Here is a 57,671-nt window from a genome sequence, read left to right on the forward strand (position 1 = left end):
ACGAGGGAGTAGGGGCCGGTGCTGCGAGCGTGGATCTTGTCGTCCACGAGGTGCAGCAGCTTGAGGATGTCCATGTAGCCGACGGTGACCTTCTCGTCGAAGGGCTCGCCGGTCTTGCCGCTGAAGAGCCTGACCTTGCCGGACGCCATGCGCCCTTCGGGACGCGAGGTGTCCACGTTCATCTTGATCGGCAGGTCGGTCGTGGTCGCCCAGCGCACCAGCGCCTCGTCCACGTCGGTCTCGGTGGCGCCGTCGAACACGGGCGTCGCCACCGGGTGTGGGTTGGGCGCATTGATCGGCGCACGCGGGTTGACGCCAACGGTGGCGTCGCCGTCCGCGAAGACGCCGTGGGCTGCCGCCCAGCCGAGATGGGTCTCGAGGATCTGGCCGATGTTCATGCGGCTCGGCACGCCGAGCGGGTTGAGCACAACGTCGACAGGGCGTCCGTCCTCGAGGAACGGCATGTCTTCCTCGGGCACGATCCTGGCCACGACACCTTTGTTGCCGTGGCGGCCGGCCATCTTGTCGCCGACCGACAATTGCCGCTTCGTGGCCAGATACACCTTGACCATTTCGAGCACGCCCGAGGGGAGCTCATCGCCGCGCTTCATGTGCGCCAGCTTGCGCTGCTTTTCCTGTTCGATGGCGTTGATGCGCTGGCGGAACTGGTTGTGGATGACCGCGCACTCTTCGCGGATCTCCTTGCCGCCCTTCACCCACTTGATGTCAAAGTCGCGAATCTGTTCGAGGATGACCGCGGCGATGTTCGATGCGCCCACCGTCTGCCGCGTGTTCGGGTCCACGATCGGCGAGCCGGTGATCTCGTTCATCTGCGCGATCATCTGGCGGAAGAGGTCGATGGCTTTTTCGTCCATCGCCTCGCTGTACGCGTTCATCTCGCGCTGCAACTGCTTCTTCTGCTCGTCGGTCATGTGCATGCGGCGGCTGAACCGCTTGGCGCCGATGACAATGCCCTCCGTGCCCGCCGGCACTTCGAGCGAATCGTTCTTCACGTCTTCGCCCGCCCGGCCGAAGATCGCATGCAGGAGTTTTTCTTCCGGGCTCAGTTCGCTCTTGCTCTTGGGCGACACCTTGCCCACGAGAATGTCGCCGGGCCTGACGCGGGCGCCGATGCGAATGACGCCGTTCTCGTCGAGGTTGCGCAGCATCTTCTCGCTGACGTTGGGAATGTCGCGCGTGAACTCCTCGCGGCCCAGTTTGGTCTCGCGGATTTCCACGTCGAACGCGTCAATGTGAATCGACGTGAACACGTCGTCCTTGAGCAGCCGCTCGTTGATCACGATCGCGTCTTCGAAGTTGTACCCGTCGAAGGTCATGAACCCGACCAGCGCGTTCTTGCCCAGCGACAGTTCGCCCATCTTCGTCGAAGCGCCGTCGGCGATGATCTGGCCCTTCTTCACCCGCTGGTCGAGCATGACCACCGGCTTCTGATTCTGGCACGTGCGCTCGTTGAGCCCCGCAAACTTGCGCAGCGGGTACTCGTCGGTGTTGTCAATCACGATCATCTCGGAATCGACAAACGTCACCACGCCGCCGTTGCGGGCGCGGATTACCATGCCGCTGTACTGGCCGACTTCCTTCTCAAGGCCGGTCGCCACCACGGGCGGATCGGTCTTGATGAGCGGCACCGCCTGGCGCTGCATGTTCGAACCCATCAGCGCGCGGTTCGCGTCGTCGTGCTCGAGGAACGGAATGAGCGCCGCCGACACGCCCACGATCTGCTTGGGCGTGATGTCGACGAAGTTCAGATCGCCCGAATCAACCTGCGCCAGATCGCCGTTCACGCGAGCCAGCACAAGCCCCTTCCTGATCTTGCCGTCGAGTTCGAGGACGTCGGCCGGGGCGAGGATGGCGCGCATCTCTTCATCGGCGCGGAGGTACTCGATTTCGCCCGTCGCCTTGCCCTTGGTCACCTTGCGATACGGCGTGAGCACGAAACCGTACTCGTCGATCATCGCGTAGATGCCCAGCGAGGCGATGAGGCCGATGTTCGTACCTTCAGGCGTCTCGATCGGGCAGATGCGACCATAGTGGCTGATGTGCACGTCGCGCACTTCAAAGCCCGCGCGCTTGCGGTTGAGGCCGCCCGGCCCCAGCGCCGAAAGACGCCGCTCGTGCGCCAGCATGCTCAGCGGATTCGTCTGGTCCACCACCTGCGACAGTTCGCTGCGACCGAAGAAGAACTCGATGCTGCTGCTGATGCTCTTGGTGTTCACCAGGTCGGCGATCTTCGACAGTTCGTCCGGGTCCTTGACGCTCATGCGCTCCTGCACCGTGCGCCGCAACTTCAGGAATCCCTTGCGAACTTCTTCGACGGCCAGCTCATCCAGCGTGCGCAGGCGGCGGTTGCCCAGGTGGTCGATGTCATCGACGTAGGCGTTGTTGCGAGCGCTGCGCAGATCGAGGATGTACTGGATCACGAGGCGGAAGTCCTCGCCGCGCAAACGCAGAATGTCCTCGGGCACGTCGAGGTCGAACTTGCGGTTGATGCGGAACCGGCCCACCCGGCCGAGCCGGTAGCGGTTGTCGTCGAAGAACTTCTCTTCGAAGAGCGTCTTGGCCTTGTTCACCTGCGGCGGGTTGCCCGGGCGCAGCCGCGTGTAGATCTTGAGCAGCGCCTGCTCATACTCGTTGCTCGTCAGTTCGCTGAAGATGTCCAGCCGCTCTTCGGCGATGGTGTTGAGAATGAGCGGATCGACGCTGCCGGTGATGACGCGCACCTTTTTGAGGTTCGACGCCTGGATCGCGCCCAGCGCCTCGCCGATCTGCCGCCCGACGCCGACGAGTTCCTCGCCGCTTTCGGTATCGACGATCGTCTCCGCGGCGTAGTGCTCCTCGCGCAGGTTCGCGACCGTCACTTCGCTCACGTCATAGAAGAGGTCGATGAGCTTGTCGGTGGTGGCGAGGTCCGGATCGAGCGAGCGAAGGAAGGTCGTCGCGGCGATCTTGGTGCTCTGGTCGATGCGCATCGCCAGAACATCCTTCTTGGTCACCTCGAGTTCGATCCACGAGCCGCGCTCGGGAATGATGCGCGCGCTGTGCAGCGGCCGGTCTGCCTCGGCCGACACCACGCCGAAGTCCACGCCCGGGCTGCGGTGCAACTGGCTGACGATGACGCGCTCGGCCCCGTTGACGATGAACTCGCCTCCGCCCATCATGATGGGCAGTTCGCCGAGGTAGATCTCCTCCTGGGCGATGTCGGGGTGATTCTCGCGCACCAGCCGCACCGCCACGCGGAACGGCCGCGCATAGGTCAGGCGCAGCTCGCGGCACTCGTCGGGCGTGTAGCGCGGATTGTCCAGCGTGTAGTAGAGGTATTCAAGCCGCATCGTGCCGTCGTACGACTCAATGGGAAAGACCTCGCGCAGCATCGCCTCGAGACCCAGCGCGGGGTCGCGGCTGTCGGCGTCCTTGTCCATCTGCAGAAACCGCTCGTAGGCGGCTTCCTGCACGGCGACAAGATTGGGCACGGGCATCGCATCGCCACGCTTGGAAAAATTGCGCACGTTCATCGTGGGCATGTACTACCCCTGATCAATGAAACTTGGCCGAACCGGGAACGGTCGGCCTTCACATCTGGGCTCTGAAAATTAAAACTCACCTCGGCTCGCGCACAGCCAAAAAGGATAGCCCGCCCGAAACTGCAAAACCAATCGCTGTCAAGTAAAAAGTGAAGAAAAATTCTTCCGCCGTAAATGTCTGCTTTCCAAATACTTGCGCCCAGCCAGGCCCCTGCCGACCCCCGCTGCACGCCCGGATTCGCCCAACCGGTGCCCCGAATCTGGCCCGCCGATTGCAGGTCCGCCCGCCATGAACCGCTTCCAGACCACGCCGCGCGGCCTGACCATTCGCCTAAAGGTTGTCCCCGGCGCCAGCCGTGACGCCATCTCCGGCTGGCTGGGTGATCGCCTCAAGGTCCGCGTCAGCGCCCCACCCGAGCATGGCAAGGCGAACGAGGCCGTGTGCCGCCTGCTCGCCAAAGCCCTCAACATCGACCGCCGCCGTATCCACGTGACCGCGGGCGCCACCTCGCCCGAGAAGACCATCGAGATCGAAGGCCTGACCGAACTCGACGCCGCCGCCCGCTTGCCTTGACGCAGCCCGGCAGACTGGTTCCGACACCAGGTGCTGCTATTGGAACTCCCACACGACCAACTGACTGATCGCGCACTCGTTCTGAACCACGGCCTGGAAGAGGATGGTCTGGCCGCGGGCGATGAGGGGGACGGTGCGGGTGATGGCGGCCACGCCGTTGGCGTCGGCGATGGCGCTGCCGATGATGGTCGGGCTATCCAATTGCAGCGCGTTCTGCTGGAGATCGCAGCCGGGGATGCGAGTCCCGCCGCCGCGACGGGAGTAGCAGAAGTAGACGCGCGAGCCGGGCGTGGCACCCGTCGCGCGCAGCCGGTTAGTTGTTCCGGCGCTGCCCGGTACGGGGCTCTGGAGTGACATCGTCGGGTTGACCGGCGTAAGCAGCAGAGCCCACGTGTCAGCAGGATTGGACGGCACGTCTGCGGTCGCCGGGATCTGCCCGAAGTCGTTGATGTCATTTACGCGCGTGATGCGCCAGCGTATGCGCAGCCTCGGAGGAACAAGATCATCCAGGAAGATCATGTCCTCACCTGGATTCAGAATGAACGCGCGTGGGCGAATCACGTTGTGGTTGTCGCCTACAACCTGGCCCAGGTTGTTGATCCCGCGCGCGGAACTGTTCAGGCCGATCGACGGCGTGTGGATGTCGATGATCTGCTGATCGGTCCATTTCACCGCGTGCGGGGCGCCATTTGCGGCTTCTGAAAGGCCGACGACGTCGCCAGCATCGTTGATCGCATACGCGCTGCTTCCGAATCCGGTGAGAGCACCGAGATCGATGGGCTGCTCATTGATCCAGAGCATCGCGCGCTTGGTACCCTCAATACTCAGTCCCGCGCCCACAATCTGACCGCGATCATTGACGCCCCAAACGTCGGAGGAATTGCGGTCTGGCCAGGGGTCATCCAACACCTGCATTTGACCGGCTTGCCAGACAAAGCCGACGTTTGAGTAGTTGCCGAACTCGTATTCAGATTCCCCCACGATCTGTCCCATGGCGTTTACGCCCGTCGCCACGCTGCTCTCACCACCGAGCGTCCCAAGATCGCTCATCTCACCGTCCCGCCATAGGAACGCGTGGCGAACGTAGATGCCGCTTCCCGGACGAAAGCCGGCCCAGCCGACGATCTCGCCGCGGTCGTTTATCGATGCGGCTGCGCTGTAGTCGCCGCCGAGAGTGCCGAGATCGACCACCCCACCGTCATGCGGCCAGAGAACAGCATGAATGTAGTTCGCATCGACTAAGGTGAAGCCGACCACATCCCCAATAGAGTTAATGCCGCCGGTCCCCGCCCACTGCTCCTGCGTCGTCAGACTTGGGAGTTCGAACACGGCGTACCGGTAGTCCTGGGCGACAGCCTGAGCCGCGCAGGCGAAGAGCAGTACGACACACGCTTTGATGTTCTGATTGAGAAGCATCGGCGCCTCCGAGTCGATCGGCCGGGCGAAGGAGACTTTCGTTGCCGTCGAGCCGACACGATCCGTCGTACCCGCCTGTTCAAGGTACCCCAGAATCACGACTCCCGCAAGCCCAAACGCGCATTCTCGAGCAGAAAGTGAAACTCGAGCCGCGTGACCGGCACCGCAGCGCCGCGTTGCCCCGGGCCAAAGCCACCCCCGCTATAATCCCCTTTCGTTTGCAGCGGCCTCAACGGGCAGGAGTGGTGATGGACGCATCTGAACGCATCGCGCAATTTCGCAACATGGCTGAGGCCGATCCGACCAATGAGATGGCCCACTTCAGCCTCGGCAACGCCTTGCTCCAGGCGGGGCAGGCGAAAGAGGCCGCCCAGTCGTTTCAGCGGTGCATCGAACTCCAGCCGGAGATGAGCAAGGCCTATCAACTCGCGGGCCAGGCGCTCGTCGCGGCCGGCGACTCCTCCGCCGCGGCCGGCATCCTCACCAGCGGCTACAAGGTCGCGGCCCGGCGCGGCGATCTCATGCCCCGCAACGCCATCGCCGAGTTGCTCCGCAAGATCGGCGCGCCCGTCCCCGTGGTCAAGGATGCCCCGCCCGAGCCCGAAATCCCGCAAGGAGCCTTCATCTGCCAGCGCACCGGCCGGCCAGGCACACAGATGGACAAGCCCCCCTTCCGCGGCCCGCTGGGCCAGCACATCTACGAGACCATCTCAAAGGAGACCTGGCAGCAGTGGGTCGGCCAGGGCACCAAGGTCATCAATGAACTGCGCCTCGATCTCTCGCGCGATGAGCACGCCAAGGTCTACGACCAGCACATGATCGAGTTCCTCGGCCTCGAGGAGTTCGTCGCCTCGCAGCGCCAGTAGGCTCGGGCGGAGCAGAATCCAAATCCCATTCAATCGCGCGACCGGCATCGCGGCGGGGGGACCCGGCTGGTACGATACCGCTCATCGCACGCGGCCCGATGAGCCGATGTGCGATCATGGAGGCTGCTGCATGAGGCTGCGATGGGTGGTGATGGGTCTGGCCGGCGCGGCGGTTGCAACCGGCCCGCAATCCACGGCCTGGGCCCAGGACACAGAGACGTTCGAGCGCCTCGAGCGCACGCTGCGCGACATCGAGATGTCGCGCCAGGCCGGCGCTGCGGACCTCGAGATCGCCGAGTCGGGCCGGCTGCTGCTGGGCGGCTACACCACCTTTGGATTCATCGCCAGCGACGACGCGAGCAGCAACACGCGGATCCTCCGCCAGAGCGACACCAAACTCTGGGCCGACTTCTCCATGGCCGGGCACCAGGCTTACGGCCGGCTGCGTTTCAACTACCTCGACTTCAACTCCGGCGACAGTTTCGACGGGCGCGGCGACAACCTCGAAGAGCCCATCGCCGACCGCTACTGGTACCGCTTCGACTACCGCACCGCGCGCATGGCCGACGCCGGCGAGCGGCCCGATGACAACTTCTGGTTCCAGGGCGGGCGGCAGTTCGTAAATTGGGGCTCGGGCCTGGCGCTGAGCGAAGTGCTCTACTCGGCGCAGGCGGGGCTCGAACTTCACAACCTCGAAGTCATGGGCCTGATCGGCCTCACGCCCTCCACCGGACCGATCGACTTTGACAGTTCGCGCCCGGGCTACGACACCGACGTCGATCGCAAGTTCATGGGCGTGATGTTCACCTACACCGGCCTGGACCGCCACCGGCCCTATCTCTTCTTCCTCGATCAGCAGGATCGCAACGAACGCGACAGCCGAACGATCCTGCTGCTGGGCACGCCCTTTCCGACGCGGTACCACTACGACTCGCGCTATCTCGGCGTGGGCAGCAGCGGCGAGATCACTTCTGAACTGTTCTACCAGGCGGAGTTCGTGTACGAATTCGGCCAGTCGCTCAGCAGCAGCATTTCGCCCTTCGCCGCGCCGGTGGCGCAGACGGAAGAGTCAATCCGCGCGTGGGCGGGCGATGCGCGGCTCATCTACGCGCCGCGCTGGGGCCGGCCCAACGGGGTGCGGCTCGACTGGGAAATCGTCGCGGCCTCCGGCGATGACGATCGCCAGCACACCTCCAACACCTTCGGCGGCAACCTGAGCGGCACCGACGATCGCGCCTTCAATTCGCTGGGCTACGCCAACACCGGACTCGTCCTCGGGCCCAACGTCTCCAACCTCCTGTCGATGCGCATGGGCGCCAGCGCCACGCCGTGGCGCGGCCAGGGTGTCTTCGACAAGATGCGCATCGGCGTGGACGGTTACCTGCTGCACAAACTCGACTCCGCAGCGCCCGTCAGTTTCACCACGACCGCCGGCGAGCGGTTTCTCGGCGCTGAACTCGACTTCTTCGTGGACTGGCAGATCTACAGCGACCTGTCGCTCGATCTGCGCTACGGCCTGTTCATTCCCGGCGACGCCATGCCCGCCGGCAGCGACGACGAGCGCCACTTCTTCTACGCGGGGTTGAACTATGCGTTCTGATCTGGCCAAAGCGCTGAGCGCGGCTGCGCTGGCATGCACGCTGCTGATCGGCGGCTGCACGCGCACGCTGCTTGAGGCCTCGGTCGCCGATGCGCACAGCGGGACGGATGCCACGGCCGAACTCGACTTCTGGGATGGCCTGGCGATGCAGCATGCCGCGAGCAATCGCGACGCCCTGCACGCGCTGCTGCTCACGTTCCATCTTCTGCCCGATGCCGCCGCGGAATCCGAGGATGAGGAGGGCGAGGCAGGCGACGCCGCCTCGCCCGCCGGATTCGAGGCCGAACTTCAGATCGCGCGCCAGCGGGGCTGGATCGCCGAAGATGAAGAGCCGATGCCCAATGAAACGGCCCAGGCCGGCTGGATCGCGCGGGCCATCTGCATCGAGGCCGGCATCGAAGGCGGGGTGAACATGCGGCTGTTTGGTCCGATACCCCGCTACGCCCTGCGCGAACTCGAGTGGGAAGGCCTCATGGACCGCAAATCGGAGAACCAGGCGCTCTCGGGAATCGAACTGATGGCGACGATCGGCCGCGTGCAGGACCGGCGCACGGGCCTCGTTTCCGTGCCGCGACAGGACTTCTGACCGGCGGATCGATGAAACGGATCATGATGATGCGCACCCAACTTCGACTCGCTCTGCTGTGCCTGCTCGTGTTCGCCATAGCCGCCGGTCGCGCCGGCGCGCAGGAGCAGCCACCTGCGGCGCCCGAAGCGCCCGAGTCGGCTGAGCAACCGCAGGTGCTCGACGATCAGCCGATCGCCTACACCATTCGCGAAGGCGACACATTTGAATCGATCGCGGAGAAGTGGTACGGCAACCGCGAATTCGCTTCCGCAATCGCCGAGGCCAATCCGGATGTCGACGCGCAGAACCTCGTCGTCGGCGCCGTGATCACTCTGCCGCGCATCGATCTTGGCGACCAGTTGGCCAGGATCGAGCCGCTGCCCGAGGGGGAAGTGAAGATCCTCCAGGCCGTCGTGATGAAGGTGGAGGGCACAGCCCAGTGGCGGCCGGATGTGCAGTCGCCGTGGAAGAACGCGGCGATCAATGACGTGATCGCCACGGGCAGTGAGATCCGCACCGGCTCCGATTCAACCCTCACCCTGCGCATCGGCATGAACGCCTCCATGCTCATCGACCGCATCTCGCGCATCACGCTGCCCGAGATGATCCAGGCCGGCGACACCCTGCGCACGCGAGTGACGATGCAGTACGGTCTGGCGGATGTCAAGGTCGATCACGTCGGCCTCTCCAACGACTTCGAAATCAAGACGCCCAGCGCTACGCTGGCCGTCAAAGGCACCGGCTGGCGCATCGTGTGGGACGGCATCGACGGCTTCCGTGCCTTCGGCGTGCCGACGAATCGCATCCGCGCCATCGAGATCGAGTACATCAACTCGATCAAGGTCGCGTTGACTGCCGACGACGCCTCGAGCGGGCAGCACCAACTCCCCTCGCTCAACGCATTCGCGCACACCTACTTCCTGCCCCTCGCGGGCGCCGTGTCGCCCGAGGAAGTGCCGTTCCTCACCATGGTCGTCTCGCACGGGCAGCATCTCATCCGCGATCTCGGTCTCGATGAGTCGTTCGGCCGCGAGGGCTTCGAAGGAACCCTGCAGGAATTCACCGAGCAAGGCCGCGGCGGCGGCTCCGGCTGCGGCTGCCAATTCGAAGGCAACTGACGGGCGCTGCCTCGACCGTCGGAGGATCGCTTGGCGTTCATGGCTCGACTGCTCGGTTCCGGCTCCGGACGCGGCTCGCTCATGCCGTGGCTGGTCGGCTCGCTGCTCGCCGCCGTCACGGCCTACATGCTCACCGTTCCCATGTGGAGCGACCGGGCAGAGGGCCTGGCGAGCGACTTCCTCTTCCGCTTCGGCCGCCTCAACCCGCCGCGCGCCAGCGACCGCATCGTCCACGTGGATATCGACGACAGTTCGCTCGAGTCCTTCGGCCGCTGGCCCTGGAAGCGCTCGCTCATCGGTAAAGCGATCACGACGATCGACTCGTACGGCCCGAGCGTCATCGCCCTCGATCTCCTCTTCGACGAGCGCACGCTCGACGAGCCCGAGCAGGATCGCGCCCTGGTCAACGCCATCCGCGAGGCCAGGGCACAGACGATTGTCGCGATCAAATTCCCCTCGGTTGGCGAGCAGATCGGGCCGCTGTGGCGCGGTCCGGAAGGCGCTGCAGCGCTGCGAGGCGTCATCGACGGCCTCAAGCAAAACATCTACATCGACCCGCCTTCGCTCATGGAGCGGGCCGGCCTCGACGAAATCCGCGCGCAGCGCGTCAACGACCGCTTCCAGTCCTTTCGCGAACTCGCCGTGGAGGAAGCGGCGCTCGAACTCACCGGCAGAGGGCCGCTGACGGTGGAAGCCGTGCTCGATCACATGGCTCCGCGCGACGCGCCGGGCGTGCGCGACCGCGGCCTCGAGCGCCTGATTCGCAAAGTCGTGGACCGCATTAACGTCACGCGCACCATCGCGCCGCAGATGCCCGAACTGGGAATCTCCGGCGTGGTGCGCCTTGCCGAGGCGATCGAAGTGCCCGTCATGGAGATCGCCACCGCCGCGACTCACCCGGGCTTCGTCACGACTGAGACCGATCGCGACGGGGCGGTGCGCCGCGTGCCGCCGGTCATCGGCTTCGGCGGCCGGCTGTATCCCCAACTCGGCGTGGCCGCGGCGATGGCGCACCAGCGCCTCACCGCCGAAGACATTCGCGTCGATGAATCGTCCATTCGCATCGGGCAGTCGGTTTTGCCAGTCAACGAGGGCCGCTCGCTCATCGCCTGGCCGCGCACCGAAGACGGCTCGCCGCCGCTCAACCTGCTATCGGGGCACATGGCGCACGCCTCGCAGAACGCGGCGCTGGGCCTGCTGCGCCAGGCCGAGACCGACCCACCGACGTTCGGCCACGTCGCCATAGGCGTGCTCATTGACCTCGACGAGAAACTCACCGCCATCAGGGCCAAGCGCGAAGAATACGAGTCCATCGCGCGCGAACTGGCCGACGCCTTTCTCGGCGTCGATCGCTTCGCTCCCGAAGACTGGACGCAAAGCGAGAAGCGAGCCGCCATCGACGCCGAACTGCTCGACCAGGTGCTGTTCGTGCTCGGTTCCACGCCCGAGGGCCGGCCCCGGCCGCCCGGACCCAGCGCCACGTCGGAGGAGATCGCCCTCTGGCGCTGGTACCAGATGCACGACAACATCGATCGCGAACAGCGCGAGCTGTTCTCCGCCCGCGATCGACTCACCCAAATGCTGCGCGGCAAGATTGTTTTCGTCGGCTGGGTGACCACCGGCTCGCTCAGCGACGTCTACCCGACCGCAGCCGGCCCGCTCACGCCCGGCGTCGTCGTCAACGCGATGATGGCCAACATGGTCCTCACGGGCGAGGCGTTCTCCGAGGCGCCGCTCTGGGTCGGCGCGCTGCTCACCTTCGCGCTCGGCTCGTTCGCCGCGTTCGTCGCGGGCATGCGCTCCATCCGGCCGCTGCTGGGCCTGCTGCTGGCGGCGGTGATCGCGCTGGGCTATCTCGTGGTCAACGCGTTTCTCTTCTTTGACGCGAGCCATCAGTTTGTGCCCCTGGCCACGCCGATGACGGGCATTGCCGTAGGCCTGTTCGGCTCCACGTTCTCGCGCGGGCTGAACGAGCGGCGCGAGCGGTCGCGCCTCACGCGGCAGTTCGGCAACCGCATCCACCGCCGCCTCTTTCAATACCTGCTCGAACATCCCGACGTCATCGACATGAGCGGTTCGCAGCGCGAAGTGACGTGCCTCTTTGGCGATCTGGCCGGCTTCACCAGTGTCTCGGAAACCATGGACTCGCGCTCCACCGTCGCGATCCTCAACAAGTACATGGGCAGCATGAACGCCCTGCTCACGGACCACGAGGCGTACGTGAACAAGTTCCTCGGCGACGGCCTCATGGCCTTCTGGGGCGCCTTCGAGGAAGACGCGTCGCACGCCGACCGCGCTGTGCGCGCTGCCATCGCCTGCGTGCAGCGCGTCGAAGAGCTGAACCTCGACGCCATGCGCAGCGGCGAGCCGCGCCTCACCATGCGCTTCGGCCTCTCGTCAGGGCTCGTCACCGTCGGCGACTGCGGCGCGCCGCCCGAGTTCAGCGACTTCACCGTCATCGGCGACTCCGTCAACCTCGCCGCCCGCCTCGAGTCGGCCAACAAGCAGTTCGGCACGTCCATTCTCATCAACGGCCGCACCAACGAGATGATCGGCCCGGACATCCTCCGCCGGCCCATCGGGCTCGTCACCGTGGTCGGCCAGTCCAAGCCCGTCGAACTCTTCGAAGTCCTCCCCGTCGAACCCGGCACCGACGACGAGGAACTCATCTCGCTCATCGAAGCGACCGCGCAGGCCGTGCGGCTCTACCGTGACCGCCGGCTCGACGAGGCCAGGTCTGCATGGGAGCAGCTCGTCGCCGAGCACGGCCAGTCGCGACTGTGCGCGCTCTATCTGCGGGAGATTGCCCGGTTTACGGCTAACGCGGAAGAACTCTTCGACGGCGTGATTCATCTCGAAAGCAAGTGATGGCCGATCTGGCATCGGGAGGTCCGCATGAACCCGATAGCCAGAGGCTCGATTGCTGAATTCGTCGGAGCGTTCGCACTGACCTTCGTCGGCGCGGGCGCGATCATCGTCAACCAGATCATCTCCGGCGGCGGGCTGCTGCCCATCGCCATCGCGCACGGCCTGACCCTGGCCGTCATGGTCTCCGCCACCATGCACATCTCGGGCGGCCAGATCAACCCTGCCGTCTCCATCGCCCTGGCGGTCATCGGCAAACAGGATCCCAGGCGGGCCGCAGCCTTCGTCGCCAGCCAGGTGCTCGGCGCCGTCATCGCGGCACTTCTGCTCAAAGCCGTGTTCACTCCGACACACGCCGACGCAGTCAATGCGGCCCGGCTCGGCGCCACGCTCGGCGGGCTGGGGATGAGTTCGGGCGCCATTCTCGTGCTCGAGATCGTCGCCACGTTCTTTCTCATGTTTGTCGTCATCGGCACGGCCGTGGACAGCCGCGGTGTGGGCAAGGGAGCGATGATCGGCGGATTCGGGATCGGCCTGACCATCGCCGCCGACATCCTCGCCTTCGGCCCCGCGACCGGCGCCTCAATGAACCCCGCGCGCAGTTTCGGCCCGGCGCTCATCGGCGGCTACTGGGACATCCACTGGGTCTACTGGCTCGGCCCCATCATTGGCGCCACCCTCGCCGCCCTCGTCTGGCAGTTCGGCATCGGACTCAAAGACGGGAAGTAATCACCTTCGAAACGGCGCCGCTGGCAGTAGAGCCCGGCGCAGCGCGCCTCGAAAGACTCAGCGATGTGATCTGCTTGCCCTTCGCCCCGGGTTCTCTCAGCGATCTCTGCGCTCTCCGCGGTAAGCAGGCTCTTCGACAGGGCTCAACCGGCCCCGGCGCCCGAGTCGCCCACGCGGCGCATCATGAGCCGGCGGGCGATCAAGCCGTACTTGGGCGAGCCCACCATGGCGGCAACGAAGATCAGCGACTGCACCAGTACGATGCACGCGCCCGTCTCTCCATTGAGAAAGTAGCTTACATATGTTCCCGCGACTGAACTCGCCACCGCGCTGCCGCCGGCGATGAGCAGCATCCGGTCGAAACGATCGCTGAGCAGGTGCGCGATGCAGCCGGGCGTAACGAGCATGGCCACGGTGAGGATGATGCCCACCGCCTGCAGCGCCGCCACCACCGTGCCGCTCAGCAGCGCCAGCAGAAGATAGTGAACGAACGTCGTATTCAGCCCGACCGCCCGCGCCTGGTTGGGGTCGAAGAGATACAGCACGAGGTCGCGCCGCTTGACCACGACGATGGCGAACGTCAGTCCCGCCGAAACGATGGCCTGGATGAGATCGTGGCGCTCAATGCCCAGCAGGCTGCCGAAGAGAATGTGGTTGAGATGCACGTCGGTGTGGATCTTGGTGAAGAGCACGATGCCCAGCGCAAACAGGCCGGTGAACACCACGCCCATGATGGTGTCTTCCTTGATACGGCTGTGGTTCTTGATCCAGCCCGTCGAAGCAGCGCAGACCATCCCCGCGGCAAACGCGCCCAGCCCCAGCGGCAGCCCGACGATGTACGCCAGCACCACGCCCGGCAGCACCGCGTGCGACACCGCGTCGCCCATGAGCGACCACCCCTTGAGCACGAGATAACACGACAGCACGGCGCACGCGGCGCCGATCAGCGCCGCCACGAGCATGGCCTGAACCATGAAGCCGTACTGAAAAGGTTCGAGCAGGTGGCTGAGGTTCATAGCGCATCGGCTCCTGCGGACAGTTCGCCGCCCGGCTGGCTCGCCAGAGTGGATTGCGCCGAAGCGCGGGCCTTCCATCGCCCCGCCAGCACGCCGTGGACCGGGGCAAAGACCAGCGCCGCCAGAAACAGCACCGTCTGCAGCACGACGATGCACCCACCCGTCGAGCCGTCGAGAAAGTAACTCGCATAGGCGCCGAGCATCGACGTCGTCACGCCCATCGCCGCGGCCAGGCCCATCATTCGCCCGAACCGATCCGTCAGCAGGTAGGCCGTCGCGCCTGGCGTCACGAGCATCGCCACGACCAGGCACGCCCCCACCGCCTGCAGCGCCGCCACCGCCGTGGCGGCAAGCAGCGTAAGCAGCATCACGTGCAGCAGGCCCGTGTTCAACCCGACCGCCTTGGCCTGCGCCGGGTCGAACACGAACAGCAGCAGGTCCTTCCATTTGACCGCCAGCACCACAAGCGTGGCCGCGGAGATCGCCAGCGACTGGATGATGTCGCGGTTGGCGATGCCGAGAATGTTGCCCAGGACAATCGTCTTCAGGCTGATGTTGCTGGGATACAGCGAGATGAGCAGCACCCCCGCCGCGAAATACGTCGTGAACACAATGCCGATGACCGCATCCTCGCGGATGCGCGTGCGCGACTTGATAAACCCCATCGTCCCCGCCGCGAGCAGGCCGCTGACAAACGCGCCGGCTGCGAACGGCAGGCCCGCGAGATACGCCAACACCACGCCGGGCACGATCGCGTGCGACAGCGCATCGCCCATGAGCGACCAGCCCTTGAGCGTGACGTAGCACGACAGCAGCGCGCACACGCCGCCGATGAATCCGCTGACCAGGATCGCCTTGACCATGTACTCGTAGTGCAGCGGCGTAAGCAGCGTCTCGATCATGGCCGCTGCTCCGCCGGTTCAGCCGCGTCAGTCGCCTCGGCGCCATCGGCGGCTTGCGACATCATCTGCCGCGCCGGTCGACCGCTTTCGTCAAAGACCAGCGCCGCTTCATCATCGGTCAGCACGCGCAGTTCATTGGCCAGCACGCCGGGCACATCGGTGTGATCGAAGCGAAGGTTGCGCAGCGCCCCGCCGAAAGCGAGCGCGAGGTTCTGCTCCGTGAACGTCGTCTCCATCGGTCCCGCAGCCAGCACCGTGCGGTTGATGATCACGACCCGGTCGCAGAACTCGGGGACCGAGCCGAGGTCATGCGTCGAGACGAAGACGATGTGCCCCTGGGCCCGCAGTTCGCGAAGCAGATCGACGATCGCGGCCTCCGTGCGGACATCGACGCCCGTAAACGGCTCGTCAAGCAGCACGATGCGCCCCTGCTGCGCCAGGGCCCGCGCGAGAAAGACTCGCTTCTTCTGGCCGCCCGAGAGTTCGCCGATCTGCCGGTGACGGAACTCCGCCATGCCGACGCGCTCGAGGCTCGCCATGGCGATCTCGCGATCCGCCCGCCGCGCGATGCGCATCATGTTCATGTGGCCGTAGCGGCCCATGAGCACGACGTCCCACACGCTCACCGGAAAGGCCCAGTCCACTTCCTCGGATTGCGGCACGTACGCGACGAGGTTGCGCCGATGCGCTTCGCGCACGCTCAGGGGGCCAATGCTCACGCTGCCGCGCACCGGCCGCACGAAACCCATGATGGCCTTGAAGAGCGTGGACTTGCCGCTGCCGTTGACGCCCACCAGCCCGCAGATCGTGCCCGGCGAAAGGGAGAACGTCGCATCGCGCAGCGCCACGTGCCCGTTGTTGTACGCCACGGTCACGTCACGCACGCTCAGGTCGACCTGGATATCGCGATCAGCGCTGTTCAGTGCCATGGCGGCTCGATCACTTGCCAAAGCCGGCGACGATCGTCTCGGCGTTGTAGGTGAGCATTTTGAGATACGTCGGCGCGACGCCGTCCTCACCCGTGAGTGAGTCCACGAAGAGCACGCCGCCGTACGCAGCGCCGGTTTCGCGGCAGACCTGCCGCATCGGCTTGTCGCTGATCGTACTCTCCGAAAATGCGACGGGGATCCGGTATTCGCGGATGGTGTCCACGACCTTCTGAATCTGCTGAGGGGTGCCCTCTTCATCCGCGTTGACCGGCCAGAGGCACAGCTCGCGCATGCCGTAGTCGCGGATGAGATACGAAAATGCCCCTTCCGACGTCACCAGCCAGCGCTGCTCGGCGGGAATGCTCGACAGCCGGTCGCGCAGGGGCCCGTCGATGGCACGGATCTGCTCGCTGTACGCCGCCGCGTTGGCCGTATACGTCGCTTCGTTGGCCGGATCGATTTCAATCAGCGCCTTGCGGATGTTCTCGACGTAGACAAGCGCGTTGCGCGGCGACATCCAGGAGTGCGGATTCGGCTTGCCGTTGTACGGCCCCTCGCCAATGCTGATCGGCTCGATGCCCTCGCTCAGATCGACGCTGGGCACATCGCGCACGCTGCCCATGAACTTCTCGAACCATCGCTCCAGCCCCAGCCCGTTGCGAAGCACGAGATCGGCCGACTGCGCCTTGACGATGTCCAGGGGCGTCGGCTGGTACTCGTGGATCTCGGCGCCGGGCTTGGTGATCGACTCGACGATCGCCTTGTCGCCGGCCACGTTCTGGGCCATGTCCTGCAGGATGGTGAACGTCGTCACCACGCGCGGCACATCCGGCCCGCCTGGGCCCGCAGGCGCCTCGCCGCCGCATCCCGCCAGAAGAAGAAGCCCCGCCGCAGCCGCAGCCGCAACCGCCAGCCCGAGCACCGCACCCGATCGCCGTTCGCCGGATACACGCCTGAACCGCTTCCTGAGCCCCAGCTCCATGTGACCTCCGTCCTGTTGCCCTGGCAATTTTGACTAATCAAAAATATTCTAGAGTCTCGTAGGCAGTTGTCAAATGGGCCGCAGGGGAAGTATAATTTGGCTGTCCAGACGCGGAGCCCCCATGCCCAGCAGCACCGTCGAGAACTACATCAAGCGGATCTACCTCGAGCAGCAGGCCGAGCCGGCCGGAGAGATCGTCTCGATGAAGAGCCTCGCCGGGGCCATGGGCGTCACCCCGGGCACCGCCACCTCCATGGCCAGGAGCCTCGCCGACTCCCGGCTTGTCGCCTACGAGCCCTACGGCGGCGTGAAGCTCACCGCCCGCGGCCGCACGCTCGCCCTGCGCGTCCTCCGGCGGCACCGGCTCATCGAGTGCTTTCTCGTCGATGCCCTTGGCCTGGACTGGTCCGAGGTGCACGATGAGGCCGAGAGCCTTGAGCACGCCATCTCCGACAAACTCCTCGACCGCATCGACGAGTTCCTCGGCTTCCCCAGCGTTGATCCGCATGGCGACCCGATACCGACCGCCGCGGGCGAGGTGCGGCAGGCGGCGCTCACCGCGCTGACTGAAGTCGAGCAAGGCGCCGAAGTGCGCATCGCGCGCGTGCTCGATCAGGATGAGCAGTTCCTGCGCTTTGTCGATCGCCACATGCTCCGCCCCGGCACGCGCGCCCGCGTGCTGGCGCACGACGACGCCGCTGATGCCGTCACCGTGCAGTCGGGCAAACTCCCGGCCGTCACCATGGGCCGCACCGCGGCTGCCAAGATCATGGTCGAGATCACCAAGGGCTGAGAAGCGACTCGCCGCGCCGCTGACCACCAAAGAAGAACCGTCGGCTCCCGCCGACGGCTATGGCCCGATCACCGGAATACCCTGCTGCCTCCATGCCTTGGCGCCTCAGCAACCAATGCCGGAGGAGGGACTTGAACCCTCACGCCTTTAGGGGGCGACGGATTTTGAATCCGTTGCGTCTGCCAATTCCGCCACTCCGGCTGAGTGCGCAGTCATGCGCAGCGTAGCGCGGTTTGGGCTTGTTTGCAAGGCTTTTGGGCCCCGGGCGCGGCGGGTGGCTTGCTTCTGTGGTCACGCATACGGCGCGGTGCTCCACGGCACGATCGTGATGCCGCGGCGCCGCCTGGAGGATGTCGAAGCGATCGATCCGCGCCTTGCGCATTCGCTCGTCGAGTGCCTCGCCGTCGCCTACGAGGCGTGAAGTTGCTCGAATCGATCCGTCACCCCGGCCAGCCCGAGCGGCTGCACCCGGCGCTCCCGCCCGGGCGCGCGGCCTGCGGATGGTTCGACGAGTCGGGAGGTAATGCCGTCGATGCACATCGGCGCAAGCGGCTGGGAACGAAGGGCCTCGGCGAAACCGATCAACTCCGACGTCTCGCCCTGCACCTCGATATGAATGCGCATGCCCCGGTTGAGGATGCACCCGGCCAGCCCGTGCTGCCGCAGGAGTTGAAACACGAAAGATCGAAAGTCGATCCCCCGCATCATTCCCTCCACCGTCAGTGCGCGCCGTTTCATGCTCGCGTACCCGCTTCCTGCCGCTTCGCATTCGCCCCGGCGGTCGCTCTCCGCCGAGGTTCCGAAGTTCTTCCACGCAGAAAATAGGGCGGCGCGCACCGGCTGCCGCACAGCCGCCTGCTGCCAGAGTGATAGGGGATCATCTACTTCCGCCAGCCACCGGTTCGCATCCGGCTCGGCGAGCCCAGCGAGGCCGCCGGATCAGTCGAGCGTGCGGAACCAGATGTTGCGAAATCGCATGGTGTTGCCGTGATCCTGCAGCATGAGGGGCCCGGGCTCGGGGCTTTCGTCACTCAGATTGCCGCCGGTGACGCCCTGCAGTTCGACGTGATCCTGCGTGAGCACGCCGTTGTGGAAGACGGTGATCGTGCCTGGCGCCACCTTGTTGCCGTTCTCATCAAACTGCGGCGCGTGGAAAATGACGTCGTACGTCTGCCATTCGCCAGGCTTGCGCGATGCATTCACCAGCGGCGGATACTGGCCGTAGATGGCGCTGCACTGGCCGTTGGGGTAGGTCTCGTTCTCGAAGGAATCGAGGATCTGCACTTCGTAGCGGCCCTGGATGTACATGCCGCTGTTGCCGCGCTCCTGGCCCTCGCCGTGCGCTGGCGGCGTGGCGAATTCGAGATGCACCTGCGCGCTGTTGAACTTCGGCTTGGACATGATCGAGCCCGAGCCGGGCTTGACGATCATCGCGTCGCCATCGATCGTCCACTGGGCCGCGCGGCCGTCGGTGTAGGTCCAGGCGGCGAGGCTTGAGCCATCAAAGAGCACGATGGCATCGGAGGGCGCGGACGAATGAGTTCCGGGCGTGATGACTGGCGGCGCGGCGATCAAGCGCTCGATCGCCGCATCCAGCGGCAACGCCGCTGCGGCCGCGAGAACCGCCGTGCTCAGCGCCGCAGCGCCGATGATCTGCCGATGGCCGATTCGTGTAACTCGTCGCGACGTCATGGTTCGTCTCCTTCATGTGCAGCCGCTGGATACCTTTGCTTTTTTGATAGCCGCTGGCGCAGATGCGCACTGTAGGCGGAATCCTACCCCTCGCGCTGCCTTGGAGAAGCGTGCATCGCCCGCCCAGGCACGAGAGCGGCGCGAATCGCGGCGGTTTTCTCTACCGGACCTACGGAATGAACCAGTAAACTCTGGTATGGCGAAACTGATCGCCCGGGAGCGCGAGCAAATGGTGGCGCGGCAGATCGCCTCGCGCGGCGTGAAGGATCCGCACGTCCTCGAAGCGATGCGCACCGTGCCGCGCGAAGTTTTCGTCGCCGGGTGGCTGCACGAATTCGCCTACGAAGACTCGCCGCTGCCCATCGAAGAAGGCCAGACCATCTCGCAGCCCTACATCGTGGCGCTGATGATCGAAGCGGCCGAGATTCAGCCCGGTCATCGCGTGCTTGAAGTTGGCTGCGGCTCGGGATACGCCTCGGCGATCCTCAGCCGAATCGCGCGGCAGATCTACGCCATCGAATGGCACGACGCGCTGGCGCGCCTCGCCAGGCAACGCCTCGGCGATCTGGGATACGACAACGTCGTCGTGAAACAGGGCGACGGCTCGCTCGGCTGGCCCGAGCAGGCGCCCTTCGATGCGATCATCGTCTCGGCCGGCGGGCCGGTCGTGCCGCCGAGCCTGCTCGAACAGCTGGTCATCGGCGGGCGGCTGGTCATCCCCGTCGGCGCCGAACCCCGTACGCAGACGCTGCTGCGCATCCGCCGGACCGGCGAGGATCAGTACGATCGCGAATCGCTCGGGCAGGTGCAGTTCGTGCCGCTGGTCGGAAGCGAAGGCTGGTCGGCCGACGGTCTGCCGATCGCGCCGCACCGGGCGCCCCGGCCGCTGCGCATCCCGCTGCCGCAGCGCGACCGCCTCAGCGCGCTCATCGCCGAATCGTGCGAGATCATCACCGACCTCGAAACGGCGCCGCTCGACGGCCTGCTCGACCGCATCGGCGCGGCGCGCATCGTGCTCATCGGCGAGGCGACGCACGGCACGAGCGAGTTCTACCGCATGCGGGCTCGTATCACGCGCGAGCTGATTCTGCGAAAGGGCTTCGACGCCGTCGCGATCGAAGGCGACTGGCCCGACGTGAGCGCCCTGGACCGCCGTGTCCGCCCGCGGCCGGCGCCGCCGCTGCGCGATGCCCCTTTCTCGCGTTTCCCCAGCTGGATGTGGCGCAACCGCGAGATGCGCGAATTCGTCGATTGGCTTGCAGCGCACAATGAAACCGTCCAGAGCCGCGAGGGCAAAGTCGGCCTCTACGGCCTCGATCTCTACAGCCTGAACAACTCCATCGGCGCCGTGCTCGACTTCCTCGACAAGGTGGATCCGCAGGCCGCGCAGACGGCGCGCGTGCGCTACGGCTGCTTTTCGCCGTGGGAAACCGATCCAGCGACCTATGGCCGGGCCGCGGTCAGCGGCCGCCTGCCGGGCTGCGAGCGGGAAGCCGTCTCAACGCTGATGAGCCTGCTCGTGCATCGCATCGAGTACTTGAAGAGCGACGGGGATCTCTTCTTCGACGCCCAGCGCAACGCCACGGTGGTGCGCGAAGCGGAGAAGTACTACCGCGCGATGTACTACGGCTCGCGCGAGTCGTGGAACCTGCGCGACGAGCACATGTTCGACACCCTTCAGGCGGTGCTCGCCCATCGCGGGCTCGAGAGCCGCGCCGTCGTCTGGGCCCACAACTCGCACGTCGGCAACGCCGCCGCCACCGAGATGGGAGCGCGCGGCGAGCTCAACATCGGCCAGTTGGCGCGCGACGCCTACGGCACTGGCGCGTATCTCATCGGCTTGGGCACTGACCACGGCACCGTCGCCGCCGCGTCCAACTGGGATGAGCCGATGCAGGTCATGAACGTCCGCCCGGCTCACGAGGACAGTTACGAACGGCTCTGCCACGAATCAGGCGTGAGCGCGTTCCTGCTGCCGCTGCGGCACTCGATTGAAACGGAGTTGCGCGAAGCATTGCTCACGCCGCGTCTCGAGCGGGCCATCGGAGTCATCTACCGGCCGCAGACTGAACTGCCAAGCCACTACTTCCAGGCGGCTTTGCCCGCCCAGTTCGACGAGTACATCTGGTTTGACGAGACCGCCGCCGTGCGGGCCATCGAGACGCGCGAATCCGAACTCGCGCCGGAGACCTACCCATTTGGCCTGTAAGGTGCGATCGGGGGGCGCCAAGCGCTCGTGGCGCCTCGCGCCCCCCTTGGATTCAAATCACACGGCCGCTTCGACGGCCGCCAGGTTCAGATCTTCGGCGATGCGCGTCAGTTCCGCATCGGCGTTGCGCTCGTCGGCAAGCGAGCGCTGCAGTTCGTCTGCCGCGTCGTGCATCCCCAGCAGGCTGGCCCATGTCTTGGCGCAACCATAGCCGGCGATGACATCGTGCTTGACGTGCTGGGCCACGGCGATGATCGCCGCATCGCGCACGTGCGCTTCGGCGTTGTCCATCGCGGCCAGCCTGAGGCAGTCTTCGAGCAGGCCTCTCATCCCGCGCGCTTCAGCCTTGCGCGGCCTGAGGTCCATCTCCGCGAAGATCGGCTCAAGACGGCTGACGTGCTCCCTGGACAACCGCTGGTAACTCTCGATGGCGTCGCGCAGGCGATGGGAGTTCACAGCCCGCGCGAGTTTGGGCATGACCTGGATGATGTGCCTCTCGCCGGCGAGCAGTTCATCGAGCTGCTGCGCCAGCAGGTCTTTCATGGTTTTCAGTGGCATGGTGTTTTCCTTTCTCGAACGGGCGAGCCCTGCAGCGCGCAGCGGCGCTACGGCCGCGGCGCGCCGTCGCGGGCGGCTCAGGCGCCAAGCGGCACCTTCCGGCCCGATGGCTTGATGTCCACGTGCCGCGGCTTCATGCCCGGCTTCTTGGGCACGTGCACGGTCACCACGCCGTTCTCCGCGTCCGCCGTGATCTTGTCCGCGTCGATCGTTTCGGGCAGATCGACGCTGCGCCGGAAGGAACCGAAGCGGCGCTCGCACTGGTAGTAGTTCTCGCCCTTCTGTTCCTTCTTCTCTTCCTTCTTCCCCGCAATGCTGAGCGTGTTGCCGAGGATGTTGATGTCCAGATCCTTGGTCTCGACGCCCGGCATCTCCGCGCGCACCGTCACCTCCGCATCGTTCTCGCTCACGTCGACGGCGGGCAGCCATCCTTCGGAGCGGAACTTCGGCTCAATCGCGCCCCACGGGTCGTTGAAGAAGCGATTGAACATGTTGTCCACCTCGTGGCGGAACCGTACGAGGTCTCCATCAGCGGGGTTCCGCCGATTCCATGGGATGAGGTTCATCGCTGCGTCCTTTCTCCAGACACGGCTGGTTCTTGATCACGCGGCGATCGCGCGATCGCCGCGCGCAGGTATCTCCATCAGATGTATATCGCGCACGCCCGCCGGCGTGGAGCGGGATTTCACCCTCATTCGCGCGCAGTCTCGAAGGCCGCAAAGACGCATCAAAGACGCATCAGCGCAGCGGCAATTGCCAGCGTCGCGCGCGCCGCCGGCAGACGGTTCGCATTCCGCCAGCCAATCAGCGGTCGTAAAAGCGCCAGTTGGTGGTGTAATCCCGCGTGAGGGGCACATCCTCGAGTCGAGCGCGAATCATTTCCACCGGAATGCGGTTCATCTTCAGAATCGCGTCGTGGAAGTCGCGGTCGGGCATCTCGCCGGTCTCGACCAGTTCGCGGTGCAGCGCGCGAAACTGCAGTCCGCCGAGCATGTACGCACACTGGTACAGCGGGCTGTACAGGCCCCCGACGCTGCGCCGCACCTCCGCCGCCGCGTTGTCGCGCTCGTGACCGACGCGGTCCACGAGGAAGTCAACGCACTCCTGAGGCGTCATCGTTTCAAGGTGAAAGCTCAGCGAGAAAATGATCCGCGCGCAGCGGTGACTCCGCCAGAACAGCATGCCGATGCGCTCTTCGGGCGTGCGGCCAAAGCCCTTGTCCCACAGCAGCATCTCCCAGTAGAGCGCCCAGCCCTCGGTCCAGAACGGCGTGCCGAGCATCTCGCGATACGTCGCATGGCGGCTCGTCATGTATCCCTGCAGGTGATGGCCGGGAATGAGTTCGTGGTGCACCGTCGCGCGCGAAAAATACCGGTTGTTGCCGCGCATGCTCATCATCTTCTGCTCGTGCGTCATCCCCGCGGTGGGAAACGCCACGCTGATCACCTCGCCGCCCGTGAAGAACGGCGTGATCAACTGCCGCTGCGGCGACATCATCTCAATCCGCCACAAGTCTTTGCAGAACTCCGGCACCGTCACCAGATTCCGGCTCTCGACAAACTCCGTCGCCTCCATCGCCAGTTCGCGAATCAACTCCGGCTGCGCGCCCGGCTCGACGTGCTGCGTCTTCACGAACTCCAGCGCCGCGCGCCAGTCGTCGCCATAGCCCAGTTCGCGGCTGGCCTTGAGCATTTCCGCCTCGCACCATGCAAACTCCTGGTTGGCGATGTCCACCAGTTCCTCGGGCGTGTACGGGATCATCTCCATGCGCAGATCGCTCAGCAGCGCCTCGCGGCCGATCGGATCGCCGATGATCGACGACTCATCGTCCGGATTCACCCCCACCAACTGCCGGCGCAGAAAGTTGGCGTATTCATCGAGCGCCTGGTCCGCCGCCTTGTACGGCTCCTGCATCCACCAGTTGAAGATCGGGTCATAGCCACTGTAGAAGCCGTTCCACTCGCGCAGCGTCCGCCGCAGGCTGTCCACCTCTGCCGCGGCCCGGTTCGCCACGGTCTTCTTGACCACGATCGGCCCCGGCTCATCATCGCCGCCTTCGCCCGCGTCGCTCGTCTCACTCTTGCTCCGCAGCCCCTCTTCGACGCGCTGGCGCACGTCGCCCACCTGCTTCACGAGATCGTTGAGCGCGGCCGCCGCGCCCGGTGAATCGACGTTCTTCATCTCCAGCCGCGCATCATCGAGGCTCGTGACGATCGATGCAAACGAAAGCAGGTCCGCCATGTCGCTGCGATATCCCGCGTCGATTTCGATCTGTCGCCGCTGGTAGTCGAGATGATTGCGAAAGAGGATGTAGTCGATCCGGCCGTCCTGGCTGAGCGAATCAAAGTCCACCTCTTCGAGCCGCTGCTTCCAGTCGTCGTAGAACGCCGTAAACCGAGCCACGCTCACCGGCGACAGGTCCGAGCCGTTGAGCCGCTGCATCGCCCGGCGGTCTGTGTTATAGCGCTCGAGCATCCCCACCAGCGCGCTGGGCTGAGGCGCGATGAGTTCGCCCATCGGCGGCGGGTCATAGTTGACGCGGTCGCCCTCCTGCGCCGCCGCCCACGGCGCCAGCAGAAGAACGCATCCACACACCACCACGCCCCGGCACACCATTCGATCCAGCATGACGTTCCCTCGAAGGCCTCGATTTACAGGTCCAGGCAATACGCGGACATCGTAGCGAGCACCCCGGCGCGAGTGCCGCGGACGCTTTGCAGATACCAGGGCGTACGTGTTCGCCGCAGTGGAAACGGGCCCCCCCTCCAGGTGCGCCACCCACGCCTCCTGCACCGCGTCATCGCGGTCCAGCGCAGGGACAAAGCGCAACTCGATTACGAGCCGCGCAGGGTCATCCAGAGGTGGAAGCACATGGTCCATCCGTCAGGTACGGACGGATGAAACGCTCAGAGATTGCGGATGGGGAGGGGCATAGTACGGCGGCCGGTGGATCGCGACCGTCTTGTTTTTGGAGGGCCAGAGCCCTCCCCCGCACGTTGTCGGTCCGAGGGCGACATCGGGTTCGCCGGGATCGCTGACGTCGAACTACAGCCCTCAGGGCAACTCAGAGAGCTTGATCCGCCGCCGTGGCGCGCCCGCGTGATGTGGTCATTCCCGCGCAGCGCCTGCCCCGCCCTTGCGGTTTCGCGCCATCTGCAGGTTTATCGGCCGCGCCGCCCCTTTCCCCGATTCTCCAGACCGCGAATCACACGCGCCCACGCGGCGCCGCCGGCCCACCTCGTGCAAGCGCCCGCCGCAGAACGCCGATGTGGTCAAGGGCCTTTCCGCCCTCGGAGCCAACCATGCTGTTGTGCGGAACGAGAGATCTCAGGCCGGGAATGACCGTCGGCGTACCGGTCTTTCGATCCGGTCCCTTCCCCGGCGAGTTCCTCGCCGCGGGCACCGTCCTCGACGACGGCCTCATCGCCGAAGCCCAGCGCACCGGCGTGCGCGAAGCCTGGGTTGTGCATCCCGCCACCAGTGATCTGGACGAGGCGCCCCTCGCGGGGCTCAACGCCACCGTGCAGCAAATGGCCCGCCGGCTGCACGAGCAGTTTGCCGCATCGTCCGCTCAGCGCATGACCGCAACGGAAGCGCTCGAGGCCCGGTCCGATATCGTCTCGCTCGTGTGCGACATCATGCCCCAGCGGCGCTTTATCCGCCCCATCGCGCGGTCGATGGATCCGAAGTACCGCGTCTTCGAGCACAGCCTCAATGTCGCAACGCTCAGCCTCTTCATCGGAATCGAACTTGAAGCCTATATCGTGCGCGAGCGTCCGCGGCTCTCACCGGCGGAAGCTCGCGACATGGTCTCTCTCGTCTTCGGCGCCGTGTTCCACGACGCGGGCAAACTCGCTCTCTCTGAACAAGTGCAGGCTCACCACAGTGTCTACGAGATCATCCGAGCCTCGATTGCACCACCGGACTATCAGCGGCACACGTCGCTTGGCTACGACCTGCTGCGCGACACCGGCATCGCCGCCTCGGCGCGCCAGGTCACCCTCAACCATCACCAGCGCTTCAACGGCTCGGGATGGCCCAACATGGCCCCGCTGACCAACGGCCGCCACCGCGGGCCGCAGCGCGGCCGCGAGATACACATCTTCAACCGCATCGTCGCCGTCGCCGACGCCCTCGATGCGCTGATGGTCGACGAAGCGGGCAATCCCCGCCCGGCGATCGCCGCCATGCGCGACCTCTCCGATGAGCGCCTCGAGCCGTGGTTCGACCCCATCGTGCGCGAAGTTGCTCTGCGCCGGCTGCCCGTGTTTCCGATCGGCTCGCTTGTGCGCACTTCCGACGGCCGCTACGGCGCGGTGGTGCGGCGTAATTCGCTCCAGCCTTGCCGCCCGACGGTGCGCATGCTCGACATGGACTGCCGGCATTGGGACATCCACCAGACCATCGACCAGTGCGAAGTCGTCGACCTCGCCTACCGGCACGACCTGCACGTGGTCCGCTGCGCCGGCGAGCACGTGGAGCACTATCTCTTCGACCTCGCCCAACCCAAGCCACACAGCGGCGCCATCGAAGCCGACGGTTCCACCTCCACCCTCACCCTCGCCGAGGCAGGCTAAGCGAGCCCGTCAACGGATTGCGAGCGCCCGACCACGACGCGTCATTCGCGCCTCATACCTTGATCCGCATCCAGCCGCCGTGCAGGAAGCGGGCGGTGAACATGAGGCAGCGGATCGTCAGTTCGCACACCATCACCAGCCACAGCGGGTAGAGGCCCTTTTCGGGAAAGAGAAGCGCCGCGATGAGGCATCCGGGCACGCGGATCGCGTAGATGCCGATGCTTGTGATGATCATGGCCATCCGCGTGTCGCCTGCGCCGCGCAGCCCGCCGCGCAGCACAAGCAGAATGGCGAACGGGACCTGGATGTATCCCGCCAGGCGCAGCAGATCGGGCACCACCTGCCTGTGCATCTCCTGGTCGGACATGACCGACACCATCGCCACGGGGTGGAAGATGAAGAAGTAACTGAAGATCGACATGACCACCGCCGCCACGCCGGCGCAGACGAGCGCCGCGCGGGCGGCCATGCGCGGGTTGCCGGCGCCGAGGTACTGTCCCATCAGCGTCGCCGCCGCCGTGCCCATCGCAAAGCCCGGCAGGAAACTGAACGACTCAAGCCGGATGGTGATCTGGTGCGCGCCGATGAGCCCGGGCGCGCCCGCCGCGGCAGCGAGCACCTGGCCGATGACGAGGATGATGAAGAAATTGCCCATCCACATGCCCAGCGATTCCCACAGGTTCGGCAGGCCGACGTTCATCAGGCGCTTCATTGACGACAGGCGCGGCTTCATGCGGTGCCAGTGCAGGCGCATCACGTCTTCGCCGCGCCACAGCAGCCAGAGCACAATGACCGCGCCCACGCACCGCGCGATGCACGTCGCCACGCCCACGCCCGCGATGCCGATGGCGATCGATGGAATGCCGGGCCAGTCGATGGTTCGGCCCATGACGGTGAAGTGCAGCGCCACGCCGGAGAGCAGCCCGTTGAGCGGCAGGTTGATGATGTTCTCGATCATCATGATCCACAGCGGGCTGCGCGATTCGCCCGCGCCGCGCAGGCACGCTACGCCCACGTTGGTCACGACCATCGCGGGCATCGACGCCGCGATCGGCCAAAGGTACTGCGCCATCAGTTTCGCCGCAACCGGATCGAGTCCGCAAGGGCGGCCGAGGAACGGCGCGGCGATCGCCATCACGATTCCCGCAGCCACGCCGATGATGATCGCCAGCGTCATCGACTGACCGAGCACGTCGTTGGCGCGGCTGCGGTGGCCGCTGCCCACGGCGCGGCTGATCAGCGCGGTGGCGCCGATCGCCACCGACATCGTGATCACGCCCGTGAACCACATGATGTACGTCGAGAGTCCGACAGCATCGGTCTCTTCGACGCCCAGGCGAGCTGCGACCGCCGTGTCCACCGTGCCCAGCAGCGCATCGAGGAACGACTGCGCCATGATCGGCCACGACAGCACCCAGATCGCCATGCCCAGCGACAAGCCTGCGAGTTTGCCGGTGCGGATCCGCCCGTCGCCGCGCGGGTCAGAGCGCGGCGTGACCGGCGATTCGAGACGGTCGGAGGCATGCGCTACGCCCGCCCGGCGCCGAGGCGCGTCGCCGCGGCGCGACTCAACCCCGGCGTGCGGCTCTGGCGCCACCGCCTCGTCCTGTTGATCCACCGCCGGGCTGTTCAAGACATGCTCCTCGCGCCCCGGCCGCTACGGGCCGGTGAGAAAAACGATCCTCAAGAATACGCCGGGCCCCCGGAGGAGCCAGCACCGCAGTATCCACCAGTTTCGGGCCCGCCGCTCAGAACGGACACGGCGATACGAGAACCAGCCGCGTCCCGCTCGCCGGGTGGTCAATGCACAGCGAGGTCGCATGCAGCAGCAGCCGGGAACTCATCGCGCACACTTCGGCCGGCGCATACAGGTCATCGCCGAGAATGGCGTGCCCCGCCGACGCCAGGTGCACCCGCAACTGGTGCGAGCGGCCGGTCTGGGGCGCGAGTTGAACGCGCGTCGTCGCCTCAGTGCGGTCGAGCACCTCGTAGCGCGTCAGGGACGGCTTGCCGTGCTCGCGATCGACGATCTGCCTCGGCCGGTGCTCGATGTCGGCGCGGATGGGCAGGTCGATCTCCCCGCGCTCACCCTCGATCCGGCCGTGCGCAATCGCTTCGTATCGCTTGCTCACCGTGCGCTCGCGGAACTGCCGGCACAGCGCGCGGTGGCTTTCAGGGTTGAGCGCGACGACCATCAGGCCGCTGGTATCCATATCGAGCCGATGCACCTCGCGAGCCCAGCCGAACATCGCGATCAACCGGTTCACGACACAATCGCTCCCCTGAGGCCCCTTGCCGGGCACACTGAGCATCCCCGATGGCTTTTCGACGCAGACCAGGTGTTCATCGCGATGTACAAGTGCAAGCGTGTGCATGGGTTCCGTCACTTCCGCCGCCCGTCCGACCTCGTCGCAGACCAGGCGGCGCGAGCCCGATCAGGGTCATTTCCCTGATCAGACCTGCGGGCCTTTGAGCAGATCAATGCAATGATTGTCTGAGACTATACTGGTGCTGATACGCCCTCTTTCAGGAAGGTGCAACATGGCTGCGAATGGATCGGTAGTGGCTGCCTCGCGCAAAGCAAACCTCAGCGGGATTTCACGTCTGGCCGGAGCCGCTTTGGCCCTGGCCGCTTCCGCCGCATTCGGCCAGAACGTCGGCGGCCCGCCTCCATCGGCTGGGAGCGAAGCCGGTCCAAACTGGCGCGTGGCTGAAAAGGGCATTCTGGCCGACCACGTCCAACTCACCTTCGACGAAGACTTTTTCAAGGCCGGCGAAGCGTACTTCAGCGGCGACAACCAGTGGGTCATCTACCAGGCGGTCGCCAAACCCGCCGAGGGCGAGGAGCCCGCGCCGTTCTACGCCATGTACGTGGCCAAACTCAACTGGGAAGACGATCGCCTCACCGGAGCCGGCCGGCCAATTCTCGTCAGCCCGCCCGGGTCGGCCAATACTTGCGGCTGGTTCGACCCCAACGACCCCTCGCGCATCTACTTCGGCTCGACGATCACGGCTCCCACGGAGAGCGAAGCGCCCGGCTTTCAGCGCGACGGCTCGAAATACAAGTGGATGTTTCCGACGGAGACCGAGATCATCACCATGATCGTGCCCGAAATCTGGCGCATCCAGCACCCCGGCACGCCGCTGCCGACGCCGACTGAGAGCGGCATCCGCAAACTCACCCACAACAGCACCTACGACGCGGAAGGCTCGCTCGAGAGCACCGGCCGCTTCATGGTGTACTGCTCGCTCGACGGCGCGCCGCGCCTGGGCGATCTTCACATCATGGACCTGACCACGGGCCTTTCCAACCTCATCGTCGGCGGCAACGGCTACGACGGCGGGCCGTTCTTCAGCCCCGAGGGCAAGCGCATCACCTACCGCTCCGACCGGCATGGCAACAACCTCCTCCAACTCTTCGTCGCCGATCTCAAGTTCAACGAGCAGGGCGTGCCCGTCGGCATCGAGCGCGAGCATCAGCTCACCGACAACGCCGACGTCAACTGGTGCCCCTTCTGGCATCCCGCCGGCCGGCACCTCGTCTACGCCACCAGCGCCATCGGCCACTTCAACTACGAAGTCTTCATCACCACCGCCGACCCCGGCAACCTGCCCGGCTCGACCGGCCCTGAGCGCTACGGCCTGCAGACGCGGCGGGTGACGCACGCCGGCGGCTTCGATGGCCTGCCCGTGTTCAATTCCGACGGCTCGTACATGATGTGGACCAGCCAGCGGACCATGGACCCGAGGCAGAAGGGCTCGAGCCAGTTGTGGGCCGCCCGCTTCACCATGGAACTTGACCCCGTCGCTGAGACGCCGGCTGATCCCACTGCGGGTCACTGAGCCGCTGAGACCGCACGGCATCGAGGCATCGCGCAGCAGCAAACAACCGTCGGCGGAAGCCGACGGTTGTTTTATATCGCACCGTGGCCGAATCACCTGCAGGTGAGCCGGAAGGCTCAGTTGGACGATTGAAAACGGGGGGGCACGCGGTGCGGGGGTGCGGACCGTACTATTGACTGCGGCTGATGCCGCCTGCCAGCACAGGATTCTGCGATTGCCTTGCCGAACAGGGAGATTGTCCTCCGATGATTCTTCAGAGACCCGGCCGATTCGGTCTGCTCGTCTGCACCTGCTGCGCCGCACTGGCCGTGTGCGGCTGTTCGAATTCGCGCAGCGGCGCCGAAGACGGCAGCCAGGCCCGGACGCCAACTGCGGCCCACTCGAACCCGCCAGCCAACGGCGGCGCGCGGTCCAAGGCGGCTGTGACCCTTCCCGTTCCGCCCGGCATCGACGCCCAGCGGCTGATGCCGCGCGAGGCGGGCGACGCGAAAGCCTCGCTGGCGCTGGAGGAGGCTTTAGGCCAGTTGGCCTCGGGCGAATTCATGCCCCAGCCGCGCTCGGCAGCGCCGCCTTCTGAGGATGTGCTGCGCGAAACGATGCGGCTGTACCTGGCGGCGCGCGAGATGACGCTCGACGGCCGCTACTTTGACTCGATCCGCTCCCTTGAGCAGGCGCTCAAGCTCGATCCCGGAGCCGTGTCGTGCATGCGCCTCATGGCGGAAAACTACCTTTCGACCATCGGCCCGGCGCGGGCCCTGCGCCTCTATGAGGACATACTGTCTCTCGAACCCGACGACCTCGAAGCGCTGCTGCGGCTGGGCTCGGCGGCGTGGCAGCGGCGCGATGTGAACAAAGCCGCAGGACTGCTGGGCCGCGCTTACGCGCTGCTGAAAGACGAGCAGGCGGCGGCGAGCCACGCGGACATCTGGTTCCTGGTCGCACATGATCTCGGCCAGGTGCTGCTGGCCGAAGGATACGATCGCGCGGGTGTTTCAGTGTGGCGCGCATTGATTCAGCGCCTGCCGCAGTACCCGCCGGAGTCGGCGCATTTCCAGGCGGAGATCGACCGTCTCTATCGCGTGGCGCCGGAGATGTGGCGCGACCTGGGCGACGCGTACTGCCGGCTGCAGCGCTACGACGAGGCGGTCGAAGTGTACAGCCAGGCGCTGGGCGCCGCGCGCGTGAGCGATCAGGACATGCTGCCGCGCCTCATCTGGGCGCTGAGCCAGGCGGGGCGCACGCCTGAAGCGATCGATGCGCTGCTCAAGGCGATCGACGATCCCAAGATGGCCGGGGCGCTCGAACTGGTCGCGCTCTTCCGCGACTCGCCGCAAGCTGAAGCGCTGGCGACGGCGCTGCGCGGGCGGCTGGCCGAGCAGCCGGGCGAACTGCGATACGTGCAGGCGATCGCGGGGCTCCTGCCGCCGGAGCGCAGCGACGAAGTGATTCTCGAATTCCTCGGCGAGCACGGCGGCGACGCGGCGGTGCTGCGCGACCTGCTGCCCTGGGCCGTGCAGCGCCTGGCGCCGTCGCAGCCCGTGCGGCTGATCATCACGCTGGCGCAGGAGAGCGGCGACATCCCCGATTCGCTTCTCGATGAACTCGTCGCGCTCACGGACGATCCGCGCCGCTTTCTGGAGGGCTGGGACCAACTGCCAAAGGCGATGCGCGACTCGCTCGAAGGGCAACTCGTGCGTGTCGGGCTGCTGCTGCGCGATTACCAGTATGACCAGACCCGCACGGCGCTCGATGCGCTATTGGCCAGGCATCCACGATCGACGGCAGGCCTGCTGAGCAAGGCGACCGTGCTGTTGGTGCTCAACCTGAGCGACGAGGCGATTGACGTGCTCAAAGCGACGCCGGGGCAGCAGAGCGATTCGGCCGAACTCGGCTATGACCGCGCCATGTTGCTGGCGCAGGTGGGTGAGGTTGATGCGGGGCTGGCGCTGCTGGACGAGTTGCAGGCGAAGCGCGGCGAGTCGATCGACGAAGCCGAACACCTTCGGCGCAAGGCTCGACTGCTGACCAGCGCGGGCCGAGCGAGGGAGGCGGCCGCGGCACTGCGCGGCGCGCTGGAGGTCGAGCCGGGCGACGCCGCGACGTATGGCGCGCTCATCCGCCTCTACGGCTACGGCGGCCCGCTGCAGGACAGCACGGAGTATGGCAGCGTGGTGCGAGCGCTCTATGCGGCCGCGCCGCAGAGCCGCGAGTTCCGCATGCTGCGCGCCGAACAGGATGCGGGGCGCGGGCGATTCGATGACGCCATCGCCGCTTACCAGGCGCTACTGGCCGAGGACATCACAGATTCGGTCGCGCTGGAAGGGCTGGTGAAGATCTGGCTCGCGGCCGGCCGCGCTTCGGAAGCGTCGCCGTGGATCGCCACGCAGCGCATCAACCGGCCCGGCGACCGACGGCTTCGAGACGCATGGCTGCGGACGCTCATCGCCGACCAGCGCGGGGGCGAAGCAGTGGAGGTGCTTCGCGCTGCCGTGGCGAAGCGGCCGCAGGATTTCGCGTCTTACATCCAACTCGAATCAGCTCTCAAGAGTGTCGGCCGCGAGGACGAGGCGCGGCAGGTGATCGCCCAGCGCTGGAGCCACCAGCCCGAGTCGGTCACGCGCAGCCTGGCGCTGGCTCAGCTCGACATCGAGCAGGACCTTGGCGAGAGCGCGCTGGCGAACCTGCGCCACGCGCTCGAACTGGCCTCCGAGCACCTCGACCGGCACGTGGAGAACATCACCGCACTTGCCTCGCGCCTCGCCAGCGAGGCGCTGCGCGCGCAGGCGCTGGAACTGGTCGAATCCATCGGCCGGCAGGCGATCGCCAAACAGGTTTCGGCGCCGCCCGCGGTGTTCATCGCCTCGGCGACGGCGATGGTGGAACTGGACCGGCCGCTGCAGGGCATCATTGCTTTCATCGAGGCGGTGAGTCAGATCGATCCGAAGATCGAGTTCGACCTGACTGCGGTGTGCGCCGTGAGCCTTGGACAGCACGATCGTCTCGATGATGGCTGCGCGCTGAGCGATCGGTGGCTGGGTGAACAAGGTCCGATCCGCAGGCGCGAAGCCGGCCTGGCGCAGTGGCGGCTGGTGCAGTGCGCCATCCGCGACGAGCCGCAGCGGGCGATCAATCTGGTGCGGAGGGCGCACGAGCCCGACGGCGACGGGTCAAGGGCATACGAATCGATGCAGATCCTCGACTCGCGGTCGACGGCGGGCGAGAGGGACGGCCAGTCCCCGGCGCAGCTGCTGGCGCAGTCACTGTATCTCCTTGCGGGGGCGTTCTCGTCGGAAGGGCACGACGCCTCGCAGGAGATGCTGCTCGAGGAAGCGCTGGCGGTCGATCCCGATCACGCCATGGCCAACAACGACCTGGGCTACTCGCTGGCGGACCGCAACGTGCGGCTCGAAGAAGCCGAGCAGATGCTCGTCAAGGCGACCAAGGCGGAAGGAAACAACTCGGCCGTGCTCGATTCGCTCGGCTGGGTGCGTTACAAGCTCGGCAAACTCGAGAATCCCGATGATGAGTCGCGTGAGATCTTCGAAAATGCCGCCATTCCGTTGCTCGAAGAGGCGGTGCGGCTGCGGCTCGAAGACCGGAGCGAGATCGACACGACCGTGATCCTCGACCATCTCGGCGACGCCTACTGGCGCGCCGGGCAAGAGCAGCGCGCGATGGAAATCTGGCAGAGATCGGTGCGGACCTACGACGAGATCATGCAGTTGAACGCGGCGACCGTGCAGCAAGACGACGCCAACGCGACGATCGAGTTCTACCGCAAGTACTTCGGCGAGACAATTGAGATGACGCGCACAAAGATCGAGGCGGCCAAAGCAGGGAAAAAGCCCCCGGTTGCGGCCTCGCCGGGACTGGACAAGAATTGACGCTGTCGATCAGGTTCGGGCAATCAGTCAGGGAGCACTCGCGTCATGGCCGGGCATAGCAAATGGGCCAACATCAAGCATCGCAAGGCGAGGCAGGACAAGGCGCGGGGCAAGATGTGGTCCAAGTGCAGCCGCGCCATCATCGTGGCGGCGCGCCAGGGCGGCGGCGATCCGGACATGAACCTCACGCTCCGCTACGCCATTGACGACGCCAAAGCCGTCAACATGCCCAAGGACACAATCGAAAAGGCGATCAAAAAGGGCGCGGGCGGGGCCGACGACGGCGTGCAGTACACCCCCATGCGCTTCGAAGGCTACGGCCCGGGCGGGGCGGCGATCATCATCGACTGCCTGACCGACAACGTGAACCGCACGGCGCCGGAAGTCCGCATGATCTTTGACAAATTCCACGGCAAACTGGGCGTGAGCGGCTCGGTCGCGTTCGGCTTCACGCAGCGCGGCTATCTCACCGTCGCCGCCGCGGGCGTGGCCGAGGAGACGATCTTCGAGAAGGCGATCGAAGCGGGCGCGGAAGACGTGCAGGCCGTTGACGAGTTGTGGGAAGTCTTCACCGCGCCCAACGATCTGCACGCGGTCAAGGAAGCGATCGAGGCGGCGGGCATGACGGTCGAGACGTCGGAAGTGACCATGCTGCCCAACACCACCGTGCAGTGCGCCGGCGAGAACGCCGAGCGGGTGATGCGGATCATCGAAGCGTTTGAAGATCTCGACGACGTGCAGAAGGTCTACACGAACGCCCAAATCGCCGATGAGGATCTCGCGCGCCTCAGTTGACCACCAGCGTCGTGGTCCAGCGCAGCGGGCCGATGTTCCGGTACGAACTAGGCTCCAGATCGACGCGGTAGATGACTTCGATCTCGCAGCGCGGCGACGAATCGGGCGGCGCGTGCAGGCCCAACACGTGAAACTCGACGCGCGTCGCGTACCAGCCGATGTCAGACTGCGAATCGGCGGCCTCCTCCAGCGTGAACTCCTGGGACTCGCCGTTCACGCGGATTTCGGTAATCTCCAGCCGGTTCACTCGGTACGGTACGTTGTCGATGCGCTGCCATTCGCGGCCGAACACAGCGGTGATGGAGATCGACGACGGCGACTGGCGCGTGTCGGCGTTGGCGAGGAACATCGGCGGCGGCACGAGATTGAGCCAGCGGGCCAGCTGTTCATCGCTCAGGCGCGCCTGCTCCATCTGGATGGTGAACCAGCGCTCGCTTTGGCGCGAATTGTCAAAGAGACGGCGATGCGTTTCATCGAGCCACCAGTCGGCATCGAGCAGCGCATCGGTGATGCCTGACGCCGTGTCCATCGGCAGCGTGTGCTGCGCGGCGCGGTCGGCGAGCGTGCGCAGGGCGATGCGGCCGTACCACGGGCTGGCCACATCCAGGGTAAGCAGGGCCGCGGGCATCTGGCGGGGAAAGCCGTCGGCCCGCGTCATGCCAAGGTGGATACCAGCGGCGCACGCGCTGCAGGCGATGGTCATGATGGCCGGGCGGCGGATCGAGCCGGTGATCCACCCTGAAGCGCGGCCGCGCGCTCGCTGCGCGAGATGCACGCCGACAGCGACCAGCAGCCACAGCGCGCTGAGCGCTGCGGCGGACGCGAGGATAAAGACCAGCAGCCACATCGGATGAGATTAGGCCGCCCCGCGCGGCTCGGCGTGCGCGGCCGGCTCAAGCGCTCCAGCAGGCGCCGCGGCCACGGGGGCTCGCGCGAGCATGGCGAGCACGAGCGCGACCGATGGCACGAGCGCGAGCCACTCCAGGCCGCCAACCAGAAAGCTCAGCGCCGCAAAGGGAGTGAGGACCGCCACGGCCAGTGCGAGGACGGCCTGGTGCGCCGCCGGCTGCCCGAGGCGGCGACGAACCATGACCAGCGCGACATATGCCGGGAAGATCAGGCCCGTGAAGAGGAACCACCAGCGGTAATCGACGATCGGCAGCATCGCCAGCAGCCATGAAATGCCGAGCACGGGCCCGGTCCACCGCCCCACTGCTTCGCCGGCGGACGTCGCCGCGCGAGCGTCGAGTTCCTTGAAATGCACCGTCATGGTGAACCACGACTGCACGAGGATGTGCACGATTACCGGCCAGCGGAAACCCGCAAGGCTGTAGTAGAAGGTGAACAGCAGCATCATGCTGAACACGACGCCGAAGAGCGCAAAGGTGGTCTTGCCGGGGCCGCGCCCTCCAACAGCCTTGAATGCACGGTGAAAGGTGAGATCGAGATAGGGGCACAGGAGAAAGCCGATGACGAGCGCCGGCGCCAGAAACACGACGCCCGATTCGGGTCGCGCGGCCCAGACGGGTTCTCGCAGGCCATAGGCGGCTCCCGCGCTGGTCATGAAGTACATCAGCGCCCACGACAGCACGTACACCCCCGCGGCGAGGCGCACGAGCGAGCGATCCGACAGCCGGCGCGTCAGCCACGCGGCTGCGACAACCGGCAGGGGCACAAGAGACGTCAGCAGCGCCGAAGCGTGCGGAAACTCGTAGCCCCACACCGCGGCGAGGAAGTAGACGTGAAACGCGATAGTGATGAGCGAGAACCAGAGCATCGCGCCGCGGTTGCCGGCGATCATCGCCCTGCTCCGCGCAGCCGTGCCGACGCCCAAACCGAAGAGCACCACGCCGGCGACATTGGGAATGGCGAACGCCACGACGCCCGGCCAGCGGTAATGATCGAGAAGCACCACCGGCAGGTACATGCCGATGCACCACGTCCACGAGCAGGCGAGGTAGACGGCCCAGCCGAGCAGGCGCAGGAAGTACTGCGGTTCGGCTTCGGGGATGGCGGTCATCTGGACTTGCGGCGCCGGCGGCGCCGGCTCAGGCCGCGATTGCCTTCCGGGCCCTTGGGCGCGCAGTGGAAGGTCACCTCGCAGCGGCCGACGCGCGGGTGCTTCTTCCTGCCGCTGACCTGCTGGAGAATTTCGAGCGTGAGATCGATGTTGAACTCGACGCCGGCGTTGAGCAGGGCCTTGACGTCATGGCGCGGATCGACCTTGTAAATGGCCGGTCCAAGGCAGGGGCGCAGAAAGCGGTAACTGATGTTTTTGCAGACCACGGTCCATTTGCCGCCGAGTTCGCCGAAGAGATACATGCCCGCGGCGATTTCGGAATTGGCCACCAGCGCCGCCCCCGCCATGGCGTCGTAGAAGTTGCGGTTGAAGCGGCGGAACGGCAGCACGTAGGTAAACGTGTGCGGGTCCAGCTTCTTCATCGTCAGGCCGCTGTGAAACGCGATGGGCAGGTAGAGCCGCGAGGTGATCTTGCGGATGAACTTGTACCTGTGCGCGAGCCGTTCGACCCACGCTTCGAACCGGGGCCAGCCGCGCAGTTCGGAGTCGCGCTTGCGAGCGACTTCGATATCGGCCGAACCCTCGCGCGGGGCGCCTTTGTCATCGGGCTGACCGCCGATCGCCACCACCTGCGGCGCCACTTCGATGTCGCTCAGTTCCGATTCGCACAGCTCGTACGATCCGAGTTCGTCGGCGCCGGATTCAACGCAGAATTCCGGATCGGGCGCCTCATCAATGGGCGTCGATTCGGCGGTTGCGGCCCCGCCGCGTGGCTGGGTCTCGTCGGCGAGTCGGGTTTCAATATCGGGCCGGTTCACGCAGGTCGCATCCACCGCCAGCAGCTGTCAAAGATCGGCGTCACAGTGGTCGGGCGAGCGCCGTGGGGCGCTGCTCGTGCGGCGTCGCAATCCCACCGGCCGCACGGCGGGCCGGAGGACGCACTGGATTGTGCACCGCTCAATGGCAAAGGTTATTCGACTCGGACCCGGGCGGCCACAGCGCGGCGTGCAGAGAACACGTCCGGCCGACGCGGCCGGCCGACCCGGGCTGGAAAGGCCGATTCGTGCCGGCAGGCAGAGCAAATCCTCGACAGTCATCGACTGACCCCCGCTCGCGGCGGTCGAGGCGGCTGCGCTGGATCAGCCGCGCCCGAACGCTCGCCGTGCTCGCAGCGCTGGTCGCCCTGAGCGCCGCCGACCGGGCGGGCTGGCTGCTGGCCGACCGGCCCGATGGCGAGTTGTACCACCTCATCTCCGCCCGCGTGCTCCGCGTCATCGACGGCGACACGATCGAAGTAGAGATCGCCGATCACATCTACCAAACGGCGACGACGCGCGTCCGGCTGATCGGAGTGGACTGCCCCGAGACGGCGCATCCCTCGTTCTCCAACCAACCGGCTCAGCCGCTGGCGGAGGAAGCCGCGGCGCTGACGCGCGAACTGGTGGACGGCCGGGTCGTCCGACTCCGCCTCGAGCCGCAGGGCACGCGCGATCTCTACGGCCGGTTGCTGGCCCACGTCGATCTCCCGGACGGCGCCAGCCTGGCCGAACGGCTGCTCGCGGAGGGTCTGGCGCGGCGCGAAGACCGATGGAACCACTCGATGCTCATGCGCTACCGCCAACTCGAACTCGCCGCGAGGCGGGCACGGCGCGGCGTGTGGCAGTGATCGCCTGCCCACGCGCCATGCGGCCGATACCATGCCCGCTATGAAAGTGGACATGCTTGGAAGCCATCTCTCCGTCGCCGGCGGCTACGTGAACGCTCTCCTCGAAGCCGAACGCCTTGAGATGCAGACGGTGCAGATCTTCACCAAGAACCAGCGTCAGTGGAAGGCTAAACCGATCGAACCCGCCGCCGTGCGCGACTGGCTCACGGAGCTGCACCGGCTCAAGTGGACGCAAACGGTGAGCCACGCGAGTTATCTCATCAATCTTGCCACGCCCGCCGACGAACACTTCCGCCAGTCCGTGGATTCGATGTCGGATGAAATGGAGCGCGCCGAGGCGCTGGAGGTGGCGTACGTGGTGGTGCACCCCGGCTCATCGCTGCAGTCGTCGCTCGATGACGGCCTGGCGCGGGTCGTCCGGGCGCTCGATGAGGTCACGCGGCGAACTCTGGGCTTCAAGTCGATCATCTGCCTCGAAACCACCGTCGGCGGCGGCAACCAGATCGGCGGCAAGTTCGAGCACCTCGCCGCGATCCGCCAGGCCGTCGCTCAGCCCGAGCGCATCGGCACGTGCTTTGACACCTGCCACGTGACGGCGGCGGGCTACGACATGTCCACGGCCAAAGCGGTGAAGGACGTGTTCAGCGAGTACGATCGCATCGTCGGGCTCGAGCACCTGCAGTGCTTTCACCTCAACGACTCGAAGTTCGGCTGCGGCAGCCACCGCGACCGGCACGAGCACATCGGCCTGGGCGACGTGGGAGAGGCGTGTTTTGAGCACATCATGCGGTCGCGGGCCTTCGCCAAGCGGCCGAAGATCCTCGAAACCGAGAAGGCACTGACGGCCGACGGCACGCCGTGGGATACCATAAACCTCAGACGATTGAGGGCTCTTGCCGAAAAGGGAACGAGCGCTGCCCGCCGGCCGCGGCGGGGCGCCGCCCGGCCGAGTTCGAGTCCGGCACGATCAACACGCACGCCGTCGCAGCCTCGGCGATCACGGAAAGCCACATGATGCCCCACGCCAACGCCCTTCGCCGCCTATCAAACCGCTGGACGTGGCCCGGCCGTGCTGCCGCCTGCCTGAGCCTGTGCGGGGCAGCCTGTCTGCTCATGTCGTGCGAACTGTTCGTGCAGCGTCCGCCATCGGCCGTTCCCAAGGGGCCCGTCACGCCCGTGGACATGGCTGCAGCGGACGACTACGTCGCCGAGGCGGAGGCGGCTCTGAACACCGGCGACAAGGACGCGGCCCTGGCGGCCTTTGCTGCGGCGATTGAAGAAAACCCGCGCATCGTCCGTGCCCACATGGGCATGGCGGAGATCTACAAGGAGCGCCAACAGTGGCCCGAGGCGGAGGTCGCTTCGCGCAAGTGGGTGGAACTCGAGCCGCGCAGTTATGATGCCCGTTACCTGCACGGATTTGTGCTGCACCAGTTGAACCGGCTGCTCGAAGCCATCCGCGAGTACCGCCAGGCGCTGATCATCGAACCCAACAGCCACGAGGCGAATCTGAATATCGCCACGGCCTACCTGCAGTTGAGTCAGGCCGTGGAGGCCCTGCCGTTCGCCGAGCGGGCGGTGCAGGTGCAGCCCAACCACGGCCCGAGCCGGGCGAATCTCGGCGTCATCTACGCTGCCGTTGGCAATCACGCCAAGGCGGTCGAGAACTACCAGGCGGCGCTGGAACTGATGGAGCCCTCGCCCGAACTTATGCTCAACATGGTTGAGAGCCTGCGCAAACTGCAGCGCTATCCCGAAATGGTTAACACGCTCGAAGCGCTGATCCGCATGCAGCCTTCGGCCGACGCGTACGAGCGGCTCGGCTATGCGACGTTCAAGATGCGCGAATACGAGCGGAGCGAATCGTCGTACCGCTCAGCGCTGCAACTCGATAAGAATTACTACCCGGCGATGAACGGGCTGGCGGTGAACCTGCTCAACGATTACATCCGCTCGAACCGCACGGACAACGAAGCGCGACAGGAAGCGCTCGACCTGCTCCGCCGCAGCCTGCAACTCAACCAGGACCAGCCCAAGATCGTAGAGCTGCTCAGTCGCTACGGCCGGTGATGCCCTGCTCAGACAGAGCGCCAGTGCAGCGGCACGCCGCCGTGCTCGGCGCGAATGCGCGAGCGGATGCCGCCGCGCCCCTTCCAGTCGGTGATGACCTGCAGCCACGTCGGCTTCATCAGTTCGGCGAGATCATCGCGGATGCGGTTCGTCACCGCCTCGTAGTAGATGCCTTCATTGCGAAAGGACTGGTAGTAGAGCTTGAGGCTCTTGAGTTCGACGCACACGCCGCGCGGCGCCGGCTCGTAGCGCAGCGTAATCATGCCGAAATCCGGATGCCCCGTCTTCGGGCACACGCTCGTGAACTCCTCGCTCACGTGCTCAATGACAAACGGCGACTCCGTCGGCGCGGGAAAAGTCTCAAGAAGCGAGCGATCTGGCATGGGGGATGGTACCGATCCGCCTTCGCTCCGCCAGTCGGCCTTGGCCACGGTTGTCGGCCGGGCGCCGCGCTGGGGAATCGGCCTGAACGCTCGCCCGTCACCACCCCACCGTCGTTGACCCATGCGCGCGACCGGTCACTCTCCCGCGTGTGGTTCGTCGCCGAGCACGCCAAGGCGCTTGTGCACGTAGCGGTACATCAACGCGGCCCATCTGGAGTAGAGCGCGAACGCCGGGTCGTCGCGGTTGAGCGTCATCTGCGGAATGCGGATGCGCTTTATTTCGATGGGCGCCTTCCAGAGCGTGAAGTAGGGATCGACCGTCACGCCGGGCGCCAGATGAATGAGCAGTTCGCACAGCCTCTCGGCGTTGACCATGTCTGACAATCCGCGCTGATCGCCGAGCACCTGGAAGCCGAACTTATCGGCGTCGATCTGCAGGACGCGGCCGTCGCGCAGGTGCAGGTCGATCTTGTGGGTGACCCGCGTCTCCGTCTCCGCCGCCTGCGATAACGCTTCCTGACTGCGCATCCACGAGTAAATGCCTGCGGCCAAGCCATACGAGCCGAGCACCCCGTAGAGTCCGACGGTGGGCGTGCCGAAAAACGACGGCTGAGGCTCGGCATCGCGCACTTTGACTTCGCTCGTGCGGCCGCGGATGATGACTTCGATCTCGGCGGGCTCGATCGACGTGGACTCGTGGCGCCACAACTCAAGCAGCAACCGGCCATCGCTCACGCGCATGTCGCGGATCTTGATCGTCGGCCCGAGCCACTCGATCTCGGCCAGTGTCGGCGCGAAGGCGATGCCGCCGGTTTTTTCGATAGCCCGGGCAGCGCGCTGGGCCAGGTGATCTTCGAACATCGCCACGATCATCGGCGGGCGCGTTCCCAGGCGCACCTTCGTCGTCGCGAACTCCAGGCCGGTCGCGTCGGCGACAAGGCGGGCGTTGTCATCGCGGCTGGCGCCGTCGGGCCAGGCAATGACAGACAGCAGCGCGCCGCCGCCCGAGCCGCGACTGGATGGACCGCCGCCCGCGCTCACGGCCGGGCTTTAGCGCGCCAGCGGCGAATGAGATCGCCGGGCGTGTGCTTCTTGAAATCGCGGAACTCGCCGGCGTCGAAGTAGGCGCCGCCGCACGTGCTGCACTGCTCGTACCAGATGTGCGGCTGGTCGTGATCGACCATGCGGATCATGTGTGCCCGGCAGCGCGGGCAGGTGATGTCGCCCGTGGCGTTGCCCGCGCGGCCGGCGGCGCGCTCACCGGTATCGATCGTCTCGCTGCCGCGCCGTTGTTTCAATTCCTCGTGCTCGCGCAAGTCAAACCACAGGCCGCCGCAGGACGTACAGCGATCGACTTCGATGTCTTCGAAGTTGACGGCTTCCATCGCGGCGTTGCATTTCGGACAGTTCATGACAGCCTCCACTGGGGCTGGTTCGCGCACTGTAGCCGGTCAGCCCTTATCCGGCTCGGGGATGATCTCGCTGCGGCCGGCGTAGAACGGCCGCGCCGTGTCGCCGTTCTCGCGCACCTTGCCGAGCACGCTGGGCAGTTCGACGCCGGCCTGTCTGGCGAGTTCGTGCATCGCCGGCAGCGAACCGATGAGACTCGACAGGAAATCGGCCGTCGAGCCGTTCTGGCCGTGGCCGTTGCGGCCGCTGTCCCAGACGGTGATCTTGTCGATCTTGAGATTCTGAATGGCCTTGACCTGCTCGGCGACGATGGCGGGCAACTGCTCGATCATGAGCAATGTCGGCGCGACCTGCGGGTTCTCGGCGCACGCGGCGACGAGTTTGCGATAACCCTCGGCCTTTGCTTCGAGCACCTTCTGAATGCCCTCGGCCTCGGCCATATACTTGGCAAGGATCGCGTCCGCGTTGCCGCGCGCCTCGCGGCGCAACTTTTCGGCTTCGGCCTCGGCGGCGATCTCAATGCGCTTCTTTTCGATCTCCTGAGGCGCGAGTTCGACCTTAGCCAGGCGCGCCAGTTCCTGCTCGCGCTCGGCGATGAGCACCGCTTCGAGCGCCTTGGCCGCCGCGACTTCGGCGCGCCGCTTGGCTTCGGCCCGAATCTCGGCGAGCCGCGCGTTCGATTCGGCGATCTTTGCGTTTGCCGTATTCTCGCCGTCAACTGCCAGCGACTCGGCGTCGGCGACGCGGATGCGCTGCTCCTGCTCGGCCGTCTTGGTGGCGGCCACCGTTTCCGCCATGCGCTGGGCCGTGGCGATCTCCTGGTCGCGCTTCGACTCCACTTCGCCCGTCACCGACGCGGCTTCGAGTTTGGCCAGCGTCACGCGCTGACGCCGCTCGGCTTCCTTCTTGCCTTCCGCGGCCGAGGCGCTTTCGCGGGCCACGTTGACCATCTTCTCGCGCACCGCGATGGCTTCGCCCGTGGCGCCTTCGCGCTCCTGCTGCGCGACTTCGACCTTGGCGCGGTTCACGGCTTCGGCGGCGGCTCGCTTGCCGATGGCCTCGATGTAACCGCTCTCGTCGGTGATGTCGCGGATATTCACGTTGATCAGTTCGAGGCCGATCTTGTTGATCTCCTGCTCAACGTTTTCGTTGATCAGGGCCATGAACTTCTCGCGGTCCTTGTTGATCTCTTCGATCGACAGCGTCGCGATGACGAGGCGCAACTGGCCGAGGATGATGTCCTGGGCCTGCTCCCGGATCTTGCGATCATCGAGCATGAGCAGACGCTCGGCGGCATTGTTCATCAGGACCGGATCAGTCGAGATGCCGACCGTAAACGTCGCGGGGACGTTCACGCGGATGTTGTTGTACGACAGCGCGCCTTCTAACGGGATTTCGATGACCAGCGGCTCAAGGGAGAGATACGCGTAGTCCTGGGCAAGCGGCCAGACAAACGTGCCGCCACCGTGCAGACACTTGGCGGCCCGGCTGCCTCCGACCTTGCCGTAGACGACGAGAATGCGGTTGCTCGGACAGCGGCGGTACCTCGACGCGACAAACCACACCATGCCCAGAAAGACCACCGTTGCGGCGGCAGGAAAGCCGATGAGGAAGATCGGGTTGACCTGAGCAAGCGTCTCAAGTACGTCGTGTGCCATGTCGGCCCCCTTCTGATGACGAGCGCGTTGCCGTCAGTTTCCACTCCCGCGATGGATCATGAATCGTCGCGTGCGATTGTCACGGTGTTGTCACGGTTGACCATCACCACTTTGACGCGCGTATTGCGCGGCAGTTCTTCGCCGCTGCTGACGGCGTTGAAGATGCGGGCGCGGTTGTTGACGACCAGGCGGACCTTGCCCTTGCCTTCGTTGCGCGCCGGCACGCCGACGTAGACGGAACCGGTGCAGCCGACCGCGTCTTGAATGGCGATGTTGCCGCTCGCGTGCAGCAGGCCGATGGACTTGAAGATCATGGCGAGGATCCAGACGATGAGCGCGCCGCCGGCGACGGCCGCGAGCAGGCTCATCTCGACGTCCCAGCCCAGGCCGCGATACGCGCCCAGGCCGCCCCAGCCAAAGCCCATGATGAAGCCGGCGATGGACTGGATGGAGAGGACTTTGAAAGAATCGGTCGAGTCATCGTGGTGGTGGCTGGCGCCGTCGCCGGCATCGGCCCCGGCGCCGATGTCGTGCCCGCCCATGTCGTGCCCGCCGGCGTCGCCGTCGATGCCGGCCCCGGCGATCATCATGATGAAGCGGAGCAGAAAGAAGAACGACCCGGCGATCGCGGGGATCGCAAAGAGCGGACCGTACTCGGTGGTCATCTGTTCAAACACCACGCACCTCCTTCGCAGGCCGCCGCCGGCCCACCGGTGGACACTGCATTATGACCTGTTAATGGGAGGCGGACCTGTCCCCATGCCGGAGAATCGGGACGAGTGAGGGGCGGGGACAGAACGCGGCGCAAGCCGGGGCAGAGGTTCTGCGCCGCCGCGGATTGGGGCACCCCGGTCAATTGACCCGCCCGGTCTGCGAGACGATAATCTCCGACGAAGTCTGTTGCCGGAGAGGTGGCCGAGCGGCTGAAGGCAACGGTTTGCTAAACCGTCGTACGGGTTATTACCTGTACCGCGGGTTCGAATCCCGCCCTCTCCGCTTTTTTTCTGCGCCGGGTTTCCCGGGCGTGCTCGCACCGGCGGGAGACCGCGAGTGTGCGGACGCGCTCGATCGCCCTTCGAGGCCGAAGGCGCGGCACTCAAGAGAACCTGGACTTGCCCGCGTGTGCGCCGATGCCTGCCCTCGCGAGCATCACGATGTTCGTCAGCCGCGCCACTTCTCGATGACCGTTCCATCGCGCATGCGGACGAACGTCAGCACCTGCGGCAGGGTCGGCTTGTCATCGTCGCCGAGCACATTGACGACGGAGGTGTTGAAGCCCCTCTCGCGGTAGACCCACTTCCAGACCTCGGTGCCGTCTTCGAGTTCGGAGACGACCGTCGGCTCGCCGAGCAGGGCAATGACCCAGTCCTCGGTTGTCTCGCCGACCTTGATCCGCTCAAAGAGCGCATCGCTGATGTACATGCCCTCGAAGACCATCATCGGGCCTTCGACGCGAATGGGTTCGGACAGGTGCATGCGCATGGTGAGGTCGTGCTGGTTCGAGCAGGCACTCAGCGCCAGCAGCGCCAAGGCCGAAGCGCCGGCGATGGATCGGCGGCCGCGCGTCATATCGCGCGCTCGCGGGCGCGCGGGGTTGCCTGGCGCGGCCGCTCGGTGCGACCGTTGCCGCGGTGCTCATCGGTGCGCTGCTCGTCCGCGTGCTTGAGCGAACTGGCCACGGCGCCGGCGCTGACAATCGCCGCCGCAGTCCGCAGCACCGAAATGGTTCGGCGGATGCCCACGAGGCTGGCGGCGGCGAACAGGCCGCTGGCGATGAGTTTGGGATGCGAGGTGATGATCGAGACCGCCTGCTCACCGAGGCCGGGCTTGCCCTTGTCGGCGCCGGGCTTGGATTCCTCCGGCGTAATCGCTTCGCGGAAGCGCCAGCGCGCCTCGGCAGCCCGTTTTTCAGATCGCTCGACGGCACGCCGGGCTCTCGCGTACACCACGGCACCGACCGTCGCTGCGGCCAACACCACGACGCCCGAGACGAACATCAGCGCCCAGGTCATGCCCATCGCCGGCGCCAGAGCCCAGACAATGCTGAGCAGAAATGCGCAGACCGCCGCGCCCGCCACGCAACCGGCCATGACGAGCGCGGCGATGAGCAGTCCGGTCTGGACTGCCCTGCTGCGGATGAATGCGAACTGGGCTTCCAAGGCGACCCAGCCGCTTTCGCTGATTTGGCGCAAGCGCTCCATCATCTCAGGTGCCTTCACTATCTGTGGGGCAGGAGGCGTGAAATCACCGCGCCCACTCCGAGTGCGATCAGGATTGACGTCGTCGGGTTCTCCGAAACGTACTCGCAGAACCGCTCGTACGAATCGCGCCCGGTTTCGCTGACCTTGTGACCCGCCTCGATGGCGCGGTCCCTGCCGGCCCGGGCATATTCGCGACCGGCCTCGGCAACGTCCGAGACAGTCCGCGAGGCGTCATCCTTGAGCCGGGTCAGGTCGTTCTTGATGTCACGAGCGGCGGACTGACCTTGCTCACGGGTCTGATCGAGTCTGGTGGATGAAGATGTCATCGTTCATGCTCCTCTGTAGCTGAGGTTGAAGTTGGTCAAAAAGGGGGCGGGCCGACGGCTGGGTCAATGCGAACAAGTCGCCTCTATTGAGTCTGACATGGTCGATGCGGCTTCATCCCCCTGTTCATCTCGCGGCGCGGCTCACACCTTGCCGGGCCCGCTGAATGTTTGATCGTCGCCGACAACGTGCGGCGGCTTTTTCTCTGACTGCACTTCACTTTACCGATCCATGATGAATCGCGGCTGAGATCGGTGTTAAATTCCACTTAGGCGGCGGCGGGCGCGATCGCGCCTGAAGAACGACGGCAGGATCAGCCTGAGCCGGGCCGTGTCTCGCCTGCGGCTTCGTCGTCCTTCGCCTCCTCCTCCGCGGCTCGCGGCAGGTCCACCACAAAAACGCAGCCGTGCGGGCGGCAGTTGTGCACCTCGATCCCGCCGCCGTGCATCCGGGCCACACTCATGGCGATCGCCAGCCCGAGGCCCATGCCGCCCGCGGAGCCGTCATTGCCGGGCACCTGCACAAACCGGTCGAAGATGCGATGGCGGAACTCCTCGGGCACACCGGGGCCGGCGTCCTGCACGCTGATCCGGGTCCGCCCGTTCGCGTGGCTCGTGGCAATGCGCACCGATTCGCCCGCGGGCGAGTGCCGCACGGCGTTGCGCAGGAGATTGACGAGCATGGTGCGCAGCAGATCAGGATCGCCGCGCACGACAGCGTCTTCACCGCGGGATTCGTTGGCTTCGAGGCGCGTGAGCAGCCGCACGTGCTGCCGCGCGGCCTCGATGTCGCACTCTGACACGGCCTCCACGACGAGGTCGTTGAGGGCGACGTCGGTCATGCGCGCCAGCGCCTCTCCCTGATCGGCGCGTGCCAGCGTGAGAAAGCCCTCGACCATTCCGCCAAGGCGCTGCATTTCGTCGATCATGCTCTCGCGGTAGTCGTTGATCTCCTCGCGCGAGGCTGTCCGCGGCTTCCAGACCTGCGACTCGGCCAGCATGACGGAGATGGGCGTCTTGAGATCGTGCGCCACGTTGCTGATGAATCGCTCCTGCGCGCGGTAGCCCTCCTCGATGCGCGACAGCGCTTCGTTGAGTTCGGTTTGCAGGCGCTCGACTTCAGGATCGGGGGATTCCACGGCGATGCGGTCCTGCACGTGGTCGGGATCCAGCCGCTTGGCCGCTTCGCCGATCTGCCTGAGCGGCGTGACCGCCCGGCCGGCGATCACCCAGGACGCGACGGCAGCGGCGAGTAGCGCGCCCAGCGCGCCCACGAGCAGCACATCGTACAGAAACGCGCTCTCGGCCGCGCCCAAGTCCGTTAGATTGGCGAGATCGAGGTAGCGCACCTCGCCAGCCGGCGTGCGGTAGCGGTAGGTGATCATGACCGTTTCGAGCGGTCGGCCGAGCAGGCGGCTGGCGCGCTCCCCGCTGAGGCGGTGAAACGCGATGCGCCGGGTATTCGCCGGCGCATCGAGGGCGGGCAGGACTTCGGTGTCCACTCGCCAGCGCGAGGCGATGACCCCGCCCGAACCATCGCGCACGGCGAGAATGGCGAAGGTGCGATCCACGGGTTGAAACGGCACCAGCCCGACGGCGCCGAGGCGCGCATCCGCGTCGCGCAAGTCGCCGGCAACGCCTTCCGCAAGCCCCTCGAGATGGGTTTCAATCGCTTCGCGGCCGGTGCGGCGGTGCATCTGCCACACGGCGGCGAGCAGAGCCAGAAACACCACGGCGAAGATCACGAGGAACCACAGTGTGAGTTTCAGTCGAAGTGTGGCTTTGTAGGCGGACATGGCGGCGGCCGCACGGGGCTGCTACTTTCCCGCGACGGGTTCATCATCCATGATCCCGAACCGGTACCCTGCTCCGATCACCGTGTGAATCAGCGGGCGGTCGAAATCACGGTCCATCTTGCGCCGCAAAGCGGAGATGAACACGTCAATCACGTTGCTGGACGGCTCGTAATTCATGTCCCAGACCTTTTCTGAGATCGACTGGCGCGTCAGCACGCGATCAGGATTGCGCATGAGGTACTCAAGCAGCGCGAACTCCTTGGCTGAGAGTTTGATCTTTTCCCCGGCACGCGTGGCGGAGCGCTGGTCGAGATCGAGTTCGATGTCATGGAATTTGAGGATGCGCGACTCGGAGGCCTGACCGCGGCGGAGCAGGGCGCGAATCCGCGCGATCAGTTCATCAAACTCGAACGGCTTGGCGAGGTAGTCGTCGGCGCCGGCGTCGAGCCCCGACACTTTCTGGTTGGTGCCCGAAAGTGCGGTGAGAAGGAGGATCGGCGTCGCGATATGCCGCTTGCGCAGGTTGCGGCAGACGTCGATGCCATCGCGGTCGGGCAGCATGCGGTCGAGGACGATGACGTCGTACTCGTTGGCCACGGCTTCGTCTTCACCCTCGTAGCCGCGGTGACGCACCTCGACCACGTAGTTGTGCTCGACGAGCCCTTTACGAATGGCCTCCGCCATCTTCGGGTTGTCTTCGATGACCAGGACCCGCATCGCGGCGCTCACTCCATTCTCAGTGCCCGCTGGCGGGCTGGGTTGTCGGAGCCGGACACTCGCAGCACGATCTGCGAGTGAACGGAATTTCACTGGCTTTTCAGTAGTGGCTCATTTCGTCCCTGTAGAACTCTACTGTCGACCGAACGCATGGTCCTGAAGGTCATGTGGGCGGTTCTGAGAAACACGGGTGGAGGAACGAAGACTGGACGTATGCGGAAATCCTAGCCATCGCTTGTGCGATCCGGTTAAGTGATTTCCCGATGGCGTCGGGGACAACAATCTTCGCCTTGCGCACGCGCCGGCCCCTCGACGGCGCCGTTTGCCGGCGAAGCCAATGCAGTCTCCGGACCGAAGGGTTCGGGACTGCCCTTTCAAGGTGTGGCGGCATCGCGCCGCCCGGATCAATGGTCTTCCAAGGGAGCTCATCATGAACTGGCAACAGGTCGAAGGCAAATGGCAGCAGTATCGCGGCAAGGTCAAGGAGCGCTGGGGACGCCTGACCAATGATGATCTCGACGTCATCGACGGCCGCCGCGACCAGCTTGAAGGCCGCCTGCGCGAGCGGTACGGCAAGACCGAAGAGCAACTTCAAAAGGAAGTTGACGAGTTCTGCGACCGGCTGGACTGACCGCCGCTCAATGATCTGGAACGGGGGCGGCCGGCCGCGGCCGCCGGAGCAGATCCGGCGCGCTGCCACGCGAAAGGAAAGTCACGATGCTTGGCTGGGTTATTCTCATCGTTCTCGTTCTGCTGCTGCTGGGTTCGTTGCCGGTGTACCCCTACAGCCGGCGCTGGGGGTACTACCCCACCGGCGCCATCACCATTCTGGTGATCGTGCTGCTGGTGTTGATCCTGGCGGACTACATCTGATGGCGGACGACATCATCTGAACCACTCCGGGTCGCGCCCCGCGCGGCTGCAAGGGAGCCGCATGGACATCCTGCGAATCATCATCGCGATCCTGATCCCGCCGCTGGGAGTATTCCTGCAGGTGGGGCTGGGCATGCACTTCTGGCTCAACATTCTGCTCACGATTCTCGGCTACATCTCGGGCATGGTGCACGCGGTTTGGATCATCGCCACGCGATAAGCGCACGCCCGCGCGATTCAACAACGGCGGTGCTGAATGGAATCGGAAGCGGCGATGATCGGCCAGCAGCGCCCCGACGCGCGCATCGGCTTCTCTCTGCACACTGCTCCGGCTAAGCAGCGGCCTGACATGGTGCGCGGCAGACTGCCCAGGCGGCGCGGGATCAGATCGGCCCGCCTGTGATGGGCAGAACGATGCCGTTGACGTAACTCGAGTCCGCGTTCGACGCGAGGTAGACGTAGGCCGGGGCGATCTCCTCGGGCTGGGCGGGCCGGTTCATCTTCGACGACCCGGTTTCCTTGCCGAAGTTCGATACATCCTCGGCTGACAGGCCGGTGTCCGCGGGATTCAGCGGCGTCCAGACCGGGCCGGGCGCGACGCAGTTGACGCGTATCTGCTTGTCGATAAGTTCCTCGGCGAGCGACTTGGTAATGGCGTGGATCGCACCTTTCGAAGCGCCGTAATCGCTCAGCCGCGCCGAGCCGCTCAGGCCGACGATCGAGCCGGTCGCAATGATGGACGAACCCGGCTTGAGATGCGGCACGGCGATGCGCGCCAAGCGCAGATACGCGTACACGTTGACTTTGAGCGTGCGGTCCAGGTCCTTCTCGCTCAGTTCGGTGATGGCCTTGCGGTTCTGCCACGCGGCATTGTGCACGAGGATGTCGAGCCGGCCAAAGCGGGCCAGCGTGGCTTCGACGACCTGCTCGCAAAACGCCTCGGCGGCGAGATTGCCGATGCAGATTTCGCAGTGGCGGCCGAGGCTCTCAATCGCCTCTTGCACTTCGGCGGCGTCCTCTTTTTCATCGGGTGTGGCGGTGATAGTGACATCGGCGCCTTCGCGCGCGAAAAGATACGCGACCGCGCGGCCGATGCCGGAATCACCGCCGGTGACGATCGCCACCTGCCCGCGCAGTTTGTCCGCAGCACGGTATCTCTCGGCGCGCCAGCGCGGCGCTGGATCGAGGCGCGACTCCACGCCCGGCGGTGACTGGTGCTGGGCGGGGAACGGCGGTGTGGGTTCGGACATCGGGCGCGCGGTGTCGGGAGTTTTGATCATGAGTGGAGATTCCTCTGGCCACCTGACAGTGCGGGCGGCCGGCTGGCACCTTCATCGTCAGAGGAAAGCAGAGACCGGCGCAAGGCCGGTCCCTGCCTGGTGCGGGGCTGGCTTACCGGTTCCGCTCGCCGGTCTTCTGACGATTCGTCTGGCGCGAAGTGGTTTCCTCTGCGCGCTCGCTGTCCTTGTTTTCCGGCTGCTGCTCCGGATGCTCACGATCGCGATCGCGATCGCGATCGCGATTCTCATCCTGCTGGCGATCACGGCGAGTCTTATCTTCACGAGTCATGGCAAGTCCTCCTGTTAAAGGAAACTGAAACAACATTTGATTCATAGAGCATGCTAACGTGCGTGGTGTCTGTCGCTGCTGAGGCGCGTCGCGATGCGGCACAGCGCCTCTTCCGTGTCCTCCTCCTCCGCGAGGTTTTCTTCGAGCAGGTCGGCAACGTCATCGCGGCGCAGTTCGCGAGCCCACTCGATCGCTTCCGAATAGGCCACAATTTGGTAGTGCACGCAGTGGCGCCCGGCGGTGGCGAGCACCACATCGCGCGCTTCCCGCTCGCCGTCCTGCCGAATGAGGTCTTCGGCCTCGCGCACAATGCCGACGGCGGCCTTCGACACTCCGCGCGGATGCTCCTGGCACATCAGCCGGAAGCACTCTTCCAGGCGCTGGATCTGCACGCTGGTCGCATCGCGGTGCTGCCTGAAAGTGTCGGCAAGCGCTTCGTCGTCCGCTGCATCCGCCAGCCTGCCAAGGCTCCCGCGAAACTCCTCTTCCGCACTGAGCAAATCGGTCATGACGCGGCACAACGCATCCTCCAGACTCCGGATGACCATTACGGTTCCTTCCACCACCCACCGCCGACTCCATGGCGACCTTCTACCGCTGCTGCGTCCCGGCGCCCGGCCCGCCGCGCTCGTCTTCCGATTGCGTCTGAACGCGCAAGCAGTTCTCCACGTGCTCGATCGTCACTGCGTCCTGGGCGAGTCCTTCGATGCATCGCTTCATCCGATGATCCGGCACGGAACCCCGGAGCGTGACCTCCCGACCGTGCACGTCGATCTCTACGTCGCTGGCGTCGATCGAGGGCTCGCGCATGATGTGTTCGGCGATGTCTTCGCAGACGCGCGCCTCTGAGCGCTGGTAGTTCCTGGGGCACTTGCCAAAAGTCCGGTGCTGCGGTGCGCGCTTCGCCCACTGCGTCCACCGCCCAGCGCCGCTCTCGGGCGATCGGGACTGCTGCCGATAGGGCGCCTCTTCGGGGTAGCGAGGCGACTGGCCGGCGGTGGGCGACGTGCGTTGGCCTTGCGGCTCGTACCCCTCGGCGACCCCGTATGAATAGAAGCCTTCCGGCTCCCCCGGTGCCTGATTGCCCTGATGCCACCGCCGCTCCTCGTGGCCCTGCCGAGCGTCGTTGCGCCGGCCTGGGTGCTCCTCGTGCGACCCGACTCTCATCTCGTGTGGATACGGGTTGATGTCATCGTGAGCATACTGCGGCGGCCGTCCGGCAAACGGGCGTTGGGTGAAATCGCTCATTTCCTAGCCTCCTTGCGGGTCCTCGTCGCGTCAGATGTAATATACGATTGCAGGGTGAACCCGGTCTGAAGCGGGAGTGAAAAGCGCATCATGAACGCGGTTCAAAAGCGTTCAAGCGACGAACCACGACAACAAAAAGACGATCGCTGCCCCACCGCTTTTGCAGCGGGACAGCGATGCGTGGGGGGCCGGATATGCCCGCGCGGCCTTGGGCCGCCGAGCAACGATTACGGCTTGTTGTATTCCTGGTTGTTGCGGTGGTTGTCCATGTCCTTGCCCTCCTCGGCCTTGCGGAGAAGGTCGCGGAATTCGCCGACTTCCTGCTCGCTCGAGCGGGTGTAAATGGCCTGATAGACCACGTTGGCCGGGAGCGGTTCATTGGCATTGAACTCGCGGTCCGGCGTCTGGGTCGGGTTGGTCCGCGGATTGGTCTGCCCCGGCGTGGTGGACGGGCGAATGGCAGGAGTCTCAGTTCCCGGCACATCGCCTGCGTACATCGTCACGCGATGCTGATCGTCCGAGATGATCTCCACCACGACCCGGACGTTTTCGCCGAATGGGCTAGTGTTGCCGTAAAGTTCGCGGCTGCGCGTGGTAGCAGGCTCGCGCTCGAAGCCGCCGGAATTGTCCTCATTGAGACCCCGATCCTTGTCGATGCCCGGCGTGTCGTCTTCGTTGAGGTCGCGCTCGCGATTGCCCGGCGTAATGCGCGTGGGCGTCCGATCGAGCATCGTGGGCTGGTGATCCTCGAAGACGATCTTGCGAGCGGCCACGTCGTAGCGACCCGTGCGGTAATGAATCTCACCATCGCGGTCACTCATGAAAACCGCCGTATAGGCGTCGTGCTGAGGATCAAACGCAAAGAACGAGAGGGACTGAATGGAGCGTTCATTGCCGACAATGCGGTTCGGATTCGGCTGCGGATCCGTCTGCGGAGTCCGGTCCGGATTCGTACCCGGAGTCGTGTCGCCGGGGGTCGTGCTCGGCCTGTTCGGATCCGTCGCAGGGGCGTGGTCGGCGATGAGGTAGGTCTGTTCGCCGAGGATCTGGTCGTTGAGGATCATGCGCGCCTCGGCCATGCCTCGGAACTTGCGCGGAGAGTCGTCGATCATGCCGTCGCCGGGCCGACGATTGGGATCCTGGGCATTGGGCCCGCCCGTGTTCTCGCGCCGGAACGAGTCGTTCTGCCCGTTCCGGTCCAGCGCGTTCTTGATCCTGTCCCAGTAGAGCGGGTTGACGCGCGCCTCGACTTTCCAGACTCCTTCCATGCGATGAAGGATCGACGGCGCAGCGTCGTCGCGGTTCACCGGCTGACGGTTCACCGTCGTCGGCTGCCGATTCGCCGGATCCTGCGCCACGTTGGCGCCGCCGAGCGGGGCGAGCGATGCGAGCATCGCGGCACTGCACAAAAAGCACACGTGAGATTTCATGGAAACACACCTTTCGTGTATCGAATGCAATGGTCAAAGCAACATCCACATGCTACCGCAGCACGATGAGACTGCCCTGAATCCTGCCTGAAGTCGTGTTAATAGAACTTGGCGTCGCAACTCGCACCGATGAACGGGCGGCACAGGGTTCACTTTGGCCTGATGTGCCCCCGCCTTCTCGGCCGGAGACCCGATCATCAAGGATTCACCTCGGCGCGAGTCGGCGCACTCAGCATTGAGGCGAGTAGCCCACAAGGAATATCCTGCACGGCGTTAAGGGAGCATCGCGGCGCTCCATGGAATCCAGAGCGTCTGGCGATGGTGCATGCGCAGCATCTCGAGGCGCATATCCATGGACGTGTGCGCAGACGCCGGAGCGAATGGCGGCTGCTGTCTGGCCTCCTGTTCGCGGCCGCCTGACGACTCGCGGCGGCTCTCGCGCGACCCGTGCCGATGGTGCTCGTGGCCGCGGGATCCTGGCGTCGGCTCGCGTCAGTCCGCGGTTCGTTGACTTGTGCTTCGCCTTCCGGACCATGACATCGCTTGCGCTGTGTTCATCGTTTCGAGTGTGACTTCGACCGCGTCGTCGAATGTTCCGCCCAGACGCGCCGCCAGCGCTCGCTTGTCCCCCAGCACCTGCCGGCAGATCTGCTCACTGCGCCCATCGCCGGCGCGCCGCGCAAAGCGAAGCAGCAGTTCGTATCCCCCGATCTGCAGATGGAGAAACGCGAAAGCGAACGCGGCCATCTTGGCGGGTCGGTCCGTCTGCACCTGGAAGAACACGCCCCAGTTGAATCCACCGAAGGCCATCGCGGCGTCGAGCACGTTCGAAGCGTCCGACCCCGCGTGTTCGCGCGCTTCGCTGAGCATGTTGCGGCAAGCCTGGTCGAAATTGGCGCCCTGGGGCGACATGTGCCGGGCCCGCTCGAGCAGTTTGTTGGCCTGCATCTCCAGTGCGTGGGCCTCCTTGAGGTGCTTGCGCAACTGATCGCCGAATTCATCGGGCGCCGTATCGCCATGCGAGGCCTGCTCGGCCCGATCAAAGCACGCTTCGAGGCGCTCCATCATCGTGTGCTCCTGCGCGGCGATCTCGTGCGCTACGTGCTCAACCTGCGCGTCTTCAGCTTGCGCGGCCAGTCGCTTGAGCATCTCGTAACCCGCCCACTCCATCGCCTCGTACGAATAGGAGTGGGCGACAAGGCGGCCGGGCGTCTCGGGCAGCGCGCGCGCAAAGAGCAGAAACGATTTGCCGCCCGTGCGCATGATGGCGTCCTTCAGCGCCGAGGGCTCGCCACCGCGCGCTTCGAGCAGTTCGTGCACGAGCGCCGCCTGCTGGCGCGTCTCGGCGTAATGGAGTCGAAACTGTTCCGCAATGAAATCATCACCCGCCATTTCGGGCGCCGAAACCAGTTGCGCCAGCGCCTGCAGTTCGACCGAGTACATGTCGCTGAGGAAGTGGACAAGCTCTTCGGCTGGAGTGCGTGTCATGGCAATCCTCCGCGGATGTGTCTTGTGCCATGAGACTAATCGGCGCCGATTAATCGCGCGTTAACAGCCTGTGAAAAGCTGCTCAGCGGCCATCGTGCGTCACGGCCTGCGCGGATGCAGCCGGCGACCGCGGCGCCGAAGGGGCAGAGCCATCGCGTTGTACGCCCGCCTCATCGAGCACGCCAAAGCGATACCCCGCACCGATGACGGTGTGAATCAGCGGCGTGTCGAACTGCCGATCGGCCTTGCGCCGCAGGTTGGAAATGACCACGTCAATCACGTTGCTCGACGGCTCGTATTGGGCGTCCCAGACGCGCTCGGAGATCGCGTGCCGCGTCAGGACGCGGTTGGGATTGCGGATGAGGAACTCGAGCAGGGCAAACTCGCGGGCGGACAGCCTGATGTGCTCGCCGGCGCGGACGGCGCTGCGCTTATCGAGGTTCAGTTCGAGATCGTGGTACTTGAGAACGCGTGACTCGGTGGCCTGCCCCCGGCGCAGCAGAGCGCGGACCCGGGCGATGAGCTCGTCAAACTCAAAGGGCTTGGTGAGGTAGTCATCCGCCCCGGCGTCGAGCCCCAGCACCTTTTCGTTGGTGTCGGCAAGTGCGGTAAGCATCAGGATCGGCGTCCGCACCTCGCGCCGGCGCAGGCTGCGGCAGACCTCCACGCCATCGCGGTCGGGCAGCATGCGGTCGAGCACGATGATGTCGAATTCGTCCGAGGCCGCTCGACGCTCGCCGGCGGCGGCGCAATCGCAGGTTTCCGACACGTAGCCGTGCTCGACCAGACCTCGGCGGATGCCTTCGGCCATTCGCGGATTGTCTTCAATCACCAGCACACGCACCGGCATTCTCTCCCACTGCCCGAAGAGGACGGCGCTGTCCCGCTTCGGGCATGATACCCGCTTCTACTGAAGGAAAGGCGCGCCGCCGCGATTGGCGCGTGCGGAGGCGGCTGGATGAGCGCATTTTAACCAGGAACTCAGAAAAGTTTCACGCCGCGTAAGTACCGTCACAATGGAGCGGCATCACGTTCATGCATTGATCCACGGGCCATTCTGTGGCCCCGACACCGAAAAGGGAGAAAACCGATGAGACCCATTCTTCTTACAGCCATGATCGGAACGCTGGCTTGCGCCGGAACTGTGACGGCACAATCGCCCGAGCGAGACCAGCCAAACAGGAACCAGCCGCGCGAGCGGACCCAGGACGAAAGACAGGATCAGAATCGCGATCAGTACGCGCGAAATCAAAGTCTCAAAGAGAGCTTCACGACCTGCGACACGCTGCTTGATGCGTCGATCAAGAGTGAGCGGGACACCGAGCACGAGGCCGAGGTGGACGAACTGATCATGGATACCC

The 57,671-nt window shown here is 65.5% G+C and carries 53 protein-coding genes and 2 tRNA genes (1 of these 55 running past the window's edge); 21 read left to right on the plus strand and 34 right to left on the minus strand.

What is annotated here, in order from left to right:
• Positions 1–3,542 (minus strand): DNA-directed RNA polymerase subunit beta (gene rpoB / locus IT430_06150; GenBank protein MCC6907502.1); only part of this gene is annotated, 3,542 nt, incomplete at its 3' end.
• A 289-nt stretch (positions 3,543–3,831) separates the two neighbouring features.
• Between rpoB and IT430_06155 the strand changes: the two genes are divergently transcribed.
• Positions 3,832–4,116, plus strand: a complete 285-nt coding sequence (locus IT430_06155; GenBank protein ID MCC6907503.1) for a DUF167 domain-containing protein — start codon at positions 3,832–3,834, stop codon at positions 4,114–4,116.
• Between the two features lie 36 nt (positions 4,117–4,152).
• On the opposite strand, the gene IT430_06160 is transcribed toward IT430_06155, so the two are convergent.
• Positions 4,153–5,532 carry a DUF3466 family protein gene (locus tag IT430_06160; GenBank protein MCC6907504.1) on the minus strand — a complete coding sequence of 460 codons (1,380 nt, stop codon included), beginning with the start codon at positions 5,530–5,532 and terminating at the stop codon, positions 4,153–4,155.
• 248 nt (positions 5,533–5,780) lie between these two features.
• On the opposite strand from IT430_06160, the gene IT430_06165 reads away from it, so the two are divergent.
• The 6 genes from IT430_06165 to IT430_06190 all read left to right on the plus strand — a co-directional run bounded on the left by IT430_06165 (position 5,781) and on the right by IT430_06190 (position 13,278).
• Positions 5,781–6,398 (plus strand): Fe(2+)-trafficking protein, encoded by a 618-nt coding sequence (locus IT430_06165; protein ID MCC6907505.1) that lies wholly within the window; start codon positions 5,781–5,783, stop codon positions 6,396–6,398.
• Positions 6,399–6,528: 130 nt separating this feature from the next.
• A complete protein-coding gene (locus IT430_06170; protein ID MCC6907506.1) occupies positions 6,529–7,998 on the plus strand; it encodes an alginate export family protein in 1,470 nt (489 codons plus the stop codon).
• On the plus strand, positions 7,988–8,584 hold the full coding sequence (locus IT430_06175) for a hypothetical protein (GenBank protein ID MCC6907507.1): 597 nt from the start codon (positions 7,988–7,990) through the stop codon (positions 8,582–8,584). Before IT430_06170 ends, IT430_06175 begins: the two co-directional genes overlap by 11 nt.
• A 23-nt stretch (positions 8,585–8,607) precedes the next feature.
• Entirely contained in the window at positions 8,608–9,684 is a 1,077-nt protein-coding gene (locus IT430_06180) for a FecR domain-containing protein (protein ID MCC6907508.1), read from the plus strand.
• Positions 9,685–9,723: 39 nt separating this feature from the next.
• Positions 9,724–12,552, plus strand: coding sequence for a CHASE2 domain-containing protein (locus IT430_06185; GenBank protein ID MCC6907509.1), 2,829 nt, complete (start codon positions 9,724–9,726; stop codon positions 12,550–12,552).
• A gap of 27 nt (positions 12,553–12,579) precedes the next feature.
• Complete coding sequence (locus tag IT430_06190; protein MCC6907510.1) at positions 12,580–13,278, plus strand: aquaporin; 699 nt, start codon at positions 12,580–12,582, stop codon at positions 13,276–13,278.
• Positions 13,279–13,421: 143 nt separating this feature from the next.
• Here the strand turns inward: IT430_06190 and IT430_06195 are convergent, their stop codons facing one another.
• From IT430_06195 to IT430_06210, 4 genes are read right to left on the minus strand one after another with little or no spacing between them, the layout of a single operon-like run.
• Entirely contained in the window at positions 13,422–14,294 is an 873-nt protein-coding gene (locus tag IT430_06195; protein MCC6907511.1) for a metal ABC transporter permease, read from the minus strand.
• The gene (locus tag IT430_06200; GenBank protein ID MCC6907512.1) at positions 14,291–15,196 is read right to left on the minus strand and encodes a metal ABC transporter permease; all 906 of its coding nucleotides are present in this window, start codon (positions 15,194–15,196) and stop codon (positions 14,291–14,293) included. Before IT430_06200 ends, IT430_06195 begins: the two co-directional genes overlap by 4 nt.
• Positions 15,193–16,125 carry a manganese/iron ABC transporter ATP-binding protein gene (locus IT430_06205; GenBank protein ID MCC6907513.1) on the minus strand — a complete coding sequence of 311 codons (933 nt, stop codon included), beginning with the start codon at positions 16,123–16,125 and terminating at the stop codon, positions 15,193–15,195. The genes IT430_06200 and IT430_06205 overlap by 4 nt, the downstream gene beginning before the upstream one ends.
• Positions 16,126–16,135: 10 nt before the next feature.
• Positions 16,136–17,107 carry a metal ABC transporter substrate-binding protein gene (locus IT430_06210; protein MCC6907514.1) on the minus strand — a complete coding sequence of 324 codons (972 nt, stop codon included), beginning with the start codon at positions 17,105–17,107 and terminating at the stop codon, positions 16,136–16,138.
• 121 nt (positions 17,108–17,228) lie between these two features.
• On the opposite strand from IT430_06210, the gene IT430_06215 reads away from it, so the two are divergent.
• Positions 17,229–17,900 carry a metal-dependent transcriptional regulator gene (locus tag IT430_06215; protein MCC6907515.1) on the plus strand — a complete coding sequence of 224 codons (672 nt, stop codon included), beginning with the start codon at positions 17,229–17,231 and terminating at the stop codon, positions 17,898–17,900.
• A 116-nt stretch (positions 17,901–18,016) separates the two neighbouring features.
• On the opposite strand, the gene IT430_06220 is transcribed toward IT430_06215, so the two are convergent.
• The 3 genes from IT430_06220 to IT430_06230 form a co-directional block, all read right to left on the minus strand.
• A tRNA-Leu gene (locus IT430_06220) sits at positions 18,017–18,101 on the minus strand.
• Positions 18,102–18,308: 207 nt separating this feature from the next.
• The gene (locus IT430_06225) at positions 18,309–18,638 is read right to left on the minus strand and encodes an acylphosphatase (GenBank protein ID MCC6907516.1); all 330 of its coding nucleotides are present in this window, start codon (positions 18,636–18,638) and stop codon (positions 18,309–18,311) included.
• 201 nt (positions 18,639–18,839) lie between these two features.
• Complete coding sequence (locus IT430_06230) at positions 18,840–19,592, minus strand: DUF1080 domain-containing protein (GenBank protein MCC6907517.1); 753 nt, start codon at positions 19,590–19,592, stop codon at positions 18,840–18,842.
• Positions 19,593–19,788: 196 nt separating this feature from the next.
• On the opposite strand from IT430_06230, the gene IT430_06235 reads away from it, so the two are divergent.
• Positions 19,789–21,801 carry a protein-L-isoaspartate(D-aspartate) O-methyltransferase gene (locus IT430_06235; protein ID MCC6907518.1) on the plus strand — a complete coding sequence of 671 codons (2,013 nt, stop codon included), beginning with the start codon at positions 19,789–19,791 and terminating at the stop codon, positions 21,799–21,801.
• 57 nt (positions 21,802–21,858) lie between these two features.
• On the opposite strand, the gene IT430_06240 is transcribed toward IT430_06235, so the two are convergent.
• From IT430_06240 to IT430_06250, 3 genes are all read right to left on the minus strand, one after another.
• On the minus strand, positions 21,859–22,359 hold the full coding sequence (locus IT430_06240) for a DUF892 family protein (GenBank protein MCC6907519.1): 501 nt from the start codon (positions 22,357–22,359) through the stop codon (positions 21,859–21,861).
• A gap of 77 nt (positions 22,360–22,436) precedes the next feature.
• Positions 22,437–22,925, minus strand: coding sequence for an Hsp20/alpha crystallin family protein (locus tag IT430_06245; GenBank protein ID MCC6907520.1), 489 nt, complete (start codon positions 22,923–22,925; stop codon positions 22,437–22,439).
• 238 nt (positions 22,926–23,163) lie between these two features.
• On the minus strand, positions 23,164–24,987 hold the full coding sequence (locus IT430_06250) for a DUF885 domain-containing protein (protein MCC6907521.1): 1,824 nt from the start codon (positions 24,985–24,987) through the stop codon (positions 23,164–23,166).
• Between the two features lie 674 nt (positions 24,988–25,661).
• On the opposite strand from IT430_06250, the gene IT430_06255 reads away from it, so the two are divergent.
• A complete protein-coding gene (locus tag IT430_06255; protein ID MCC6907522.1) occupies positions 25,662–26,936 on the plus strand; it encodes an HD domain-containing protein in 1,275 nt (424 codons plus the stop codon).
• A gap of 52 nt (positions 26,937–26,988) precedes the next feature.
• Here IT430_06255 and IT430_06260 read toward each other — a convergent pair whose 3' ends face one another.
• On the minus strand, positions 26,989–28,569 hold the full coding sequence (locus IT430_06260) for an MATE family efflux transporter (protein ID MCC6907523.1): 1,581 nt from the start codon (positions 28,567–28,569) through the stop codon (positions 26,989–26,991).
• A gap of 115 nt (positions 28,570–28,684) precedes the next feature.
• Positions 28,685–29,311 (minus strand): RluA family pseudouridine synthase, encoded by a 627-nt coding sequence (locus IT430_06265; GenBank protein MCC6907524.1) that lies wholly within the window; start codon positions 29,309–29,311, stop codon positions 28,685–28,687.
• 166 nt (positions 29,312–29,477) lie between these two features.
• Here IT430_06265 and IT430_06270 point away from each other — a divergent pair, with 166 nt between their 5' ends.
• From IT430_06270 to IT430_06280, 3 genes are all read left to right on the plus strand, one after another.
• Positions 29,478–30,779 carry a PD40 domain-containing protein gene (locus IT430_06270; protein MCC6907525.1) on the plus strand — a complete coding sequence of 434 codons (1,302 nt, stop codon included), beginning with the start codon at positions 29,478–29,480 and terminating at the stop codon, positions 30,777–30,779.
• 245 nt (positions 30,780–31,024) lie between these two features.
• Entirely contained in the window at positions 31,025–34,663 is a 3,639-nt protein-coding gene (locus IT430_06275) for a tetratricopeptide repeat protein (GenBank protein MCC6907526.1), read from the plus strand.
• Positions 34,664–34,708: 45 nt separating this feature from the next.
• The gene (locus tag IT430_06280) at positions 34,709–35,458 is read left to right on the plus strand and encodes a YebC/PmpR family DNA-binding transcriptional regulator (protein MCC6907527.1); all 750 of its coding nucleotides are present in this window, start codon (positions 34,709–34,711) and stop codon (positions 35,456–35,458) included.
• Here IT430_06280 and IT430_06285 read toward each other — a convergent pair.
• The 3 genes from IT430_06285 to IT430_06295 are packed head-to-tail and all read right to left on the minus strand — an operon-like array spanning position 35,451 to position 38,296.
• Positions 35,451–36,305, minus strand: coding sequence for a hypothetical protein (locus IT430_06285; protein MCC6907528.1), 855 nt, complete (start codon positions 36,303–36,305; stop codon positions 35,451–35,453). The two genes, IT430_06280 and IT430_06285, sit on opposite strands and share 8 nt — an antisense overlap.
• Before the next feature lie 9 nt (positions 36,306–36,314).
• Complete coding sequence (locus IT430_06290; GenBank protein ID MCC6907529.1) at positions 36,315–37,478, minus strand: hypothetical protein; 1,164 nt, start codon at positions 37,476–37,478, stop codon at positions 36,315–36,317.
• A complete protein-coding gene (locus IT430_06295; protein MCC6907530.1) occupies positions 37,475–38,296 on the minus strand; it encodes a hypothetical protein in 822 nt (273 codons plus the stop codon). The genes IT430_06290 and IT430_06295 overlap by 4 nt, the downstream gene beginning before the upstream one ends.
• A 344-nt stretch (positions 38,297–38,640) precedes the next feature.
• Here IT430_06295 and IT430_06300 point away from each other — a divergent pair, with 344 nt between their 5' ends.
• The 3 genes from IT430_06300 to IT430_06310 are packed head-to-tail and all read left to right on the plus strand — an operon-like array spanning position 38,641 to position 41,214.
• Positions 38,641–39,144 (plus strand): thermonuclease family protein, encoded by a 504-nt coding sequence (locus IT430_06300; GenBank protein ID MCC6907531.1) that lies wholly within the window; start codon positions 38,641–38,643, stop codon positions 39,142–39,144.
• A gap of 52 nt (positions 39,145–39,196) precedes the next feature.
• On the plus strand, positions 39,197–40,159 hold the full coding sequence (locus IT430_06305) for a deoxyribonuclease IV (GenBank protein MCC6907532.1): 963 nt from the start codon (positions 39,197–39,199) through the stop codon (positions 40,157–40,159).
• Positions 40,156–41,214, plus strand: coding sequence for a tetratricopeptide repeat protein (locus IT430_06310; GenBank protein MCC6907533.1), 1,059 nt, complete (start codon positions 40,156–40,158; stop codon positions 41,212–41,214). The genes IT430_06305 and IT430_06310 overlap by 4 nt, the downstream gene beginning before the upstream one ends.
• 8 nt (positions 41,215–41,222) lie before the next feature.
• On the opposite strand, the gene queF is transcribed toward IT430_06310, so the two are convergent.
• The 5 genes from queF to IT430_06335 form a co-directional block, all read right to left on the minus strand.
• A complete protein-coding gene (queF, locus tag IT430_06315; GenBank protein ID MCC6907534.1) occupies positions 41,223–41,597 on the minus strand; it encodes an NADPH-dependent 7-cyano-7-deazaguanine reductase QueF in 375 nt (124 codons plus the stop codon).
• Between the two features lie 135 nt (positions 41,598–41,732).
• A complete protein-coding gene (locus tag IT430_06320) occupies positions 41,733–42,638 on the minus strand; it encodes a hypothetical protein (protein MCC6907535.1) in 906 nt (301 codons plus the stop codon).
• Entirely contained in the window at positions 42,635–43,009 is a 375-nt protein-coding gene (locus tag IT430_06325; protein ID MCC6907536.1) for a zf-TFIIB domain-containing protein, read from the minus strand. The genes IT430_06320 and IT430_06325 overlap by 4 nt, the downstream gene beginning before the upstream one ends.
• 39 nt (positions 43,010–43,048) lie before the next feature.
• Complete coding sequence (locus tag IT430_06330) at positions 43,049–44,665, minus strand: hypothetical protein (protein ID MCC6907537.1); 1,617 nt, start codon at positions 44,663–44,665, stop codon at positions 43,049–43,051.
• 56 nt (positions 44,666–44,721) lie between these two features.
• Positions 44,722–45,342 (minus strand): hypothetical protein, encoded by a 621-nt coding sequence (locus IT430_06335; protein ID MCC6907538.1) that lies wholly within the window; start codon positions 45,340–45,342, stop codon positions 44,722–44,724.
• A 228-nt stretch (positions 45,343–45,570) separates the two neighbouring features.
• Between IT430_06335 and IT430_06340 the strand changes: the two genes are divergently transcribed.
• Positions 45,571–45,661, plus strand: a tRNA-Ser gene (locus IT430_06340).
• A gap of 165 nt (positions 45,662–45,826) precedes the next feature.
• Here IT430_06340 and IT430_06345 read toward each other — a convergent pair.
• The 5 genes from IT430_06345 to IT430_06365 form a co-directional block, all read right to left on the minus strand.
• Positions 45,827–46,234, minus strand: a complete 408-nt coding sequence (locus tag IT430_06345) for a hypothetical protein (GenBank protein MCC6907539.1) — start codon at positions 46,232–46,234, stop codon at positions 45,827–45,829.
• Positions 46,231–46,857, minus strand: a complete 627-nt coding sequence (locus tag IT430_06350; protein MCC6907540.1) for a hypothetical protein — start codon at positions 46,855–46,857, stop codon at positions 46,231–46,233. Before IT430_06350 ends, IT430_06345 begins: the two co-directional genes overlap by 4 nt.
• A gap of 26 nt (positions 46,858–46,883) precedes the next feature.
• The gene (locus IT430_06355; GenBank protein ID MCC6907541.1) at positions 46,884–47,192 is read right to left on the minus strand and encodes a hypothetical protein; all 309 of its coding nucleotides are present in this window, start codon (positions 47,190–47,192) and stop codon (positions 46,884–46,886) included.
• A gap of 311 nt (positions 47,193–47,503) precedes the next feature.
• Positions 47,504–48,985 carry a HAMP domain-containing histidine kinase gene (locus tag IT430_06360; GenBank protein MCC6907542.1) on the minus strand — a complete coding sequence of 494 codons (1,482 nt, stop codon included), beginning with the start codon at positions 48,983–48,985 and terminating at the stop codon, positions 47,504–47,506.
• A gap of 21 nt (positions 48,986–49,006) precedes the next feature.
• Positions 49,007–49,702, minus strand: a complete 696-nt coding sequence (locus IT430_06365) for a response regulator transcription factor (protein ID MCC6907543.1) — start codon at positions 49,700–49,702, stop codon at positions 49,007–49,009.
• A 430-nt stretch (positions 49,703–50,132) separates the two neighbouring features.
• Between IT430_06365 and IT430_06370 the strand changes: the two genes are divergently transcribed.
• From IT430_06370 to IT430_06380, 3 genes are all read left to right on the plus strand, one after another.
• Positions 50,133–50,333, plus strand: coding sequence for a CsbD family protein (locus tag IT430_06370; GenBank protein MCC6907544.1), 201 nt, complete (start codon positions 50,133–50,135; stop codon positions 50,331–50,333).
• 86 nt (positions 50,334–50,419) lie between these two features.
• Entirely contained in the window at positions 50,420–50,575 is a 156-nt protein-coding gene (locus IT430_06375) for a DUF3309 domain-containing protein (protein ID MCC6907545.1), read from the plus strand.
• 61 nt (positions 50,576–50,636) lie between these two features.
• A complete protein-coding gene (locus IT430_06380; GenBank protein ID MCC6907546.1) occupies positions 50,637–50,795 on the plus strand; it encodes a YqaE/Pmp3 family membrane protein in 159 nt (52 codons plus the stop codon).
• 163 nt (positions 50,796–50,958) lie between these two features.
• Here the strand turns inward: IT430_06380 and IT430_06385 are convergent, their stop codons facing one another.
• From IT430_06385 to IT430_06415, 7 genes are all read right to left on the minus strand, one after another.
• Positions 50,959–51,855 (minus strand): SDR family oxidoreductase, encoded by an 897-nt coding sequence (locus tag IT430_06385; protein MCC6907547.1) that lies wholly within the window; start codon positions 51,853–51,855, stop codon positions 50,959–50,961.
• 112 nt (positions 51,856–51,967) lie between these two features.
• Positions 51,968–52,189: a hypothetical protein gene (locus IT430_06390; GenBank protein ID MCC6907548.1), complete on the minus strand. Its 222-nt coding sequence runs from the start codon at positions 52,187–52,189 to the stop codon at positions 51,968–51,970.
• Between the two features lie 8 nt (positions 52,190–52,197).
• Positions 52,198–52,692 carry a DUF892 family protein gene (locus IT430_06395; protein ID MCC6907549.1) on the minus strand — a complete coding sequence of 165 codons (495 nt, stop codon included), beginning with the start codon at positions 52,690–52,692 and terminating at the stop codon, positions 52,198–52,200.
• A 43-nt stretch (positions 52,693–52,735) separates the two neighbouring features.
• The gene (locus IT430_06400; protein MCC6907550.1) at positions 52,736–53,392 is read right to left on the minus strand and encodes a BON domain-containing protein; all 657 of its coding nucleotides are present in this window, start codon (positions 53,390–53,392) and stop codon (positions 52,736–52,738) included.
• A 227-nt stretch (positions 53,393–53,619) separates the two neighbouring features.
• Positions 53,620–54,822, minus strand: coding sequence for a hypothetical protein (locus IT430_06405; GenBank protein ID MCC6907551.1), 1,203 nt, complete (start codon positions 54,820–54,822; stop codon positions 53,620–53,622).
• 492 nt (positions 54,823–55,314) lie between these two features.
• Positions 55,315–56,310: a DUF892 family protein gene (locus IT430_06410; GenBank protein ID MCC6907552.1), complete on the minus strand. Its 996-nt coding sequence runs from the start codon at positions 56,308–56,310 to the stop codon at positions 55,315–55,317.
• 82 nt (positions 56,311–56,392) lie between these two features.
• Positions 56,393–57,154, minus strand: coding sequence for a response regulator transcription factor (locus tag IT430_06415; protein ID MCC6907553.1), 762 nt, complete (start codon positions 57,152–57,154; stop codon positions 56,393–56,395).
• 246 nt (positions 57,155–57,400) lie between these two features.
• Between IT430_06415 and IT430_06420 the strand changes: the two genes are divergently transcribed.
• Positions 57,401–57,671, plus strand: partial view of a PRC-barrel domain-containing protein gene (locus IT430_06420; protein ID MCC6907554.1) — the start only. 1,046 nt of this gene lie beyond the right edge of the window; only the first 271 of its 1,317 coding nucleotides appear in the window; the start codon lies at positions 57,401–57,403; its stop codon lies off the right edge, out of view.

The organism is Phycisphaerales bacterium, assembly GCA_020852515.1.
GTDB lineage: Bacteria > Planctomycetota > Phycisphaerae > Phycisphaerales > UBA5793 > UBA5793.

Coding starts and splice junctions, on each gene's coding strand:
- IT430_06155 (MCC6907503.1), top strand. CDS start 3,832: ATGAACCGCTTCCAGACCACGCCGCGCGGCCTGACCATTCGCCTAAAG.
- IT430_06160 (MCC6907504.1), bottom strand. CDS start 5,532: ATGCTTCTCAATCAGAACATCAAAGCGTGTGTCGTACTGCTCTTCGCC.
- IT430_06165 (MCC6907505.1), top strand. CDS start 5,781: ATGGACGCATCTGAACGCATCGCGCAATTTCGCAACATGGCTGAGGCC.
- IT430_06170 (MCC6907506.1), top strand. CDS start 6,529: ATGAGGCTGCGATGGGTGGTGATGGGTCTGGCCGGCGCGGCGGTTGCA.
- IT430_06175 (MCC6907507.1), top strand. CDS start 7,988: ATGCGTTCTGATCTGGCCAAAGCGCTGAGCGCGGCTGCGCTGGCATGC.
- IT430_06180 (MCC6907508.1), top strand. CDS start 8,608: ATGATGATGCGCACCCAACTTCGACTCGCTCTGCTGTGCCTGCTCGTG.
- IT430_06185 (MCC6907509.1), top strand. CDS start 9,724: ATGGCTCGACTGCTCGGTTCCGGCTCCGGACGCGGCTCGCTCATGCCG.
- IT430_06190 (MCC6907510.1), top strand. CDS start 12,580: ATGAACCCGATAGCCAGAGGCTCGATTGCTGAATTCGTCGGAGCGTTC.
- IT430_06195 (MCC6907511.1), bottom strand. CDS start 14,294: ATGAACCTCAGCCACCTGCTCGAACCTTTTCAGTACGGCTTCATGGTT.
- IT430_06200 (MCC6907512.1), bottom strand. CDS start 15,196: ATGATCGAGACGCTGCTTACGCCGCTGCACTACGAGTACATGGTCAAG.
- IT430_06205 (MCC6907513.1), bottom strand. CDS start 16,125: ATGGCACTGAACAGCGCTGATCGCGATATCCAGGTCGACCTGAGCGTG.
- IT430_06210 (MCC6907514.1), bottom strand. CDS start 17,107: ATGGAGCTGGGGCTCAGGAAGCGGTTCAGGCGTGTATCCGGCGAACGG.
- IT430_06215 (MCC6907515.1), top strand. CDS start 17,229: ATGCCCAGCAGCACCGTCGAGAACTACATCAAGCGGATCTACCTCGAG.
- IT430_06225 (MCC6907516.1), bottom strand. CDS start 18,638: ATGAAACGGCGCGCACTGACGGTGGAGGGAATGATGCGGGGGATCGAC.
- IT430_06230 (MCC6907517.1), bottom strand. CDS start 19,592: ATGACGTCGCGACGAGTTACACGAATCGGCCATCGGCAGATCATCGGC.
- IT430_06235 (MCC6907518.1), top strand. CDS start 19,789: ATGGCGAAACTGATCGCCCGGGAGCGCGAGCAAATGGTGGCGCGGCAG.
- IT430_06240 (MCC6907519.1), bottom strand. CDS start 22,359: ATGCCACTGAAAACCATGAAAGACCTGCTGGCGCAGCAGCTCGATGAA.
- IT430_06245 (MCC6907520.1), bottom strand. CDS start 22,925: ATGAACCTCATCCCATGGAATCGGCGGAACCCCGCTGATGGAGACCTC.
- IT430_06250 (MCC6907521.1), bottom strand. CDS start 24,987: ATGCTGGATCGAATGGTGTGCCGGGGCGTGGTGGTGTGTGGATGCGTT.
- IT430_06255 (MCC6907522.1), top strand. CDS start 25,662: ATGCTGTTGTGCGGAACGAGAGATCTCAGGCCGGGAATGACCGTCGGC.
- IT430_06265 (MCC6907524.1), bottom strand. CDS start 29,311: ATGCACACGCTTGCACTTGTACATCGCGATGAACACCTGGTCTGCGTC.
- IT430_06270 (MCC6907525.1), top strand. CDS start 29,478: ATGGCTGCGAATGGATCGGTAGTGGCTGCCTCGCGCAAAGCAAACCTC.
- IT430_06275 (MCC6907526.1), top strand. CDS start 31,025: ATGATTCTTCAGAGACCCGGCCGATTCGGTCTGCTCGTCTGCACCTGC.
- IT430_06280 (MCC6907527.1), top strand. CDS start 34,709: ATGGCCGGGCATAGCAAATGGGCCAACATCAAGCATCGCAAGGCGAGG.
- IT430_06285 (MCC6907528.1), bottom strand. CDS start 36,305: ATGTGGCTGCTGGTCTTTATCCTCGCGTCCGCCGCAGCGCTCAGCGCG.
- IT430_06290 (MCC6907529.1), bottom strand. CDS start 37,478: ATGACCGCCATCCCCGAAGCCGAACCGCAGTACTTCCTGCGCCTGCTC.
- IT430_06305 (MCC6907532.1), top strand. CDS start 39,197: ATGCTTGGAAGCCATCTCTCCGTCGCCGGCGGCTACGTGAACGCTCTC.
- IT430_06310 (MCC6907533.1), top strand. CDS start 40,156: ATGATGCCCCACGCCAACGCCCTTCGCCGCCTATCAAACCGCTGGACG.
- queF (MCC6907534.1), bottom strand. CDS start 41,597: ATGCCAGATCGCTCGCTTCTTGAGACTTTTCCCGCGCCGACGGAGTCG.
- IT430_06325 (MCC6907536.1), bottom strand. CDS start 43,009: ATGAACTGTCCGAAATGCAACGCCGCGATGGAAGCCGTCAACTTCGAA.
- IT430_06330 (MCC6907537.1), bottom strand. CDS start 44,665: ATGGCACACGACGTACTTGAGACGCTTGCTCAGGTCAACCCGATCTTC.
- IT430_06345 (MCC6907539.1), bottom strand. CDS start 46,234: ATGACGCGCGGCCGCCGATCCATCGCCGGCGCTTCGGCCTTGGCGCTG.
- IT430_06355 (MCC6907541.1), bottom strand. CDS start 47,192: ATGACATCTTCATCCACCAGACTCGATCAGACCCGTGAGCAAGGTCAG.
- IT430_06360 (MCC6907542.1), bottom strand. CDS start 48,985: ATGTCCGCCTACAAAGCCACACTTCGACTGAAACTCACACTGTGGTTC.
- IT430_06365 (MCC6907543.1), bottom strand. CDS start 49,702: ATGCGGGTCCTGGTCATCGAAGACAACCCGAAGATGGCGGAGGCCATT.
- IT430_06370 (MCC6907544.1), top strand. CDS start 50,133: ATGAACTGGCAACAGGTCGAAGGCAAATGGCAGCAGTATCGCGGCAAG.
- IT430_06375 (MCC6907545.1), top strand. CDS start 50,420: ATGCTTGGCTGGGTTATTCTCATCGTTCTCGTTCTGCTGCTGCTGGGT.
- IT430_06380 (MCC6907546.1), top strand. CDS start 50,637: ATGGACATCCTGCGAATCATCATCGCGATCCTGATCCCGCCGCTGGGA.
- IT430_06385 (MCC6907547.1), bottom strand. CDS start 51,855: ATGATCAAAACTCCCGACACCGCGCGCCCGATGTCCGAACCCACACCG.
- IT430_06390 (MCC6907548.1), bottom strand. CDS start 52,189: ATGAATCAAATGTTGTTTCAGTTTCCTTTAACAGGAGGACTTGCCATG.
- IT430_06395 (MCC6907549.1), bottom strand. CDS start 52,692: ATGGTCATCCGGAGTCTGGAGGATGCGTTGTGCCGCGTCATGACCGAT.
- IT430_06400 (MCC6907550.1), bottom strand. CDS start 53,392: ATGAGCGATTTCACCCAACGCCCGTTTGCCGGACGGCCGCCGCAGTAT.
- IT430_06405 (MCC6907551.1), bottom strand. CDS start 54,822: ATGAAATCTCACGTGTGCTTTTTGTGCAGTGCCGCGATGCTCGCATCG.
- IT430_06410 (MCC6907552.1), bottom strand. CDS start 56,310: ATGACACGCACTCCAGCCGAAGAGCTTGTCCACTTCCTCAGCGACATG.